57 protein-coding genes and 2 pseudogenes (2 of these 59 cut by a window edge) are annotated in these 55,783 nt (G+C 58.3%); 55 read left to right on the top strand and 4 right to left on the bottom strand.

All coding sequences use genetic code 11. From position 1 onward, the window contains the following. Positions 1-49: the 5' end (the start) of a type I methionyl aminopeptidase gene (gene map / locus ACYZTU_RS23030; protein ID WP_461965776.1), read on the bottom strand. It extends 734 nt beyond the left edge of the window; the window shows 49 of its 783 coding nt (coding positions 1-49); its start codon is at positions 47-49; the stop codon falls past the left edge of the window. A 373-nt stretch (positions 50-422) separates the two neighbouring features. On the opposite strand from map, the gene rpsB reads away from it, so the two are divergent. From rpsB to ispD, 23 genes are all read left to right on the top strand, one after another. Further along, positions 423-1,160: a 30S ribosomal protein S2 gene (rpsB, locus tag ACYZTU_RS23025; protein ID WP_282376973.1), complete on the top strand. Its 738-nt coding sequence runs from the start codon at positions 423-425 to the stop codon at positions 1,158-1,160. Positions 1,161-1,351: 191 nt separating this feature from the next. Then, positions 1,352-2,215: a translation elongation factor Ts gene (tsf, locus tag ACYZTU_RS23020; protein WP_461965775.1), complete on the top strand. Its 864-nt coding sequence runs from the start codon at positions 1,352-1,354 to the stop codon at positions 2,213-2,215. Between the two features lie 210 nt (positions 2,216-2,425). Next, on the top strand, positions 2,426-3,169 hold the full coding sequence (pyrH, locus tag ACYZTU_RS23015; RefSeq protein ID WP_003172271.1) for a UMP kinase: 744 nt from the start codon (positions 2,426-2,428) through the stop codon (positions 3,167-3,169). Beyond that, the gene (gene frr, locus ACYZTU_RS23010; RefSeq protein ID WP_461965773.1) at positions 3,166-3,723 is read left to right on the top strand and encodes a ribosome recycling factor; all 558 of its coding nucleotides are present in this window, start codon (positions 3,166-3,168) and stop codon (positions 3,721-3,723) included. The genes pyrH and frr overlap by 4 nt, the downstream gene beginning before the upstream one ends. Positions 3,724-3,736: 13 nt before the next feature. Next, positions 3,737-4,492 (top strand): polyprenyl diphosphate synthase, encoded by a 756-nt coding sequence (gene uppS, locus ACYZTU_RS23005; RefSeq protein WP_461965771.1) that lies wholly within the window; start codon positions 3,737-3,739, stop codon positions 4,490-4,492. Next, entirely contained in the window at positions 4,492-5,298 is an 807-nt protein-coding gene (locus ACYZTU_RS23000) for a phosphatidate cytidylyltransferase (protein ID WP_461965770.1), read from the top strand. Before uppS ends, ACYZTU_RS23000 begins: the two co-directional genes overlap by 1 nt. Next, positions 5,295-6,485 carry a 1-deoxy-D-xylulose-5-phosphate reductoisomerase gene (gene ispC, locus ACYZTU_RS22995; RefSeq protein ID WP_461965768.1) on the top strand — a complete coding sequence of 397 codons (1,191 nt, stop codon included), beginning with the start codon at positions 5,295-5,297 and terminating at the stop codon, positions 6,483-6,485. Before ACYZTU_RS23000 ends, ispC begins: the two co-directional genes overlap by 4 nt. Before the next feature lie 53 nt (positions 6,486-6,538). Beyond that, positions 6,539-7,891, top strand: coding sequence for a sigma E protease regulator RseP (gene rseP, locus ACYZTU_RS22990; RefSeq protein ID WP_461965766.1), 1,353 nt, complete (start codon positions 6,539-6,541; stop codon positions 7,889-7,891). 74 nt (positions 7,892-7,965) lie between these two features. Next, positions 7,966-10,356, top strand: a complete 2,391-nt coding sequence (gene bamA / locus ACYZTU_RS22985; protein WP_461965764.1) for an outer membrane protein assembly factor BamA — start codon at positions 7,966-7,968, stop codon at positions 10,354-10,356. A gap of 45 nt (positions 10,357-10,401) precedes the next feature. After that, positions 10,402-10,905: an OmpH/Skp family outer membrane protein gene (locus tag ACYZTU_RS22980; RefSeq protein WP_461965762.1), complete on the top strand. Its 504-nt coding sequence runs from the start codon at positions 10,402-10,404 to the stop codon at positions 10,903-10,905. A gap of 2 nt (positions 10,906-10,907) precedes the next feature. After that, on the top strand, positions 10,908-11,963 hold the full coding sequence (gene lpxD, locus ACYZTU_RS22975; RefSeq protein ID WP_461965760.1) for a UDP-3-O-(3-hydroxymyristoyl)glucosamine N-acyltransferase: 1,056 nt from the start codon (positions 10,908-10,910) through the stop codon (positions 11,961-11,963). A gap of 108 nt (positions 11,964-12,071) precedes the next feature. Continuing rightward, positions 12,072-12,512, top strand: a complete 441-nt coding sequence (gene fabZ, locus ACYZTU_RS22970; protein WP_017336708.1) for a 3-hydroxyacyl-ACP dehydratase FabZ — start codon at positions 12,072-12,074, stop codon at positions 12,510-12,512. Then, positions 12,509-13,285 (top strand): acyl-ACP--UDP-N-acetylglucosamine O-acyltransferase, encoded by a 777-nt coding sequence (lpxA, locus tag ACYZTU_RS22965; RefSeq protein ID WP_262165811.1) that lies wholly within the window; start codon positions 12,509-12,511, stop codon positions 13,283-13,285. The genes fabZ and lpxA overlap by 4 nt, the downstream gene beginning before the upstream one ends. A gap of 2 nt (positions 13,286-13,287) precedes the next feature. Beyond that, positions 13,288-14,418, top strand: a complete 1,131-nt coding sequence (gene lpxB / locus ACYZTU_RS22960) for a lipid-A-disaccharide synthase (RefSeq protein ID WP_461965758.1) — start codon at positions 13,288-13,290, stop codon at positions 14,416-14,418. Beyond that, positions 14,415-15,056 (top strand): ribonuclease HII, encoded by a 642-nt coding sequence (gene rnhB, locus ACYZTU_RS22955; RefSeq protein WP_461965756.1) that lies wholly within the window; start codon positions 14,415-14,417, stop codon positions 15,054-15,056. Before lpxB ends, rnhB begins: the two co-directional genes overlap by 4 nt. An 84-nt stretch (positions 15,057-15,140) precedes the next feature. Further along, entirely contained in the window at positions 15,141-18,662 is a 3,522-nt protein-coding gene (gene dnaE, locus ACYZTU_RS22950) for a DNA polymerase III subunit alpha (RefSeq protein WP_461965754.1), read from the top strand. A gap of 140 nt (positions 18,663-18,802) precedes the next feature. Next, entirely contained in the window at positions 18,803-19,750 is a 948-nt protein-coding gene (locus ACYZTU_RS22945) for an acetyl-CoA carboxylase carboxyltransferase subunit alpha (RefSeq protein ID WP_149419691.1), read from the top strand. 67 nt (positions 19,751-19,817) lie between these two features. Beyond that, positions 19,818-21,146 carry a tRNA lysidine(34) synthetase TilS gene (tilS, locus tag ACYZTU_RS22940; RefSeq protein ID WP_461965752.1) on the top strand — a complete coding sequence of 443 codons (1,329 nt, stop codon included), beginning with the start codon at positions 19,818-19,820 and terminating at the stop codon, positions 21,144-21,146. 274 nt (positions 21,147-21,420) lie between these two features. Further along, entirely contained in the window at positions 21,421-23,058 is a 1,638-nt protein-coding gene (locus ACYZTU_RS22935; protein ID WP_461965750.1) for a CTP synthase, read from the top strand. Next, positions 23,058-23,903 carry a 3-deoxy-8-phosphooctulonate synthase gene (gene kdsA / locus ACYZTU_RS22930; protein WP_461965748.1) on the top strand — a complete coding sequence of 282 codons (846 nt, stop codon included), beginning with the start codon at positions 23,058-23,060 and terminating at the stop codon, positions 23,901-23,903. The genes ACYZTU_RS22935 and kdsA overlap by 1 nt, the downstream gene beginning before the upstream one ends. Before the next feature lie 156 nt (positions 23,904-24,059). Next, a complete protein-coding gene (gene eno, locus ACYZTU_RS22925) occupies positions 24,060-25,349 on the top strand; it encodes a phosphopyruvate hydratase (protein ID WP_461965746.1) in 1,290 nt (429 codons plus the stop codon). 174 nt (positions 25,350-25,523) lie between these two features. After that, the gene (gene ftsB / locus ACYZTU_RS22920) at positions 25,524-25,802 is read left to right on the top strand and encodes a cell division protein FtsB (RefSeq protein ID WP_461965744.1); all 279 of its coding nucleotides are present in this window, start codon (positions 25,524-25,526) and stop codon (positions 25,800-25,802) included. Continuing rightward, on the top strand, positions 25,799-26,506 hold the full coding sequence (gene ispD / locus ACYZTU_RS22915) for a 2-C-methyl-D-erythritol 4-phosphate cytidylyltransferase (RefSeq protein ID WP_461965742.1): 708 nt from the start codon (positions 25,799-25,801) through the stop codon (positions 26,504-26,506). The genes ftsB and ispD overlap by 4 nt, the downstream gene beginning before the upstream one ends. On the opposite strand, the gene ACYZTU_RS22910 is transcribed toward ispD, so the two are convergent. Further along, complete coding sequence (locus ACYZTU_RS22910) at positions 26,503-27,399, bottom strand: LysR family transcriptional regulator (protein ID WP_449644929.1); 897 nt, start codon at positions 27,397-27,399, stop codon at positions 26,503-26,505. The genes ispD and ACYZTU_RS22910 overlap by 4 nt on opposite strands. 105 nt (positions 27,400-27,504) lie before the next feature. Between ACYZTU_RS22910 and ACYZTU_RS22905 the strand changes: the two genes are divergently transcribed. The 8 genes from ACYZTU_RS22905 to rpoS all read left to right on the top strand — a co-directional run bounded on the left by ACYZTU_RS22905 (position 27,505) and on the right by rpoS (position 34,649). Further along, on the top strand, positions 27,505-28,617 hold the full coding sequence (locus tag ACYZTU_RS22905; protein ID WP_449644930.1) for an S-(hydroxymethyl)glutathione dehydrogenase/class III alcohol dehydrogenase: 1,113 nt from the start codon (positions 27,505-27,507) through the stop codon (positions 28,615-28,617). 8 nt (positions 28,618-28,625) lie between these two features. After that, on the top strand, positions 28,626-29,471 hold the full coding sequence (fghA, locus tag ACYZTU_RS22900; RefSeq protein WP_461965740.1) for an S-formylglutathione hydrolase: 846 nt from the start codon (positions 28,626-28,628) through the stop codon (positions 29,469-29,471). A 53-nt stretch (positions 29,472-29,524) separates the two neighbouring features. Next, on the top strand, positions 29,525-29,998 hold the full coding sequence (gene ispF, locus ACYZTU_RS22895) for a 2-C-methyl-D-erythritol 2,4-cyclodiphosphate synthase (RefSeq protein WP_461962739.1): 474 nt from the start codon (positions 29,525-29,527) through the stop codon (positions 29,996-29,998). Continuing rightward, complete coding sequence (gene truD, locus ACYZTU_RS22890; RefSeq protein WP_461965738.1) at positions 29,995-31,053, top strand: tRNA pseudouridine(13) synthase TruD; 1,059 nt, start codon at positions 29,995-29,997, stop codon at positions 31,051-31,053. Before ispF ends, truD begins: the two co-directional genes overlap by 4 nt. Continuing rightward, positions 31,041-31,790 carry a 5'/3'-nucleotidase SurE gene (surE, locus tag ACYZTU_RS22885; protein ID WP_461965736.1) on the top strand — a complete coding sequence of 250 codons (750 nt, stop codon included), beginning with the start codon at positions 31,041-31,043 and terminating at the stop codon, positions 31,788-31,790. The genes truD and surE overlap by 13 nt, the downstream gene beginning before the upstream one ends. A 41-nt stretch (positions 31,791-31,831) precedes the next feature. Further along, on the top strand, positions 31,832-32,467 hold the full coding sequence (locus ACYZTU_RS22880) for a protein-L-isoaspartate(D-aspartate) O-methyltransferase (RefSeq protein ID WP_177318845.1): 636 nt from the start codon (positions 31,832-31,834) through the stop codon (positions 32,465-32,467). 211 nt (positions 32,468-32,678) lie between these two features. Next, positions 32,679-33,536: a peptidoglycan DD-metalloendopeptidase family protein gene (locus tag ACYZTU_RS22875; RefSeq protein ID WP_461965734.1), complete on the top strand. Its 858-nt coding sequence runs from the start codon at positions 32,679-32,681 to the stop codon at positions 33,534-33,536. A 105-nt stretch (positions 33,537-33,641) separates the two neighbouring features. Then, the gene (gene rpoS, locus ACYZTU_RS22870) at positions 33,642-34,649 is read left to right on the top strand and encodes an RNA polymerase sigma factor RpoS (protein WP_461965732.1); all 1,008 of its coding nucleotides are present in this window, start codon (positions 33,642-33,644) and stop codon (positions 34,647-34,649) included. Positions 34,650-35,132: 483 nt separating this feature from the next. Here rpoS and fdxA read toward each other — a convergent pair whose 3' ends face one another. Both fdxA and mutS read right to left on the bottom strand, forming a co-directional pair. Continuing rightward, positions 35,133-35,456: a ferredoxin FdxA gene (fdxA, locus tag ACYZTU_RS22865; RefSeq protein WP_093412508.1), complete on the bottom strand. Its 324-nt coding sequence runs from the start codon at positions 35,454-35,456 to the stop codon at positions 35,133-35,135. Positions 35,457-35,598: 142 nt separating this feature from the next. Beyond that, positions 35,599-38,178 (bottom strand): DNA mismatch repair protein MutS, encoded by a 2,580-nt coding sequence (mutS, locus tag ACYZTU_RS22860; protein ID WP_461965730.1) that lies wholly within the window; start codon positions 38,176-38,178, stop codon positions 35,599-35,601. 211 nt (positions 38,179-38,389) lie between these two features. Between mutS and ACYZTU_RS22855 the strand changes: the two genes are divergently transcribed. The 24 genes and pseudogenes from ACYZTU_RS22855 to ACYZTU_RS22740 form a co-directional block, all read left to right on the top strand. Then, complete coding sequence (locus ACYZTU_RS22855; RefSeq protein WP_282377059.1) at positions 38,390-39,124, top strand: LexA family transcriptional regulator; 735 nt, start codon at positions 38,390-38,392, stop codon at positions 39,122-39,124. A 500-nt stretch (positions 39,125-39,624) separates the two neighbouring features. Beyond that, on the top strand, positions 39,625-39,819 hold the full coding sequence (locus ACYZTU_RS22850; protein WP_461965728.1) for a Com family DNA-binding transcriptional regulator: 195 nt from the start codon (positions 39,625-39,627) through the stop codon (positions 39,817-39,819). A gap of 8 nt (positions 39,820-39,827) precedes the next feature. After that, entirely contained in the window at positions 39,828-40,409 is a 582-nt protein-coding gene (locus tag ACYZTU_RS22845) for a DUF642 domain-containing protein (protein ID WP_461965726.1), read from the top strand. Positions 40,410-40,536: 127 nt separating this feature from the next. Continuing rightward, complete coding sequence (locus tag ACYZTU_RS22840; RefSeq protein WP_282376945.1) at positions 40,537-40,884, top strand: phage holin family protein; 348 nt, start codon at positions 40,537-40,539, stop codon at positions 40,882-40,884. Positions 40,885-41,016: 132 nt separating this feature from the next. Beyond that, positions 41,017-41,601 (top strand): phage tail terminator protein, encoded by a 585-nt coding sequence (locus tag ACYZTU_RS22835; protein ID WP_461965725.1) that lies wholly within the window; start codon positions 41,017-41,019, stop codon positions 41,599-41,601. Continuing rightward, a complete protein-coding gene (locus ACYZTU_RS22830) occupies positions 41,598-41,780 on the top strand; it encodes a DUF2635 domain-containing protein (protein ID WP_003198311.1) in 183 nt (60 codons plus the stop codon). The genes ACYZTU_RS22835 and ACYZTU_RS22830 overlap by 4 nt, the downstream gene beginning before the upstream one ends. Then, positions 41,780-43,276: a phage tail sheath subtilisin-like domain-containing protein gene (locus ACYZTU_RS22825; protein ID WP_461965723.1), complete on the top strand. Its 1,497-nt coding sequence runs from the start codon at positions 41,780-41,782 to the stop codon at positions 43,274-43,276. Before ACYZTU_RS22830 ends, ACYZTU_RS22825 begins: the two co-directional genes overlap by 1 nt. Before the next feature lie 77 nt (positions 43,277-43,353). Continuing rightward, a complete protein-coding gene (locus ACYZTU_RS22820) occupies positions 43,354-43,701 on the top strand; it encodes a phage tail tube protein (protein WP_282376942.1) in 348 nt (115 codons plus the stop codon). After that, the gene (locus tag ACYZTU_RS22815) at positions 43,698-43,994 is read left to right on the top strand and encodes a phage tail assembly protein (RefSeq protein ID WP_046054588.1); all 297 of its coding nucleotides are present in this window, start codon (positions 43,698-43,700) and stop codon (positions 43,992-43,994) included. Before ACYZTU_RS22820 ends, ACYZTU_RS22815 begins: the two co-directional genes overlap by 4 nt. Positions 43,995-44,124: 130 nt before the next feature. Next, entirely contained in the window at positions 44,125-45,687 is a 1,563-nt protein-coding gene (locus ACYZTU_RS22810; protein ID WP_461965721.1) for a phage tail protein, read from the top strand. Continuing rightward, entirely contained in the window at positions 45,674-46,912 is a 1,239-nt protein-coding gene (locus tag ACYZTU_RS22805; protein WP_461965719.1) for a DNA circularization protein, read from the top strand. Before ACYZTU_RS22810 ends, ACYZTU_RS22805 begins: the two co-directional genes overlap by 14 nt. A gap of 3 nt (positions 46,913-46,915) precedes the next feature. After that, complete coding sequence (locus ACYZTU_RS22800) at positions 46,916-47,956, top strand: phage baseplate assembly protein (RefSeq protein WP_461965717.1); 1,041 nt, start codon at positions 46,916-46,918, stop codon at positions 47,954-47,956. 36 nt (positions 47,957-47,992) lie between these two features. Further along, on the top strand, positions 47,993-48,502 hold the full coding sequence (locus tag ACYZTU_RS22795) for a phage baseplate assembly protein V (protein ID WP_282376937.1): 510 nt from the start codon (positions 47,993-47,995) through the stop codon (positions 48,500-48,502). Then, positions 48,502-48,900: a phage GP46 family protein gene (locus tag ACYZTU_RS22790; protein WP_038979177.1), complete on the top strand. Its 399-nt coding sequence runs from the start codon at positions 48,502-48,504 to the stop codon at positions 48,898-48,900. Before ACYZTU_RS22795 ends, ACYZTU_RS22790 begins: the two co-directional genes overlap by 1 nt. Next, positions 48,890-49,930, top strand: a complete 1,041-nt coding sequence (locus ACYZTU_RS22785; protein ID WP_461965715.1) for a baseplate J/gp47 family protein — start codon at positions 48,890-48,892, stop codon at positions 49,928-49,930. The genes ACYZTU_RS22790 and ACYZTU_RS22785 overlap by 11 nt, the downstream gene beginning before the upstream one ends. Continuing rightward, entirely contained in the window at positions 49,921-50,520 is a 600-nt protein-coding gene (locus ACYZTU_RS22780; RefSeq protein WP_461965713.1) for a YmfQ family protein, read from the top strand. Before ACYZTU_RS22785 ends, ACYZTU_RS22780 begins: the two co-directional genes overlap by 10 nt. An 11-nt stretch (positions 50,521-50,531) precedes the next feature. Beyond that, a pseudogene (locus tag ACYZTU_RS22775) lies at positions 50,532-50,729 on the top strand (hypothetical protein); the annotation flags it as partial. Between the two features lie 535 nt (positions 50,730-51,264). Further along, positions 51,265-51,690, top strand: a complete 426-nt coding sequence (locus tag ACYZTU_RS22770; protein ID WP_461965711.1) for a phage tail assembly chaperone — start codon at positions 51,265-51,267, stop codon at positions 51,688-51,690. Positions 51,691-51,769: 79 nt separating this feature from the next. Further along, on the top strand, positions 51,770-52,864 hold the full coding sequence (locus ACYZTU_RS22765) for a phage tail protein (RefSeq protein ID WP_461965709.1): 1,095 nt from the start codon (positions 51,770-51,772) through the stop codon (positions 52,862-52,864). A 7-nt stretch (positions 52,865-52,871) separates the two neighbouring features. Beyond that, entirely contained in the window at positions 52,872-53,432 is a 561-nt protein-coding gene (locus ACYZTU_RS22760; protein WP_461965707.1) for a tail fiber assembly protein, read from the top strand. A gap of 42 nt (positions 53,433-53,474) precedes the next feature. Continuing rightward, a complete protein-coding gene (locus ACYZTU_RS22755; RefSeq protein ID WP_461965706.1) occupies positions 53,475-54,686 on the top strand; it encodes a carbohydrate-binding protein CenC in 1,212 nt (403 codons plus the stop codon). 13 nt (positions 54,687-54,699) lie between these two features. Beyond that, positions 54,700-55,104 carry a phage tail assembly chaperone gene (locus tag ACYZTU_RS22750; protein WP_461965704.1) on the top strand — a complete coding sequence of 135 codons (405 nt, stop codon included), beginning with the start codon at positions 54,700-54,702 and terminating at the stop codon, positions 55,102-55,104. A 3-nt stretch (positions 55,105-55,107) separates the two neighbouring features. Continuing rightward, positions 55,108-55,671 carry a glycoside hydrolase family 19 protein gene (locus tag ACYZTU_RS22745; RefSeq protein ID WP_461965702.1) on the top strand — a complete coding sequence of 188 codons (564 nt, stop codon included), beginning with the start codon at positions 55,108-55,110 and terminating at the stop codon, positions 55,669-55,671. Beyond that, a pseudogene (locus tag ACYZTU_RS22740) lies at positions 55,653-55,783 on the top strand (lysis protein) (it continues 274 nt past the right edge of the window). The gene ACYZTU_RS22745 and the pseudogene ACYZTU_RS22740 overlap by 19 nt, the downstream one beginning before the upstream one ends.

The following is a 55,783-nucleotide window of genomic DNA, read 5'->3' as shown; positions in this document are numbered from 1 at the left end:
CGATACGCATTTTTGCGATGTCCTCGGGGGTTTTGAGGGTGACGGTCATACAGGCTCTCTCTGCGCTCGATGGCGCTTTCTAAAACGAAATGGGCGTTTCGCGATCGATCTTCGCGGCCCTGAAAAACGCGATTCTAACAGACGAGCAGCGCAAATCTGAGCCTCTGTGCATCGCTTCTCCTTATAGAATGGCGCATTCTTGGAGGATTCCAAGGGAAGGAACCAGCGCACGCGCCAGGATTTAACAATCCGGGTTCCGTTTTTTTCAGCCTTGTGATATAAAATGCGCCGCTTTCCGGGGATCCCCTGAAAAGCCTAAATCCACACACGTGTCGACACGATGACCTGGGTGCCTTCAGCTGATGCTGCTGGTTGGTCATTGGGATACGTGGAGGCCAAACCCGACTTATTAAGGAACTATCATGTCCCAAGTCAACATGCGCGATATGCTGAAGGCCGGTGTGCACTTCGGTCACCAGACCCGTTACTGGAACCCGAAAATGGGTAAATACATTTTCGGCGCGCGTAACAAGATCCACATCATCAACCTTGAAAAAACCCTGCCAATGTTCAACGAAGCTCTGACTTTCGTAGAGCGTCTGGCCCAGGGCAAAAACAAGATTCTGTTCGTCGGCACCAAGCGTTCCGCTGGCAAGATCGTTGCTGAAGAAGCAGCACGTTGCGGTTCGCCGTACGTCGATCACCGCTGGTTGGGCGGCATGCTGACCAACTTCAAAACCATCCGTGCTTCCATCAAGCGTCTGCGTGACCTTGAAGTGCAAGCCGAAGACGGTACTTTCACCAAGCTGACCAAGAAAGAAGCGCTGATGCGCACTCGCGATCTTGAGAAGCTCGATCGTTCCCTGGGTGGTATCAAGGACATGGGCGGTCTGCCAGACGCACTGTTCGTTATCGACGTTGATCACGAGCGCATCGCGATCACCGAAGCCAACAAGCTGGGCATCCCGGTTATCGGCGTAGTCGATACCAACAGCAGCCCGGAAGGCGTTGACTACATCATTCCAGGCAACGATGACGCAATCCGCGCTATCCAGCTGTACATGGGTTCGATGGCTGACGCTGTAATCCGCGGTCGCAACCACGTTGCTGGCGGCACCGAGCAGTTCATTGAAGAAGCTCCGGTAGCAGCCGCTGAGTAATTGACGCCTTGGCGTTAACTCAGTAAGCAAAAAGGGGGCTTGGCCCCCTTTTTGCCACCTCGAGAACCGTTTGTCGGCGGCGCAGTTACAGCTCTGTAACCTGCAGCAGCCAGCAAGGGTGGTTCGGGAAGAATTGATCGCCCGTTCGATCGGGTGGAATGGTTGAAAACCTATCCAAGAGGAATTTTGAAATGGCAGAGATTACTGCAGCGTTGGTTAAAGAACTGCGCGAGCGTACCGGCGAAGGCATGATGGACTGCAAGAAAGCCTTGACCAAGGCTGACGGCGACATCGAAAAAGCCATTGATGACATGCGTGCTTCCGGCGCCATCAAGGCTGCCAAGAAAGCTGGCAACATTGCCGCTGAAGGCGCGATCAGCATCAAGGAAGACGGCAAAGCTGCTGTCATCATTGAAGTTAACTCGCAAACCGACTTCCTGGCTCTGCAAGACGACTTCAAAGCTTTCGTTGCTGCCAGCGTAGAAAAAGCCTTCGCCGACAAACTGACCGACGCAGCTCCGCTGATCGCCGCTCAAGAGCCGGCTCGCGAAACACTGGTTGGTAAAGTAGGTGAGAACGTCAACATTCGCCGCCTGGCTCGTATCGAAGGCGACGTTGTAGGTTCTTACCTGCACGGCAACAAGATCGGCGTTGTTGTAGCCCTCAAAGGCGGCGACGTTGAACTGGCCAAAGACATCGCGATGCACGTAGCTGCCAGCAACCCTGAGTTCCTGCTGCCGTCGCAAGTTTCCGCTGAAGCCATCGAACGCGAAAAAGCTGTGTTCATGAGCCTCAACGAAGACAAGATCAAAGGCAAGCCAGCCGAAATCGTTGAGAAAATGGTTGCCGGTCGTATCAGCAAGTTCCTGGCCGAAGCAAGCCTGGTCAACCAGCAGTTCGTCAAGAACCCTGAAGTGACCGTTGGCGACCTGGCCAAGAAAGGCGGCGCTGAAATCGTTTCCTTCACCCGTTTCCAAGTGGGCGAAGGCATCGAGAAGCCAGTAGACAACTTCGCTGAAGAAGTTGCTGCTCAGCTGGCTGCCAGCAAGAAGTAAGACGGTTTTTTAACTGTCGCCCTGAAGAGGCTGCCCGCTCACGCGCGCAGCCTCTTTTCAGGTGGGGCGCCAATTTTTAATTGGTTTCCTTTTGGAACTGGCTTACAAAGCCATGTTCCGATGGCGCTGAAGAAGTGCCAAGCTAGAGTGAACGCCAGCTGTAAACAGCTCGCAAAGAATTTTTAAAATACGCCGCAGGAGAGATTCGCAATGGCTCAGCAGGGCAGTGGTTATCAGGCTCGCTATAAACGCATTCTACTCAAGCTTAGCGGCGAGGCCCTGATGGGCTCGGAAGAGTTCGGGATCGATCCGAAAGTTCTGGATCGCATGGCGCTGGAAGTCGGTCAATTGGTCGGCATCGGTGTTCAGGTCGGTCTGGTGATCGGCGGCGGTAACTTGTTCCGCGGTGCGGCACTGAGCGCGGCCGGCATGGATCGGGTCACTGGCGACCACATGGGCATGCTGGCCACTGTGATGAACGCCCTGGCCATGCGCGATGCGCTGGAACGTGCCAATATCTCGGCCATCGTGATGTCGGCCATTTCCATGGTTGGCGTGACCGATCACTATGATCGCCGCAAAGCCATGCGCCACTTGAACGCCAAGGAAGTCGTGATTTTCGCGGCCGGTACTGGCAATCCGTTCTTCACCACGGATTCGGCAGCGTGTCTGCGTGCAATCGAAATCGATGCCGATGTCGTGCTCAAGGCGACCAAGGTCGATGGCGTCTACACCGCTGACCCATTCAAAGACCCGCATGCCGAGAAGTTCGATCATCTGACTTACGATGAAGTGCTGGATCGCAAGCTGGGCGTGATGGATCTGACCGCCATTTGCCTGTGCCGCGACCACAAGATGCCGTTGCGCGTATTTAACATGAACAAGCCCGGCGCCCTGCTGAACATCGTACATGGCGGCGCTGAAGGGACCCTGATCGAGGAAGGCCAACAATGATCAACGAAATCAAGAAAGACGCTCAAGAGCGTATGCAGAAATCCCTGGACTCTCTGTCACATGCGTTTGGGCAGATTCGTACCGGCAAGGCGCACCCGAGCATCCTCGGTAGCGTGATGGTGCCTTACTACGGCGCTGACACCCCGTTGAGCGGCGTTGCCAACGTTACTGTAAAAGATTCCCGGACCCTGCAGGTCGTGGCGTTTGAGCGCAACATGCTCGCGGCCGTCGACAAGGCGATCCAGAGTGCTGGCCTGAACCTCAACCCGACCAACTTGGGCGAGTTGCTGTTGATCTCCATGCCTGCCCTGACTGAAGAAACCCGCAAGGGCTTCACCAAGCAGGCGCGTAGCGCTGCTGAAGACGCTCGTGTTGCCGTGCGCAACATTCGCCGCGATGCCCTGGGTGAGCTTAAGAAGCTGGTCAAAGACAAGGAAATCAGCGAAGACGAAGAGCGTCGTGGTGCAGCCGATATCCAGAAGCTGACCGACAAGGCTGAGGCTGATATCGATGCGGCCACCAAGCAGAAAGAAGCGGACCTGATGGCCGTATAAGGGTCCCGTTTTCATGGATAAGACCAAGCAGACTGCGCCGTCCGCGGTGCCGCGCCATGTCGCGATCATCATGGATGGTAACAATCGCTGGGCGAAAAAACGCTTTATGCCGGGTGTCGCCGGTCATAAAGCGGGTGTGGATGCAGTTCGTGCGGTGATCGAGGTGTGTTTCGAGGCCAAGGTCGAAGTATTGACCCTGTTCGCCTTCTCCAGCGAGAACTGGCAGCGCCCGGCCGACGAGGTCAGTGCCTTGATGGATCTGTTCTTCAAGGCATTGCGCCGCGAAGCCAAGCGCCTGAACGAAAACAACATCAGTCTGCGCATCATTGGCGACCGTTCGCGATTTCATCCCGAGCTTCAAGCTGCCATGCGTGAAGCTGAAGCAATGACGGCGGGCGCCAATCGCTTTGTTCTGCAGATCGCCGCCAACTACGGCGGTCAGTGGGACATCGCGCAGGCCGCACAGCGTTTGGCGCGGGAAGTTCAGGCCGGGCACCTGCGTCCGGAAGACATCACCCCGGAACTGTTGCAAACCTGTCTGTCGACCGGCGATCTGCCGTTGCCGGACTTGTGCATCCGTACCGGCGGCGAGCACCGCATCAGCAACTTCCTGCTGTGGCAACTGGCTTACGCCGAGTTGTATTTCTCCGACCTGTTCTGGCCGGACTTCAAACACGATGCCATGCGTAATGCGCTGGCCGATTTTGCTTCTCGCCAGCGCCGCTTCGGTAAAACGAGTGAGCAGGTCGAGGCTGGGGCCCGGGTTTAATGCTTAAACAACGAATCATCACCGCGCTGATCCTGCTACCGATTGCCCTGTGCGGTTTTTTCCTGCTCGAGGGCGCCGGTTTTGCGCTGTTCATCGGACTGATCGTGACCCTCGGTGCATGGGAGTGGGCTCGCCTGGCGGGCTTCACTGAGCAGCCGCTCCGCGTTGCCTATGCGGCAGTGGTCGCGTTGATGCTGTTTTTCATGCATATCCTGCCAGGGCTCGCGCCTTGGGTGTTGGGCGCTTCAGTGCTTTGGTGGGGTGTTGCAACCTACCTGGTGCTGACTTATCCGCGCACCAGCGAACATTGGGCCAGCGCTGTGTGCAAGCTGGTGATCGGTCTGCTGATCCTGTTGCCGGCCTGGCAAGGTCTGATTCAGATCAAACAGGAACCGTTGGGTAACTGGCTGATCATGGCGGTGATGGTGTTGGTCTGGGGCGCTGATATCGGTGCCTACTTTTCTGGACGGGCCTTTGGCAAACGCAAGTTGGCTCCGCAGGTCAGTCCCGGAAAAAGCTGGGAGGGCGTCTACGGCGGCCTGGCGCTAAGTCTGGTTATCACTGTCGTTGTCGGTCTGGTCCGCGACTGGACGGTGGCTCAGTTGTTTAAAGGTCTGATAGGTACTGCCATCATTGTGTTCATCTCGGTGGTAGGTGATCTCACCGAAAGCATGTTCAAGCGTCAGTCCGGGATCAAGGACAGCAGTAACCTGCTGCCAGGCCACGGTGGCGTGCTGGACCGTATCGACAGCCTGACGGCAGCAATTCCGGTGTTTGCCGTGCTGCTGTGGATGGCGGCACCGTGAGCCGCCCACAGCAGATTACTGTTCTGGGGGCGACCGGCTCGATTGGTCTGAGCACTCTCGATGTCATCGCTCGTCATCCTGAGCGTTATCAGGTTTTCGCCTTGAGTGGTTTCACTCGTCTGAGCGAGCTGCTGGCGCTGTGCGTTCGCCATACGCCGCGATTTGCCGTGGTGCCTGAGGCCGGTGCTGCCCGAGGCTTGCAGGATGACCTTCGCGCCGCAGGTCTGCCGACTCGCGTGCTGGTGGGTGAGGAGGGGTTGTGTCAGGTTGCCTCCGATCCTGAGGTCGATGCGGTCATGGCCGCCATCGTTGGCGCAGCGGGCTTGCGACCGACCCTGGCAGCGGTCGAGGCCGGCAAGAAAATCCTCCTGGCCAACAAAGAAGCACTGGTGATGTCCGGTGCGCTGTTCATGCAGGCGGTGCGCAAGAGTGGTTCGGTGTTGCTGCCGATTGACAGCGAGCACAACGCAATTTTCCAGTGCATGCCACAGGATTTCGCTCGTGGGCTGGGTGCAGTCGGGGTCCGTCGGATTTTACTCACAGCCTCTGGCGGTCCGTTCCGACAGACACCTATGGCTGAACTGGTGCATGTTTCCCCTGAGCAAGCGTGTGCCCATCCGAATTGGTCCATGGGGCGCAAGATTTCGGTGGATTCGGCCAGCATGATGAACAAGGGGCTTGAGCTAATCGAAGCTTGCTGGCTGTTTGATGCCAAGCCGTCCCAGGTCGAAGTGGTCATTCATCCTCAAAGCGTGATTCATTCGCTGGTCGATTACATCGACGGTTCGGTATTGGCCCAGTTAGGTAACCCTGACATGCGCACGCCGATCGCCAACGCGCTGGCCTGGCCGGAGCGAATCGACTCGGGCGTTGCGCCGCTGGACCTGTTTACAATTGCGCGGCTGGACTTCCAGGCGCCTGATGAAGAGCGATTCCCGTGTCTGCGCCTTGCGCGTCAGGCAGCCGAATCCGGCAATAGTGCGCCGGCCATGCTTAATGCGGCGAATGAAGTGGCTGTCGCGGCCTTTCTCGACGGGCGGGTTCGCTACCCGGAAATCGCGAGTATCATCGAAGAAGTCTTGAATCTTGAGCCTGTCGTTACGGTTGATGATCTCGAGGCAGTGTTCACGGCCGACGCGAAAGCGCGAGTTCTGGCCGAACAATGGTTGAGCCGTCACGGGCGTTAAGTGCTGCAATACGTTGGCCCATGCAGCACTGGATAGGATTGCGGAGAAAGTAGATGAGCGCGCTCTATATGATTGTCGGCACCTTGGTGGCTTTGGGTGTGCTGGTCACCTTCCACGAATTCGGCCATTTTTGGGTCGCGCGTCGCTGTGGGGTCAAAGTGCTGCGTTTCTCCGTGGGCTTCGGTATGCCGTTGCTGCGCTGGCACGACAAGAAAGGCACTGAGTTCGTCGTCGCCGCGATCCCGTTGGGCGGTTACGTAAAAATGCTCGATGAGCGCGAAGGCGACGTGCCTGCCGATCAGCTTGATCAATCCTTTAATCGAAAAACCGTCCGTCAACGCATCGCTATCGTTGCTGCTGGCCCGATTGCCAACTTTTTATTGGCGATGATTTTTTTCTGGGTGCTCGCAATGCTCGGCAGCGAGCAAGTGCGCCCGATCATCGGTGCAGTCGAATCCGGCAGTATCGCCGCCAAGGCGGGTTTAAACCCGGGCCAGGAGATCATCGCCATCGATGGCGAGCCAACGTCCGGCTGGGCTGCGGTGAACCTGCAACTGGTCCGTCGTCTCGGGGAGAGCGGTTCCCTGCAGTTGCTGGTCCGTGATCAGGGTTCCACGGCGGACTCGCCTCATGAGCTGGCGTTGGATAAATGGCTCAAGGGTGCCGATGAGCCGGACCCGATTCGCTCGCTGGGCATACGCCCTTGGCGTCCGGCGCTGCCACCGGTCCTCGCTGAACTTGACCCGAAAGGCCCGGCACAGGCTGCAGGCCTGAAGACCGGTGACCGACTGTTGGCTCTGGATGGCAAGGCGGTCGATGACTGGCAGCAGGTGGTGGACACGGTCCGTATGCGCCCTGATACCAAAATCATGCTGCGCGTCGAGCGTGATGGTGCTCAAATCGACATCCCTGCGACGCTGGCCGCTCGCGGCGAGAAGAAAGCACCCAGTGGTTATCTGGGTGCTGGGGTGAAAGCAGTCGATTGGCCGCCAGAGATGATTCGCGAAGTCAGTTACGGTCCTGTGGCCGCGATCGGAGAGGGTGCTCGACGCACCTGGACCATGAGCGTACTGACCCTCGATTCGCTCAAGAAAATGTTGTTCGGTGAGCTCTCGGTAAAAAACTTGAGTGGACCGATAACCATTGCTAAAGTGGCGGGCGCTTCTGCCCAGTCGGGTGTCGCTGATTTCCTGAATTTCCTTGCTTATCTGAGTATTAGCTTGGGGGTTCTGAATTTGTTGCCCATTCCTGTACTGGATGGGGGACATTTGTTGTTTTATCTGATCGAGTGGGCGCGTGGTCGCCCCTTGTCGGATCGGGTGCAGGGTTGGGGGATACAGATCGGTATCAGTTTGGTGGTCGGGGTGATGTTGCTTGCTCTGGTCAATGATCTGGGTCGACTGTAACGCTTCGCTGAATTGCGAATCTGCCGCATTTTGCGGCAGTTTGTTTATTGCCAGTTGGAATAAGAAAGGACTTCATGAAACGTCTGCTGCTAACTGCGGTTCTCACCGTATTGATGATCGCCGAAGTTCACGCCGAGTCCTTCACTATCTCTGATATTCGCGTCAATGGCCTCCAGCGGGTCTCCGCGGGTAGCGTCTTTGGTGCTTTGCCGTTGAACGTCGGTGAACAGGCGGATGATCGTCGCCTGGTGGAATCCACTCGTGCGTTGTTCAAAACCGGTTTCTTTCAAGATATCCAGCTGGGCCGAGATGGCAACGTCCTGGTCATCACGGTAGTCGAGCGCCCGTCGGTCGCCAGTATCGAGATCGAGGGTAACAAGGCGATCTCCACTGAAGACCTGATGAAAGGCCTCAAACAATCCGGTCTGGCCGAAGGCGAGATCTTCCAGCGCGCCACCCTCGAAGGTGTGCGTAACGAGCTGCAGCGCCAGTACGTCGCTCAGGGTCGCTACTCGGCCACTGTCGACACCGAAGTGGTGCCGCAGCCGCGTAACCGCGTTGCGCTGAAGGTCAATATCAACGAAGGCACGGTTGCTGCCATCCAGCACATCAACGTAGTGGGTAACACCGTCTTCCCTGATGAAGACCTGATCGACCTGTTCGAACTCAAGACCACCAACTGGCTGTCGTTCTTCAAGAACGATGACAAGTACGCTCGTGAAAAACTTTCCGGTGACCTGGAGCGTCTGCGCTCCTATTACCTGGACCGTGGCTATATCAACATGGATATCGCTTCGACCCAGGTGTCCATCACCCCGGACAAGAAGCACGTATACATCACGGTCAACGTCAATGAAGGCGAGAAGTACACCGTCCGTGACGTCAAGCTGAGCGGCGACCTGAAAGTCCCTGAAGACCAGGTCAAGTCTCTGCTGCTGGTTCAGAAAGGCCAGGTGTTCTCGCGCAAGCTGATGACTACCACTTCCGAGCTGATCACTCGCCGTCTGGGTAACGAGGGTTACACCTTCGCCAACGTCAATGGCGTGCCTCAGCCTAACGATGAAGACCACACGGTCGATATCACTTTCGCCGTTGACCCAGGCAAGCGTGCTTACGTGAATCGCATCAACTTCCGTGGCAACACCAAGTCCGAAGACGAAGTGCTGCGCCGTGAAATGCGTCAGATGGAGGGAGGCTGGGCTTCGACTTACCTGATCGACCAATCCAAGACTCGTCTCGAGCGTCTGGGCTTCTTCAAGGAAGTCAACGTCGAAACCCCAGCTGTACCGGGTGTTGATGACCAGGTTGATGTGAACTACAGCGTTGAAGAACAGGCTTCCGGCTCGATTACCGCCAGCGTCGGTTTTGCCCAGAGCGCCGGGCTGATCCTCGGTGGTTCGATCACTCAGAACAACTTCCTGGGTACGGGTAACAAGGTCAGCATCGGCTTGACCCGCAGTGAATACCAGAGCCGCTATAACTTCGGATATGTCGACCCGTACTGGACTGCTGATGGCGTGAGCCTGGGTTACAACGCTTTCTACCGCACCACCGACTACGACGATCTCGATGCCGACGTGTCCAGCTATGCCGTAGACAGCCTGGGTGCGGGCGTGAGCGTTGGTTACCCGATCAGCGAGACTTCGCGTCTGACCTTCGGCCTGAGTGCGCAACAAGACACGATCAAGACCGGTCAATACACCGTTGATGAGATCTTCGACTTCGTTAACAAGGAAGGCGACAACTACCTGAACTTCAAGGCTTCGGCCGGCTGGTCCGAGTCCACACTGAACAAAGGCGTATTGGCAACCCGTGGTCATTCCCAGAGCCTGACTCTGGAAACCACCACGCCTGGCAGTGACCTGTCGTTCTTCAAACTTGATTACCGTGGCCAGTTGTTCCAGCCATTGTCTGAAAACTACACCATGCGCCTGCACACCGAGCTGGGCTACGGCGATGGTTATGGTTCTACCGATGGCTTGCCGTTCTATGAAAACTACTATGCTGGTGGTTTCAACTCGGTTCGTGGCTTCAAGGACAGCACCCTCGGTCCTCGCAGTACCCCAAGTCGCGGTGCGGCTGTGACGGGTAACACCGGTACGCTCGCTGACCCGGACCAGGACCCGCTGCCGTTTGGTGGTAACGTTCTGGTCCAGGGTGGTGTCGAGGTGTTGTTCCCGATGCCATTCGTCAAGGATCAGCGTTCGCTGCGTACTTCGGTATTCTGGGATGTGGGTAATGTATTCGATTCCAAGTGCGAAAAAACCACGAACGCGAATGTCGGTTCAACCGCTCAAACAGCGTGCAACGAGATCAGCCTGAGCAACGTGGCCAGCTCCGTCGGTGTAGGCGTGACGTGGGTTACCGCACTGGGTCCTCTGAGCTTCGCGTTGGCCATGCCGATCAAGAAACCGGATGAAGCTGAGACTCAAGTGTTCCAATTCTCCCTCGGCCAGACGTTCTAAGCGTCTGACCCAAGATAACGACAATGGATTTTGTAGGAGTGCATCGTGCGTAAGTTGACTCAATTGGTTCTCCTGGCGACCGTACTGGTAGCAGGTCCGGCTTTTGCCGACATGAAAATCGCCGTTCTGAACTATCAGATGGCTCTGCTGGAGTCCGACGCGGCCAAGAGATACGCTGTGGATGCCGAGAAGAAGTTCGGCCCTCAGCTGACCAAACTCAAGACTCTGGAAAGCAGTGCCAAAGGCATCCAGGATCGTCTGATGGCTGGCGGCGACAAGATGCAACAAGGCGAGCGTGAACGCCTGGAACTCGAGTTCAAGCAAAAGGCCCGTGACTTCCAGTTCCAGTCCAAGGAGCTGAACGAAGCCAAAGCCGTTGCCGACCGTGAAATGCTGAAGCAGCTCAAGCCGAAACTGGACAGCGCTGTGGAAGAAGTCATCAAGAAAGGTGCTTTTGACCTGGTCTTCGAGCGTGGCGCAGTGATTGATGTCAAACCTCAGTACGACATCACTCGCCAGGTTATCGAGCGCATGAATCAGCTGAAGTAACCATGACAGCGACTATAAAGCTCGGCCAATTGGCCGAGTTCCTCGGCGCCACACTGCGTGGCGACCCGGAGAAAGAAATTACTGGGCTAGCCACTTTGCGAGAGGCTGGCCCAGCTCAGTTGAGCTTTCTCGCAAACCCCCAATACCGTAAGTACGTGGCTGACAGCCGGGCCGCAGCCCTGTTGCTGAAGGCCGTTGACGCTGAAGGTTTTGCAGGTAATGCGCTGGTGGTGCCTGATCCGTATCTGGCCTACGCGCGGGTTTCCCATCTGTTTGATCCCAAGCCAAAGGCCGCTGCCGGTATTCATCCGACAGCCGTTGTGGCAGTGGATGCAGTGGTCGATCCGGCGGCGAGCATTGGTGCCTTTGCGGTGATCGAAAGCTGTGCGCGTATTGCTGCGGGTGTGACCGTTGGCGCGCACTGCTTCATCGGTGCGCGCTGCGAGATTGGCGAGGGCGGCTGGCTGGCCCCGCGAGTTACGCTGTACCACGATGTTCGCGTCGGTAAACGGGTGGTGATTCAATCGGGTGCCGTACTCGGTGGCGAAGGTTTCGGTTTTGCCAACGAGAAAGGTGTCTGGCAGAAGATCGCCCAGATCGGTGGTGTCCTGGTCGGTGACGATGTGGAAATTGGCGTGAATACCGCTATCGATCGCGGTGCACTGGCCGATACCGTTCTGGGTAACGGTGTGAAACTCGACAATCAGATTCAGATCGCCCACAACGTCCAGGTTGGTGATCACACCGCCATGGCCGCGTGCGTGGGGATCTCCGGCAGCACCAAAATCGGCAAGCATTGCATGCTCGCCGGTGGCGTAGGGCTGGTGGGGCATATCGAAATTTGCGACAACGTATTTATCACCGGGATGACCATGGTGACCCACTCGATTACCGAAAAGGGTTCCTATTCTTCCGGTACGGCGATGCAACCAGCGGCCGAATGGCGCAAAAGCGCGGCCCGTATCCGTCAGCTCGATGACATCGCGCGGCGTCTGCGACAGCTGGAAAAGCGAGTAGGGGAAGTGACCCCTGACGGCAATGCTTCATCAGATGGCTGATACCATTTCCATATCAAGTGTGCACAGCCGCTAGACTGCCTCCTTGATTTGCTAGAGGGGTGCGCGTCAGTCGCGCGCTCCCAATCTTTACATAGGCTTCCCCCCGAAATGATGGACATCAACGAGATTCGCGAATACCTGCCTCACCGTTACCCGTTCCTGCTGGTGGACCGAGTCGTGGAACTGGATGTGGAAGGCAAGCGCATTCGCGCCTACAAGAATGTCAGCATCAACGAACCGTTCTTCAATGGTCACTTCCCTGCGCATCCAATCATGCCGGGCGTGTTGATCATCGAAGCGATGGCTCAGGCTGCCGGTATCCTTGGCTTCAAAATGCTCGACGTGAAGCCCGCCGACGGCACGCTTTACTACTTCGTCGGCTCCGACAAGCTGCGTTTTCGCCAGCCTGTCACCCCAGGCGATCAGTTGATCCTCGAAGCCCGCTTCATCAGCTGCAAGCGCCAAATCTGGAAGTTCGAGTGCCAGGCTTCGGTCGATGGCAAGCCAGTCTGCTCCGCTGAAATTATCTGCGCGGAACGCAAACTATGAGTTTGATTGACCCTCGCGCAATCATCGATCCGACGGCCATCCTGGCTGACGGCGTCGAGGTCGGCCCCTGGTCGATCATCGGCGCAGGTGTGGAAATCGGCGAGGGGACAGTGATCGGGCCGCATGTGATTCTCAAAGGCCCGACCCGAATCGGAAAGCACAACCGCATCTACCAGTTTTCTTCGGTAGGCGAGGACACGCCCGATCTGAAATACAAGGGTGAAGAAACCCGTCTGGTCATCGGTGACCACAACGTCATCCGTGAAGGCGTGACGATTCACCGTGGGACCATTCAGGATCGTTCTGAAACGACCCTGGGCGATCACAATCTGATCATGGCCTATGCCCACATCGGCCACGACAGTGTCATCGGCAACCACTGCATCCTGGTCAACAACACCGCGCTGGCGGGGCATGTGCACGTTGAAGACTGGGCGATCCTGTCCGGTTTCACCCTGGTTCACCAGTATTGCCATATCGGCGCCCACAGCTTTTCCGGTATGGGCACCGCCATCGGCAAGGATGTCCCGGCGTACGTCACTGTGTTCGGCAACCCGGCCGAAGCCCGCAGCATGAACTTCGAAGGCATGCGTCGTCGCGGTTTCAGCGAAGATGCGATCCACGCGCTGCGTCGTGCCTACAAGGTGGTTTACCGCCAAGGGTTGACGGTCGAACAGGCGCTCGCCGAACTGGCCGAACCGTCGGCCCAGTTTCCGGAAGTCGCGGTATTCCGTGATTCCATCCAGTCTTCGACCCGCGGCATCACTCGTTAATCATGGCTAATCTGCGTATTGCGCTGGTGGCGGGCGAGGCTTCTGGTGACATTCTGGGCGCGGGTCTGATGCGCGCACTCAAGGCTCAGCATCCGGCGGCCGAGTTCATCGGTGTCGGCGGTCCGCTGATGCAGGCTGAAGGCCTGACCTCGTATTTTCCGATGGAGCGTCTCTCTGTCATGGGCCTGGTGGAAGTGCTGGGCCGATTGCGTGAGCTGATGGCTCGTCGCAAAAAGTTGATTGCGGACCTGATCGCCCAGAAGCCGGATGTGTTCATCGGCATCGATGCCCCGGACTTCAACCTCAATATCGAACTGAAGCTGCGTCAGGCCGGGATCAAGACCGTGCATTACGTCAGCCCGTCGGTTTGGGCGTGGCGGCAGAAGCGGGTGCTGAAGATTCGCGAAGGCTGCGACCTGATGCTGACGTTGTTCCCGTTCGAAGCGAAATTTTATGAAGAGAAGGGCGTGCCGGTGCGGTTTGTCGGGCACTCCCTGGCTGATGCTATCCCGCTTGAAGCGGATCGCGCTGCAGCGCGGGCTGAACTCGGCTTGCCAGACGGGCCGTTGGTTGCGCTGATGCCGGGCAGTCGCGGTGGCGAAGTCGGCCGTCTGGGTGCGCTGTTCCTCGATACCGCCCAGCGCCTGCGGGCCTTGCGCCCCGGCGTGCGTTTCGTCATGCCGTGCGCCAGCCCTGAGCGCCGAGCGCAGCTGGAAGAATTGCTGGCCGGTCGCGATTTGCCATTGACCTTGCTCAATGGCAACTCCCATCTGGCCCTGGCAGCCTGTGACGCAGTGTTGATCGCCTCCGGCACCGCTACGCTTGAAGCGTTGTTGTACAAGCGGCCGATGGTGGTCGCTTACCGTTTGGCACCGCTGACGTTCTGGATTCTCAAGCGCATGGTGAAAAGCCCGTATATCTCGTTGCCTAACCTGCTGGCACAGCGCCTGTTGGTGCCCGAGTTGCTGCAGGACGACGCGACAGTTGAAGCCTTGGCCCAGACGCTGTCGCCACTGATCGAAGGCGGTGAAGAACAGACCCGCGGCTTCGATGAAATTCACCGAACCTTACGTCTGGACGCCTCCAATCAGGCGGCGGACGCGGTACTGAACCTGATCGGCAAAACACAATGAGCAAAGCAAGCACTCAGATGGGCCTGGACTTCACTCTGGTCGCCGAAGTTGAAGATCTGGTCGCCGGCGTCGACGAAGTCGGTCGCGGCCCGCTCTGCGGTGCGGTGGTGACAGCCGCGGTGATCCTCGATCCGAACCGTCCGATCCTGGGCCTGAACGATTCGAAGAAGCTCACCGAAGCCCGCCGTGAAAAGCTCTACGACGAGATCTGCGAAAAAGCCCTGAGCTGGTGCATCGCCCGGGCCGAAGTCGAAGAAATCGACGAGCTGAACATCCTTCACGCCACCATGCTGGCCATGCAGCGCGCAGTCGAAGGCCTGCACATCACACCGAAACTGGCAATGATCGACGGCAACCGTTGCCCGAAACTGTCCATGCGCGCCGAAGCGGTGGTGCAGGGCGACGGTAAGGTGCCGGCCATCGCTGCCGCGTCGATTCTGGCCAAGGTCAGCCGCGACCGCGAGATGGCAGCGTTTGAGCTGATTTACCCGGGTTACGGCATCGGTGGCCACAAAGGCTACCCGACGCCCGTTCATCTGGAGGCGCTCGCCCGCTTGGGGCCAACGCCGATTCACCGCCGCTCCTTCGCCCCCGTACGTATGGCTTACGAGGCTCGGGAAAACCTGATCGAGAGTTAGTCACAAGGCTGATGTTTTTGCCAAGGCCCGGTACAATCCGGGCCTTGTTGTCTTCCACGTTTCTAGTTTCTAGACAGGATCACTATGCCGGCTTCATTCGTTCATCTACGCCTGCACACTGAGTATTCCCTGGTCGACGGTCTGGTGCGGATCAAACCGCTGGTCAAGACACTGGTCGGCATGAACATGCCTGCCGTAGCGGTCACCGACCAGAACAATATGTGTTCCCTGGTCAAATTCTACAAAGCGGCCATGGGCGCCGGGATCAAGCCGATCTGCGGCGCCGACCTGTGGCTGTCGAACAAGGACCCGGACAGTCCGTTGAGCCGGATCAGCCTGCTGGCGATGAACGCCGTGGGCTATCGCAACCTCACCGAACTGATCTCCCGCGGCTTCATCGACGGCCAACGCAACGGCTCGGTCATCATCGAGCGCGAGTGGGTGGCTGAAGCCAGTGAAGGCTTGATCATGCTGTCGGCGGCGAAAGAAGGCGAGATCGGCCTGGCGATGCTCGGCGGCAACCCGGCCGAAGCCGAGACCCTGGCCCGCGAATGGATGGCGGTGTTCCCGGACCGTTTCTATCTGGAGATCCAGCGCACCAACCGCCCCTACGATGAAGAGCAATTGCACGGCGCCGTGGCCCTGGCCGAGAAAATCGGTGCGCCACTGGTGGCGACCAACGACGTGCGCTTCATCAAGCAGGAAGACTTTGCGGCTCACGAAACCCGCGTTTGCATCGGTGAGGGGCGTGCCCTCGACGATCCGCGGCGTTCGAAGAATTACAGCGATCAGCAATACCTCAAAAGCACCGAGGAAATGGCCGATCTGTTCAGTGACTTGCCCGAGGCGCTGGAAAACACCGTCGAAATTGCCAAGCGCTGCAACATCGAAGTCAAGCTGGGCAAGCACTTCCTGCCCAACTTCCCGATTCCCGATGGCATGACCATCGATGAATACTTCCGCAAGGTTTCCTTCGACGGTCTGGAAGAACGTCTCAGTGTTCTGTTGCCCAAGGACACCACCGAAGACTACGAAGCCAAGCGTCAGGTCTATGTCGACCGGCTGAATTTCGAGCTGGATATCATCATCCAGATGGGCTTCCCCGGTTACTTCCTGATCGTTATGGACTTCATCCAGTGGGCCAAGAGCAACGGCGTGCCGGTAGGTCCTGGTCGTGGGTCGGGTGCCGGGTCGCTGGTGGCCTATGTGCAGAAGATCACCGACCTCGATCCACTGGAATATGACCTGCTGTTCGAACGTTTCCTTAACCCGGAACGGGTATCGATGCCCGACTTCGACGTCGACTTCTGCATGGATGGTCGCGACCGGGTCATCGAATACGTGGCCGGAAAATACGGCCGCAACGCCGTAAGCCAGATCATCACCTTCGGTTCCATGGCAGCAAAAGCGGTGGTCCGTGACGTGGCTCGGGTGCAGGGCAAGTCCTACGGACTGGCGGATCGTCTGTCGAAGATGATCCCGTTTGAAGTCGGCATGACCCTGGAAAAGGCCTACGAACAGGAAGAAATCCTGCGTGACTTCATCAAGGTCGATGAAGAGGCCGCAGAAATCTGGGAAATGGCCCGCAAGCTTGAAGGCGTTGTGCGTAACGTCGGCAAGCACGCCGGTGGTGTGGTTATTGCGCCAACCAAACTGACTGACTTTTCGCCGATCTATTGCGACGAGGCCGGTGATGGTCTGGTAACCCAGTTCGACAAAGACGACGTTGAGGCTGCCGGTCTGGTGAAGTTCGACTTCCTCGGTCTACGGACGCTGACGGTCATCGACTGGGCGCTGAAAACGATTAACCGCGACCGCGCCAAGGTTGATGAGCCGCCGCTGGACATTGCTTTCATCCCGCTGGATGACAAGCCGACCTATCAGTTGCTGCAAAAAGCCGAAACCACGGCGGTGTTCCAGCTCGAGTCCCGGGGCATGAAGGAGCTGATCAAAAAGCTCAAGCCTGACTGCCTGGAAGACTTGATCGCACTGGTGGCCCTGTTCCGTCCGGGCCCGTTGCAATCGGGCATGGTGGACGACTTTATCAACCGTAAGCACGGTCGCGCCGAACTGGCGTACCCGCACTCGGACTATCAGTATGAAGGCCTTAAGCCCGTATTGGCACCGACTTACGGCATCATCCTGTATCAGGAACAGGTGATGCAGATTGCCCAGGTCATGGCCGGCTACACCCTGGGTGGCGCGGATATGCTGCGTCGGGCCATGGGTAAGAAAAAGCCCGAAGAAATGGCCAAGCAGCGCGGCGGTTTCATTGAAGGTTGCACCGCTAACAATATCGACGCGGACCTGTCCGGTAACATTTTCGACCTGGTGGAAAAATTCGCCGGTTACGGCTTCAACAAGTCCCACTCCGCGGCTTACGGCCTGGTGTCTTACCAGACCGCGTGGCTGAAAACGCATTACCCGGCGCCGTTCATGGCGGCGGTGCTGTCGGCGGATATGCACAACACCGACAAGGTCGTGACCTTGATCGAAGAAATTCGCACCATGAAGCTGCGTCTCGACGCGCCGGATGTGAATACCTCTGAGTTCAAGTTCACGGTAAATGACGAAGGCCGCATTATTTACGGCCTCGGCGCGATCAAGGGTGTGGGCGAAGGTCCGGTGGAAGCGATCACCGAGGCGCGTCGGGACGGTCCGTTTACAGATCTGTTCGATTTCTGCGCCCGTGTCGATCTCAAGCGTATCAACAAACGCACCTTGGACGGTTTGATCCGCAGCGGTGCGCTGGATCGTCTAGGGCCGTTTTTCCATGACGAACCGAAAGCCTATCAAGCCAACATCGACCAAAACCGCGCGGTGTTGCTGACAGCGATGGAAGGGGCGATCAAGGCCGCCGAACAAACCGCTCGCACCCACGACAGTGGCCATGCCGACCTGTTTGGCGGGCTGTTCGTCGAGGAAGACGCCGATGTCTACGCCATTCACCGCAAGGCCAAGGAACTGACCCTCAAGGAACGCCTGAAAGGGGAGAAAGATACCCTGGGCCTGTACCTGACCGGTCACCCGATCGACGAATACGAAGGCGAGATCCGCCGTTTCGCTCGTCAGCGCATCATCGACCTGAAACCGGCTCGTGATACCCAGACCGTCGCGGGCATGATCATCGCCTTGCGAGTCATGAAGAACAAAAAGGGCGACAAGATGGGTTTCATTACCCTCGACGACCGCTCTGGACGGATCGAAGCGTCGCTGTTCGCCGAAGCATTCCATTCGGCGCAGTCGTTGTTGCAGACTGACGCGATGGTGGTGGTCGAAGGCGAAGTCAGTAACGACGATTTCTCCGGCGGGCTGCGGCTGCGGGTCAAGCGGGTGATGAGCATGGAAGATGCGCGCACCAATCTGGCCGAAAGCCTGCGCTTGAAGCTGCAGACCAAGGACCTCAAGGGCGATCAGCTACGCTGGCTGGGTGAACTGTTCAAGCGTCACCGTGGTGCGTGCCCGATCACCATGGAATACACGAGCCCCGATGCGAAAGCCTTGCTGCAGTTCGGCGAGACCTGGCGAATCGACCCGGCGGATGCTTTGATTCAAGCCCTGCGTGACCAGTTCGGGCGAGACAACGTCTTCCTCCAATACCGTTGACGGTCAGGTCCTATTGAAGGGACCTGATCTCGACCTGAATCTTTAATCTCGACCTGAACGCGCCTCTCCCTTAAGGTAGGGCGCGAATAGACAACCGGCCGGCCCAAGCTCTCTTGGATGTCGACCCAAGACGGACGCCTATGAACCCGAATTTTCTAGATTTCGAACAGCCGATCGCCGACCTGCAAGCCAAGATCGAAGAGTTGCGCTTGGTCGGTAATGACAATTCGCTGAATATCGGCGATGAGATCTCCCGCCTGCAGGACAAAAGCAGCACGCTGACCGAAGACATCTTCGGCAAGCTGACCAGCTGGCAGATCGCGCGTCTGGCGCGTCACCCGCGTCGCCCGTACACCCTGGACTACATCGAACATATCTTCACCGAGTTCGACGAACTGCACGGCGACCGTCACTTCTCCGACGACGCCGCCATCGTCGGCGGTATCGCCCGTCTGGACGATGAGCCGGTGATGATCATCGGTCACCAGAAAGGCCGTGAAGTGCGCGAGAAGGTTCGCCGCAACTTCGGCATGCCGCGTCCGGAAGGCTACCGCAAGGCGTGCCGTCTGATGGAAATGGCAGAACGTTTCAAAATGCCGATCCTGACCTTCATTGACACTCCGGGCGCCTACCCGGGTATCGACGCTGAAGAGCGCAACCAGAGCGAAGCGATTGCCTGGAACCTGCGCGTCATGGCACGCCTGAAAACCCCAATCATCGCCACCGTAATTGGTGAAGGTGGTTCCGGGGGCGCTCTGGCAATCGGCGTTTGCGATCAACTGAACATGCTGCAGTACTCGACCTACGCGGTCATTTCGCCGGAAGGTTGCGCTTCGATTCTGTGGAAGACCGCCGAGAAAGCACCGGACGCCGCTGAAGCCATGGGCATCACTGCCGAGCGCCTCAAAGGCCTGGGTATTGTGGATAAAGTGATTGGCGAGCCTTTGGGTGGCGCGCACCGTAATCCAGCCGCTGCGGCTGCATCGATCCGTGCCGAGCTGAGCTCGCAGCTGGCGATGTTGAAGAAGTTCGACAACGAAGCGCTGTTGGCTCGTCGTTACGAGCGTCTGATGAGCTACGGTCTCTGATCTGACCTCGCCATACCCATGTGGGAGCGAGTTCGCTCCCACATTTGATTTGGGCGAAGTGGACACTATGAGCTCATCCAAGATTGATCTGCCTTCCAGGCTTCTGCTGAATCTTGCACCGTGGCGCAACGCCACAACCTGGCACATCGCCTTCTCCGGTGGTCTCGATTCTACCGTTCTGCTGCACCTTCTCGCCCACCTCGCAAAAACCGAATCCCTACCGGCGCTAAACGCCATTCACGTCCACCACGGCCTTCAAGCTGCGGCTGATGCGTGGCCGGATCATTGTCAGTCGGTCTGCGATGCTCTGCATGTGCCGCTGCAAGTTGTTCGCGTGCAGGTCCAGCCCGGCGCCAGCCTTGAGCGTGCAGCCCGGGATGCGCGATATGCCGCGTTCATCGAGGCGACTCAGGCCAATGAAGTGTTGATGACCGCCCAGCACCGTGACGATCAGGCAGAAACCCTGTTGTTTCGGATGTTGCGTGGGGCAGGGGTGAGGGGATTATCGGGGATGCCACGCCAGCGCCCGCTCGGTAAAGGGCAGCTGCTTCGTCCATTGCTCGATGTCACGCGGGCTGAACTTGAGGCTTATGCGGCCGAGCATCGGCTGAACTGGATCGAAGACCCTTCGAACCAAAACCGACAGTTCTCGCGTAATTACCTGCGGCATCAGGTTTTCCCAGTATTGACTGAGCGCTGGCCGCAAGCGCTGGCGACCATGGCCCGCAGCGTTGCACATCTGAGTGAAGCGCAGGGATTGCTCGATGAGCTTGCGCAAATCGACCTGACCGACGCCAGCACGACCAATGATTTTGATTGGCTGGGATTGCCGTCGCTGGAACTGACGGCATTGGAAAAGCTCTCCGCTGCTCGTCAGCGTAATGCGTTGAGTCATTGGCTCGAACCGCTGACGCGACTGCCAGACACTGACCATTGGTCGGGTTGGGAGGATTTACGCGATGCCACCGGCGATGCCCACCCGATCTGGCGGCTGGCGGATGGCGAACTGCATCGGGCGGGTGGGCGTATCTGGTGGTTGTCCGGTAGCTGGTTGCGCACGCCGCCCGCCGTCGGAAATTGGCCTGATCCCTCGCTATCGCTGGTGTTGCCTGACAACGGCGAGCTCACACTCACCGGCCAAATTCCCGATGGTCCGCTGCATATCCGCTATCGTGAAGGTGGTGAGGTCATGAGTCTGCCCGGTCGCGGCCATCGCGATCTGAAGCGATTGCTCAACGAAAGCGGCGTGCCGGGTTTCGCCCGTGGCAGATTGCCGCTGCTCTACCGCGGCGAGCAATTGCTGGCGGTGGCCAACCTGCGGGGCTTGGGCGGCAGTGCAAAGGACCGTTGGAATTTGCATTGGCAGCCGCCGCATGAAGATCAAGGTTTGAGCTGAAAGGGGCTTTCCGGTAGACTACGCTCCCTTCTTGATACAACTTCTGTGGATTCGCCTGAATTGCAGGAGTTGCCGATTACCAAGCAGTCTTTGCTGGGCGATTCCAAAAAATGTGTAGCGAGCAACGTACCGGTGTTTCATCTTCCGGTCTGTCCCAACGCGGCGGTTTTTTTGAAAGGTGCACTGTGATTAATGCAGGTGATCGGGGGCTTCGGCCTTCCTTCGCTTTCCCCGGCGGCTCGGACCGCTTTAACGCAGACTTCTAGGGTTTTTCATGACGCGCTACATATTCGTCACGGGCGGTGTTGTTTCTTCATTGGGGAAAGGCATCGCATCGGCTTCATTGGCGGCCATCCTGGAGGCGCGGGGACTTAAGGTCACCATGCTGAAGCTGGACCCGTACATCAACGTTGACCCGGGCACCATGAGCCCGTTCCAGCACGGTGAAGTGTTCGTCACCCACGACGGCGCCGAGACCGACCTGGACCTGGGCCACTACGAGCGGTTCATCCGCACGACCATGACCCAGAACAACAACTTCACCACCGGCCGTGTCTACGAACACGTCCTGCGCAAAGAGCGCCGTGGTGATTACCTGGGCGCCACCATTCAGGTGATCCCGCACATCACCGACGAAATCAAGCGCCGGATCATCAAGGGCGCCGGCGATGCCGACGTGGCCATGGTCGAAATCGGTGGCACCGTGGGTGACATCGAATCCCAGCCGTTCCTCGAAGCGATCCGTCAATTGCGTTTCGAAGTCGGCGCCAAGCGCGCGATGCTGATGCACCTGACACTGGTGCCGTACATCGCCACTGCCGGTGAAACCAAAACCAAGCCTACTCAGCACTCGGTCAAGGAACTGCGTTCCATCGGTCTGCAACCAGACGTCCTGGTCTGCCGTTCCGATCACCCGATCGACATCTCTTCGCGTCGCAAGATCGCGCAATTCACCAACGTTGAAGAACGTGCGGTGATCGCGCTGGAAGACGCCGACACCATCTACAAGATCCCGGGCATTCTGCACTCCCAGGGCCTGGATGATTTCGTCGTCGAGCGTTTCGGCCTGCAATGTGGCGGCGCCGATCTGTCGGAGTGGGAAGCTGTGGTCGACGCCAAGCTCAACCCTGAGCATGAAGTCACCATCGCCATGGTCGGCAAGTACATGGAACTGCTGGACGCCTACAAGTCGCTGATCGAAGCGATGAGTCATGCCGGCATCAGCAACCGCACCAAGGTCAACCTGCGCTACATCGACTCCGAAGACATCGAAAACCAGGGCACTGCGCTGCTGGAAGGCGTCGACGCGATTCTGGTACCTGGCGGCTTCGGCCTGCGTGGCGTGGAAGGCAAGATCACTGCCGTTCAATACGCTCGCGAAAACAAGGTTCCCTACCTCGGCATCTGTCTGGGCATGCAAGTGGCTGTGATCGAGTTCGCTCGTAACGTGCTGGGCTGGAAAGACGCCAACTCCACCGAGTTCGATCGCGCCAGCGGTCACCCGGTCGTGGGTCTGATCACCGAGTGGGAAGACGCCACCGGCGCTGTCGAAATCCGTACCGAAGCCTCCGACTTGGGCGGCACCATGCGCCTAGGCGCTCAGGATTGCCTGCTTGAGCCAGGCTCCCTGGTGCACGATTGCTACGCCAAAGACGTGATCGTCGAGCGTCACCGTCACCGCTACGAAGTGAACAACAACCTGCTGCCGCAAATCATGGAGGCCGGTCTGAAAATCACCGGTCGTTCCGGTGATGGCGCGCTGGTTGAAGTGATTGAAGCTCCGGATCATCCATGGTTCGTCGCTTGCCAGTTCCACCCTGAGTTCACCTCGACGCCACGCGACGGTCACCCGTTGTTCAGCGGTTTCGTTAAAGCAGCTTTGATTCAACACCAGAAGAAGGCGCAAATCTGATGGCGCAGAAGATCATTCGCGTAGGCGATATCGAGATTGCCAACGACAAGCCAATGGTGCTTTTCGGTGGCATGAACGTGTTGGAAAGCCGCGACATGGCGATGCAGGTCTGTGAAGAATACGTAAAGGTTACCGAGAAACTCGGGATCCCTTATGTGTTCAAGGCCAGCTTCGACAAGGCTAACCGTTCCTCCGTGACCTCTTACCGTGGCCCTGGCCTGGAAGAGGGCATGCGGATTTTCCAGGACATCAAGCAAGCTTTCGGCGTGCCGATCATCACCGACGTCCACGAGCCTGATCAGGCCGCGGTCGTCGCTGAAGTCTGCGATATCATCCAGCTGCCGGCCTTCCTGTCTCGCCAGACCGACCTTGTGGTCGCGATGGCCAAGACCGGTGCGGTGATCAACATCAAGAAAGCCCAGTTCCTCGCCCCTCAGGAAATGAAACACATCCTGAGCAAGTGCGTGGAAGCGGGTAACGATCAGTTGATCCTCTGCGAGCGCGGTTCGAGCTTCGGCTACAACAACCTGGTCGTCGACATGCTCGGCTTCGGCATCATGAAGCAGTTCGAATACCCGGTGTTCTTCGACGTGACCCACGCGCTGCAAATGCCTGGCGGTCGCTCCGATTCCGCCGGCGGTCGCCGCGGCCAGGTCACCGATCTGGCGAAAGCCGGTATGAGCCAGTCTTTGGCCGGTCTGTTTCTCGAAGCTCACCCGGACCCGGACAACGCTAAATGCGACGGCCCTTGCGCCTTGCGTCTGGACAAACTGGAGCCATTCCTGGCCCAGCTCAAAGCTATGGACGAACTGGTGAAGAGTTTTCCGACGGTAGAAACCGCGTAATCCTCGTTTCTCCGGTAAAGTACCGCACGAATTAATGCTCAGGCCCTCGGGCCTGGGCCTTATCGTCCGCAAGTCTGCCCGCTGCACATCACTTGCCGGCGATACAAGATTTCCTTCAGCTGCGTCGTTTTCGTCAACTTTGGAGTGTTTACAACAATGGCAAAAATCGTCGACATCAAAGGTCGTGAAGTTCTCGACTCCCGTGGCAACCCCACCGTGGAAGCGGACGTGCTTCTCGATAACGGCATCATCGGTAGCGCTTGCGCGCCGTCCGGTGCTTCCACTGGCTCGCGTGAAGCGCTCGAGCTGCGTGATGGCGACAAGAGCCGTTACCTGGGCAAGGGCGTACTCAAAGCCGTCGCGAACATCAACGGTCCGATTCGCGACCTGTTGTTGGGTAAAGACCCAAGCGACCAGAAAGCCCTGGATCACGCGATGATCAAGCTCGACGGTACTGAAAACAAAGGTTCCCTGGGCGCCAACGCGATCCTCGCCGTTTCCCTGGCAGCAGCCAAGGCAGCAGCACAGGACCAGGACCTGCCGCTGTACGCTCACATCGCCAACCTGAACGGCACCCCGGGTGTTTACTCGATGCCGGTTCCGATGATGAACATCATCAACGGTGGCGAGCACGCCGATAACAACGTCGACATCCAGGAATTCATGGTTCAGCCGGTTGGCGCCAAGTCTTTCTCGGAAGGCCTGCGCATGGGCACCGAGATTTTCCATCACCTCAAAGCCGTTCTGAAAGCCCGTGGCTTGAGCACTGCTGTCGGTGACGAAGGTGGTTTCGCGCCGAACCTGGCCTCCAACGAAGACGCTTTGAAAGTGATCTCCGAAGCCGTGGCCAACGCCGGTTACAAGCTGGGCACCGACGTGACCCTGGCACTGGACTGCGCGGCCAGCGAATTCTACGAAGACGGTAAATACAACCTGTCCGGCGAAGGCCAGGTATTCACCGCTGAAGGTTTCGCCGACTACCTGAAAGGTCTGACCGAGCGTTACCCGATCATCTCCATCGAAGATGGCCTGGACGAGTCCGACTGGGCTGGCTGGAAAATCCTCACCGACAAAATCGGCGAGAAGGTTCAGCTGGTAGGCGACGACCTGTTCGTCACCAACACCAAGATTCTGAAGGAAGGCATCGATAAAAAGATCGCCAACTCGATCCTGATCAAGTTCAACCAGATCGGTACCCTGACCGAAACCCTGGAAGCCATCCAGATGGCCAAGGCCGCTGGTTACACTGCCGTAATCTCGCACCGCTCCGGCGAAACCGAAGATTCGACCATTGCCGACCTGGCTGTGGGCACTGCGGCTGGCCAGATCAAGACCGGCTCCCTGTGCCGTTCCGACCGCGTTTCCAAGTACAACCAACTGCTGCGTATCGAAGAGCAGTTGAATGGCAAAGCCAAGTACAACGGTCGCAGCGAATTCCGCGGTTGATCGCTAGATAGTAAAAAAGACACCGGATTGTGTCGTAAAAAATCGCTGCAGCGATGGATTTGCCACTAATCTGATGCCTTTATTAGCACAAGCCTGGTTTTTCCAGGCTTCGTGCTATCAGACGCTTCAAAGTTTTGGCATGGCTGTCTTTTTTCACTGGATACCTGATATTCGATGCGCAGTCCCAATTGGTTGTTCCTCGTCTTGCTCCTGCTGCTGGCTGGCCTGCAATACCGCCTGTGGGTGGGTAATGGCAGCCTGGCGCAAGTGGCCGAACTGACTCAGCAGATCGCGGATCAACACGCTGAGAATGAAGGTTTGCTGGAGCGCAATAGGGTCATGGACGCTGAAGTCAATGAGTTGAAAAAGGGCATGGAGACCGTTGAAGAACGGGCCCGCCATGAGTTGGGCATGGTCAAGGACGGTGAAACCCTTTACCAGTTGGCCCAATGATTCAGTCGTTACCGGCCTTCTGGGCCGTGATTCCTGCCGCGGGCGTCGGTGCCCGTATGGCCGCGGACCGTCCCAAGCAATACTTGCAACTGGGCGGGCGCACAATTCTAGAACACAGCCTCGGCTGTTTCCTTGATCATCCTTCCCTGAAAGGGTTGGTGGTCAGTCTTGCTGTTGATGATCCTTATTGGCCGAACCTGGCGTGTGCTTGCGATCCGCGTATTCAGCGGGTTGAAGGCGGCTCCGAGCGCTCCGGGTCGGTGCTCAATGCGCTGCTGCATTTGCATGCGTTGGGCGCTGATGATGAGGATTGGGTGTTGGTTCACGATGCCGCACGGCCGAATCTGGCCCGGGATGATCTCGATAAGTTACTGAGTGAACTGGCTGACGATCCGGTTGGTGGTTTGTTGGCTGTTCCTGCACGGGACACCCTCAAGCGCGTCGACAAGCACGGGCGTGTGCTGGAAACCGTGGACCGCAATGTGATCTGGCAGGCCTATACACCGCAGATGTTTCGCCTTGGTGCGCTGCATCGGGCATTGGCCGACAGTCTGGTGGCAGACGCGGTCATCACTGACGAAGCTTCGGCAATGGAGTGGGCAGGTATGGCTCCGCGGTTGATCGAAGGCCGATCCGACAACCTCAAGGTCACTCGCCCTGAAGACCTCGAATGGTTGCGTCAACGTTGGACTAACCGTCGCTAGGCAGCGTACTCCGGCCGCTCGGCCAATCCTTCCTTCAAGTAATCCACCAACTTGCGCACCTTCGGCGACAAATGCCGCTGTTGTGGATAAAGCGCCCACACGGCGGTGTTCGGCGGTTGGTGGGCTTCCAGCAGCGAAACCAACTCACCACTTTTAAAATGCTCCAGCACGTAGTAGTCCGGCAGCTGGCACAATCCAACCCCTTGTAGCGCCGCATCCAAAACCGCTTGCCCACTGTTGCAGCGCCAGTTTCCCTGCACCCGCTGCGAAAATTCCCGCCCGTTCTGTTCCAGTTGCCAGAGGTCCGAGCTGCCGATGAGGCAGTTGTGGCGGCTCAGTTCCGACAAGCTATGCGGGCGACCATACCGTTCCAGGTAGGACGGCGATGCGCACAGGTACATCCGCCGTGGCGCCAGACGCGCCGCCACCAGCCGCGAGTCCTGCAGGCGACCAAGGCGTATGGCCAGGTCCAGGCCTTCATGCACGAGGTCGAGTTGACGATTGCTAAGTTCGATGTCAATTCGTAGTTGTGGATAGAGCCCCATGAAACGGGTCACCAGCGGCACGATGAAGCGTTCGCCATACGCCACGGCGCAGGTCATGCGCAGCATGCCTTTGGGTTCGCTGGTCAGGTCACCCACCGCTCGCAGTGCTTCTTCTCGACCATCCTGTAAACGCTGGCAATGTTGCAGAAAGGTTTGCCCGGCCTCGGTCAAAGTGACCCGGCGGGTGCTGCGGTAAAGCAGGCGCGTTTGCAGCCGCTCTTCAAGGCGTACAATTTGTCGACTGATGTGGGAGGACGAAACCCCAAGGCGTTCCGCGGCGGCCGTGAACTGGCTGCATTCGGCGACGGCGACGAATTCGTCGATACCTTCCCAGCGGTTTTCGGGCATTTGATTATCCCTGTACAGCAATAATGTTTTGCTTTTGTCCTGATTATTCACCGTAGAGCGCTGTATTACACTCCCTGTCTCGCTTTTATTAACCGGAGAATCCACATGATCAAGTCGCGCGCTGCCGTTGCCTTCGAGGCCAAGAAACCCCTCGAGATCGTTGAAGTCGATGTCGCCATGCCCAAGGCCGGTGAAGTTTTGCTGCGCGTGGTTGCCTCCGGTGTCTGCCATACCGACGCCTACACGCTGTCGGGCGCGGACCCGGAAGGCATTTTCCCATCGATCCTTGGTCATGAAGGTGGTGCAGTGGTTGAAGCAATCGGCGAGGGCGTAACCTCCGTCGCCGTCGGCGATCATGTGATCCCGCTGTACACCCCGGAATGCCGCCAGTGCAAATTCTGTCTGTCGGGCAAAACCAACCTGTGTCAGGCCATTCGCGCGACTCAGGGTAAAGGCCTGATGCCAGATGGCACTTCGCGCTTTTCCTACAAGGGCCAAGCAATTTTCCACTACATGGGTACGTCGACATTCTCCGAGTACACCGTGTTGCCGGAAATCTCCGTCGCCAAGATTCCTAAAGAAGCGCCCTTGGAAAAAGTCTGCCTGCTGGGTTGCGGTGTCACCACCGGCATTGGTGCGGTGCTCAATACGGCCAAGGTAAAACCGGGTGATACGGTGGCCATTTTCGGCCTCGGCGGCATCGGTCTGTCGGCGGTCATCGGTGCCGTCAAAGCCAAGGCTGCGCGGATCATTGCCATCGACATCAACCCGTCCAAGTTCGAGATCGCCAAGCAGTTGGGTGCAACCGATTGCGTGAACCCGAAAGATTTCGATCGTCCGATCCAGGAAGTCATTGTTGACATGACCGATGGCGGCGTCGACTTTTCCTTTGAATGCATCGGCAACGTCCAATTGATGCGTGCTGCACTTGAGTGCTGCCACAAGGGTTGGGGCGAGTCGGTGATCATCGGTGTTGCCGGTGCCGGCCAGGAAATCGCCACCCGTCCATTCCAGCTGGTGACCGGTCGCGTCTGGCGCGGTTCGGCATTTGGCGGCGTGCGTGGTCGCACCGAGCTGCCGAGCTATGTCGAAATGGCCGAAACCGGTGAGATCCCGCTGGATACTTTCATCACCCACACCATGGGTCTGGAAGATATCAACAAGGCGTTCGACCTGATGCATGAAGGCAAAAGCATCCGCAGCGTCATCCATTTCTGAGGTCGGTCATGAGCCTGGAAAATATCTCCTGTCAGAAAAGCTTCGGCGGCTGGCACAAGCGCTACCGGCACCGCTCCGATGTACTCGGCTGCGACATGGTGTTTGCCGTGTACCTGCCGCCACAAGCGGAGCAGGGCGGCAAGTTGCCGGTGCTGTACTGGTTGTCCGGCCTGACCTGCACCGACGAGAACTTCATGCAAAAGGCCGGTGCGATGCGCATGGCCGCCGAGCTGGGGCTGATCATCGTTGCACCGGACACCAGTCCTCGCGGTGCCGATGTGCCGGGTGATCCGGATGGCGCCTGGGACTTCGGTCTCGGTGCCGGGTTTTATCTGAACGCCACGCAGGAACCCTGGTCCCGGCACTATCGGATGCATGACTATGTCGTGCAGGAATTACCGACATTGGTTGAGGCTCATTTCCCGGCATCGGACAAGCGCGGTATCAGCGGTCACTCCATGGGCGGCCACGGCGCGCTGGTCTGCGCGTTGCGTAATCCGGGGCGTTATCAGTCGGTGTCGGCGTTCTCGCCAATCAACAATCCGATGGATTGCCCGTGGGGCCAGAAAGCCTTTTCCCGCTACTTGGGGGAAGACCGATCGAAGTGGCGCGAATGGGATGCCTGCGCGTTGATCGCCGAGACAAACGAGAAGCTGCCCCTGCTGGTCGACCAAGGTGATCGCGATGATTTCTTGGCCACTCAGCTCAAGCCTGCAGCCTTGCAACAGGCGGCCAAACTGGCGGGTCATCCGCTGACGTTGCGCTTGCAACCCGGCTACGATCACAGCTATTTCTTCATCGCCAGCTTCATCGGCGACCACTTGCAACATCATGGGCGCGCTCTAAGCGGCTAATGTCCGACAAAGCAGGTAGAATCACGCCCTGACAAAAATCGGGGCGTTTTTTTATGCGTATTGGCCACGGCTATGATGTGCACCGTTTCGCTGAAGGCGATTTCATTACTCTGGGCGGCGTGCGGATTGCACACGGCTTCGGGCTGCTCGCTCACTCAGACGGTGACGTCCTGCTGCACGCCTTGAGCGATGCCTTGCTCGGCGCCGCTGCGTTGGGTGATATCGGCAAACATTTTCCGGACACCGACCCGACATTCAAGGGCGTCGACAGTCGCGTGCTGTTGCGTCACGTCGTCGCACTCATCCACGCCAAGGGCTGGAAGGTCGGCAACGTCGATAACACCATCGTCGCCCAAGCCCCAAAAATGGCCCCGCATATCGAATCGATGCGCGCGCTGATTGCCGCGGATCTTCAAGTTGAGTTGGATCAAGTGAACGTGAAAGCTACCACCACCGAAAAGCTCGGCTTTGTCGGTCGCGAAGAAGGCATTGCCGTGCATTCCGTTGCCTTGTTGCTGCGCGCATGAACGAGGCGCAATTGCTCGGCCCACGGGCCTATGGTGACGCTCTCGGCACCGCGGTGTTGAAAGCCACGGCGGAAGATTTTCAGGTCGACGAAGTGCTCAATATTCCCCTCAGTGGCGATGGCGAGCACCTGTGGATCTGGGTGGAAAAGCGCGGTCTGAATACCGAAGAAGCGGCACGGCGGATCGCCAAGGCGGCAGGCGTGCCATTGCGCACCGTCAGTTACGCGGGCCTCAAGGATCGTCAGGCGCTGACTCGCCAGTGGTTCAGCGTGCAGCTGCCGGGCAAGGCCGATCCTGATCTGTCGGCGGCGCAAAACGATACGCTGAAAATCCTCAAGACCGGTCGGCATAAGCGCAAGCTGCAACGCGGTGCCCACTCGGCCAATGGCTTCACGTTGCGCCTGACGCAATTCGCGGGCGACAAAGCGGCGATCGAGGAGCGTCTGCAACTGATCGCCAAGCATGGTATTCCCAATTATTTCGGCGCTCAGCGTTTTGGGTTTGACGGCGGTAACGTGGTCGATGCCCGTGCATGGGCTGCTCGCAAAGCCTTGCCGGAACAACGCAACGTGCGTTCGCGGTTGCTCTCCACCGCGCGCAGTTTTCTCTTCAATCAGGTGCTGGCGGCGCGCGTCGCCGATGGCACCTGGCAGCGTGCCCAGGTCGGTGATCTGCTGGCCTTCACCGACAGCCGCAGCTTCTTTCCGGCAGGTGTTGCCGAGTGCAGCGACCCGCGTCTGGCGATTCTCGATCTGCACCCGACCGGTCCGCAGTGGGGCGAAGGTGACTCGCCGGCGACTGGCGCTGTCCATGAACTGGAGCAGGCAATCGCCACTCGCGAAGTGGACTTGCGTGATTGGTTGATTAACGCCGGTATGAGCCACGAACGTCGCATCCTGCGGCTGCCCATTTGTGGGTTGACGTGGCATTATCCCGAGCCTGACATTCTGCAACTGGAATTCGTCCTCCCGGCCGGATGCTTCGCCACTGTATTGGTGCGCGAGCTCGTTGATCTGGTGCCGGTGGGGCAGACGGACAGCCCATGCGTATTCTGATTTCTAACGACGATGGGGTAACCGCACCCGGTCTCGCCGCGCTTTATGCTGCGCTGGCGGATTACACCGAATGCGTGGTTATCGCCCCGGACCAGGACAAAAGCGGCGCCAGCAGCTCGCTGACGCTCGACCGTCCGTTGCACCCGCAAACCCTGGCCAACGGCTTTATCAGCCTGAATGGCACACCCACCGATTGCGTGCACCTGGGCCTCAATGGCTTGCTAGAGCATGTGCCGGACATGGTGGTTTCGGGCATCAACCTGGGCGCCAACCTGGGTGACGATGTGTTGTATTCCGGCACCGTAGCGGCGGCCCTTGAGGGACGTTTCCTGGAGCGCCCTTCGTTTGCCTTTTCGTTGGCCTCACGGCAAGTGGAGAACCTTCCCACAGCCGCGTACTTTGCGCGCAAACTGGTAGAGGCTCACGCGGATCTTGAACTGCCACCGCGTACGGTACTGAACGTGAATATTCCCAATTTGCCGCTGGACCACATCCGCGGTATTCAGCTGACCCGCCTCGGACATCGCGCACGTGCTGCAGCGCCGATGAAAGTGGTCGATCCGCGCGGTAAATCCGGTTACTGGATTGCGGCGGCGGGGGATGCTGAAGACGGCGGCCCGGGCACCGATTTCCATGCGGTGATGCAGGGCTATGTTTCAATCACTCCACTACAACTGGATCGCACCTTCAATGATGCCTTCAGAAGTCTCGATGGCTGGCTGGAGGGGCTGCACTAATGGGTCGTGAACAAGACGATATGCTGCGTCGCGGCATTGGCATGACCTCTCAGCGGACTCGCGAACGCCTTATTCAGCGGCTTTATGAGGAGGGGATTTCCAACGCCAAGGTGCTGGAAGTCATCCGCCGTACGCCGCGTCACCTGTTCGTCGACGAGGCGCTGGCCCATCGCGCTTACGAAGATACTGCGCTGCCGATTGGGCATAACCAGACCATCTCGCAGCCTTATATGGTGGCTCGCATGAGCGAGTTGCTGCTGGAGGCAGGTCCTCTCGACAAGGTGATGGAAATCGGCACCGGTTCGGGCTACCAGACGGCGGTGCTGTCGCAACTGGTTGAACGGGTATTTTCGGTCGAGCGCATCAAGGTTTTGCAGGATCGGGCCAAGGAGCGCCTGGTGGAACTGAACCTTCGCAACGTGGTGTTCCGCTGGGGCGATGGTTGGGAAGGCTGGCCGGCACTGGCGCCGTACAACGGCATTATCGTGACCGCGGTGGCGACCGATGTACCTCAGGCACTGCTTGATCAATTGGCGCCGGGAGGGCGTCTGGTGATCCCGGTTGGATCGGGTGAGGTTCAACAATTGATGCTGATCATCCGGGAAGAGCAGGGCTTTTCCAGGCGTGTTCTGGGGGCTGTTCGCTTCGTCCCGTTACTCAATGGGCCGCTCGCCTGAGCATTTGTTTCAGCGCGCTGAATTCTCTTCGATTGATCCTGTCTTACAGCGGCACCGATCAGTTAAACGGGATTCATCGTCAGGCAGCAAACGTGTGCGCGAAGCCCTTTCGCTTCATTAAAGGTGAAGCCTGCACGGCCCGTTATACTTGCGACATTTCATGCCGGAACACGGCAATCCACATTTTCAGCCACCACAAAGGGAGCGGCGGGTGAGTCTCACAGTCATTGCGCAGCGAATGGGTAAAACGAGCTTTCAGTGCCTGGTGACTGGCCTTGTTTTGAGCACCTTGCTGGTAGGTTGCTCCAGCAACAAGTCGAGTGATGTACGCGTCGTCGATCGCAACAACGCCGTCGCCCAGCGTCCGGCAGTGACCACGGGTCAATACGTCGTCCGACCTAAAGACACCTTGTTCTCCATTGCCTTTCGCTACGGCTGGGACTACAAAGCCCTCGCGGCACGCAACAACATTCCTACGCCTTATACGATCCATCCGGGTCAGACGATTCGCTTTGACGGTCGCACCGGTTCAACGCCGACAGCGGTGGTCAGTTCGTCAAATTCAACGCCTTCGTCATCGAGTAAAACCACGGTCTTCCGTCGTCCGGTAACAGGTGCGGCCACGGGTACAGCGACGGTTGTACCGTCCGTCGCGAACAAGCCCGCACCCACTTCGTTGCCTCCGGCAGGCCCGGCCCCGACCGGCTGGGGGTGGCCATCTAATGGCATTCTCATTGGAAAATTCTCTTCAAACGGCAGTTTGAATAAAGGAATTGATATCGCCGGGGATTTGGGACAGCCTGTTTTAGCTGCGTCTGATGGGACGGTGGTATACGCCGGGAGTGGCTTAAGGGGCTACGGCGAATTAGTCATCATCAAACACAGTGATACCTACGTCAGTGCCTACGGACATAACCGCAGGCTGTTGGTTCGGGAGGGGCAGCAGGTCAAGGTCGGACAGACAATTGCCGAAATGGGGTCAACGGGAACAGACCGGGTGAAGCTGCATTTTGAGATTCGCCGTCAAGGTAAACCCGTAGATCCGCTGCAATTCCTGCCACGTCGTTGATCGCTTTCCAGCCTGTTTCTTCACGTAGAGGGAACAGGCTCCAGCGTTGCCAAGGATAAAGGCGCCGCTTGAGCCTGAGGTCGAACTCACCAAAGGACTATAACAATGGCTCTCAGTAAAGAAGTGCCGGAGTTTGACATCGACGATGAGGTTCTCCTGATGGAGACCGGCATCGGTACGGATTCGATGTCGAATGATGAAGGGGCTGCTCCACCTTCCGTTCGTGCCAAATCCAAACACTCCGCCTCGTTAAAGCAACACAAGTACATTGACTACACGCGTGCACTCGATGCCACGCAGCTGTACCTCAATGAGATTGGCTTTTCCCCTCTGCTGTCCCCCGAAGAAGAAGTTTATTTTGCGCGCTTGTCGCAAAGTGGAGATCCGGCCGGGCGCAAACGCATGATTGAAAGTAACCTGCGGCTGGTGGTGAAAATCGCCCGGCGTTACGTCAATCGTGGCCTGTCGCTGCTGGACCTGATCGAAGAGGGCAACCTCGGTCTTATCCGGGCAGTAGAGAAGTTCGACCCCGAACGTGGCTTCCGCTTTTCGACCTACGCGACCTGGTGGATTCGTCAGACCATCGAGCGCGCGATCATGAATCAGACCCGGACCATCCGGTTGCCGATTCATGTGGTCAAAGAGCTCAACGTGTACCTGCGGGCTGCACGGGAGCTGACTCAAAAACTCGATCACGAACCCTCACCCGAAGAAATCGCCAACCTGTTGGAAAAACCAGTGGGAGAGGTCAAGCGCATGCTCGGCCTGAACGAGCGGGTTTCTTCGGTCGACGTCTCGCTGGGTCCGGATTCGGATAAAACCCTGCTGGACACCCTTACCGATGACCGTCCAACCGATCCATGTGAACTGTTGCAGGATGACGACCTGTCCCAGAGCATCGATCAATGGCTCTCGGAGCTGACCGACAAGCAACGTGAAGTGGTGATACGCCGCTTCGGACTGCGCGGTCACGAGAGCAGCACGCTTGAAGATGTCGGACTTGAAATTGGCCTGACCCGGGAACGGGTCAGACAGATTCAGGTTGAAGGCCTGAAGCGTCTTCGGGAGATTCTCGAGAAGAATGGCCTGTCGAGCGAGTCGCTGTTTCAATAAGTCATTTGCTGGCTGGCATTAAAAACCCCGACTGGTTCGGGGTTTTTTATTGCCTGAGAGAAAGGTTGTGAGTTCCCTCTCTAATTGCCTCTGGTTTGTAGTCTCTCGCTGTAAGTGTTTGCTTACTCTTTCGTAAGTGTTCGCTAACTCCATGAGTAGCAGTCGTATATATTCTTACGTGAGAAAATATTAACTTATTGATTTATATGATTATATTTTTAGATGAACAACGTATGCCAGGCAGTTTCAACTATCCGGGGCAATTGCTCTTGGTAGGGAACTCTCTAGTATCTGAACTGTGTCGACGGACAGACACGCCCTTCAAGGATGAGGGGAGAGGACATCGCAGGAAGCGATTCATCAGGACGATGAAAAGGAATGCAGGGAATAGGGAAAAAATGTGGGCGGGTCAAACCGCCCCTTTTTTTGCCTGCAGAAAAGCAAAAAGGCCCGCAAGGGGCCTTTTCGAAAACGCGGGGGTAATCAGCGTTCGAGGTCTTTGATCTTGCCTTTGACGCCATCCCACTCTTCGGCATCGGGCATCGATTCTTTCTTCTCGGTGATGTTGGGCCAGATTTCCGCCAGCTCAACGTTCAACTGAATAAATTCCTGCATGTCTTCCGGGACTTCATCTTCGGAGAAGATGGCCACGGCAGGGCATTCTGGTTCGCACAGTGCGCAGTCGATGCACTCATCCGGGTGAATCACCAGGAAGTTCGGGCCTTCGTAAAAGCAGTCCACCGGACAGACTTCTACGCAGTCGGTGTACTTGCACTTGATGCAGTTGTCGGTGACGACGAAGGTCATTTCTAATTTTCTCCTCAGGCGGCGGCAGCGGAGCCCCTTCACGTTGGGGTCGCCAGGTTTGGGAGCGATAGTCTGCTGGTCAGGCTATTAGCCAGCAGCATCCCAAACCGCGCGAGATTCTAACAGCTTGCAGGCAAGTGCGTTAGATCCGTGTCTTAAGTGTATAGAGCATTTCGAGCGCACGACGCGGGGTCATGTCGTCCAGATTGAGCTTTGCCAGTTCATCCAACACCGGATGCGGCAGGCTGGCGAACATATCGCTCTGCTGCGGCGCGGCTGGTTTGCCCTTGGTTGGCTTCGGCACTTCATGAGGCAGGGCGGTGGCTTCCAGTCGGCCCAGGTGTTCACGAGCGCGCACGATCACTTCGCTCGGCACACCGGCCAGTTGCGCAACCGCCAGGCCATAGCTCTGGCTGGCAGGTCCGGGCAGCACGTGGTGCAGGAACACGATGCGCTCGTTGTGCTCGGTGGCATTAAGGTGAACGTTGGCCACCAGCGGTTGCGCTTCCGGTAGCACCGTCAGTTCGAAGTAGTGGGTGGCGAACAGCGTATAAGCCCGCAGATGCGCCAGGCGTTCGGCCGCAGCCCACGCCAGGGACAGACCGTCAAAGGTGCTGGTGCCGCGACCGACTTCGTCCATCAGCACCAGGCTGCGCTCGGTGGCATTGTGCAAAATGTTCGCGGTTTCACTCATTTCGACCATGAAGGTCGAGCGCCCGCCGGCCAGGTCATCGCTGGAACCGATCCGGGTAAAGATCCGGTCCACCAGAGACAACTCGCAACTGGCCGCTGGCACGAAACTGCCGATGTGCGCCAGCAATACGATCAAAGCGGTCTGGCGCATGTAGGTGGATTTACCGCCCATGTTCGGACCGGTGATCACCAGCATGCGGGTGTTGTCGTCGAGGCTCAGGTCGTTGGCTACGAACGGCGTCGTCAGCACTTGCTCGACCACCGGGTGACGACCCTGGCTGATGCGCATGCACGGCTCACTGACGAAGCGCGGGCAGTTCAGATCGAGGTTCAGCGCACGCTCGGCGAGGTTGCTCAGCACATCCAGCTCGGCCAGTGCCGCGGCGGTGTCCTGCAGCGGTGGCAACTGGGCGATCAAATCTTCGAGCAGTGCTTCGTAGAGCATCTTCTCGCGAGCCAGGGCGCGGCTCTTCGCCGACAGGGCCTTGTCTTCGAACGCCTTCAGTTCTGGCGTAATGAAGCGCTCGGCACCTTTCAGCGTCTGGCGACGGATATAGTCTGCCGGCGCTGATTCGGCCTGCTTGCTCGGCAACTCGATGAAGTAGCCGTGAATGCGGTTGTAACCGACTTTCAGATGAGACAAGCCGGTGCGGGCCTTCTCCCGGGCTTCGAGGTCGATCAGGAACTGCCCGGCGTTTTCGCTGAGCGATTGCAAATCGTCCAACTCGGCGTCGTAACCGGTTTTCAACACGCCGCCGTCTCGGATCACCGCGGGCGGGTTGTCGATGATGGCTTTTTCCAGCAGTGCCGCCAGCTCCGGGTAGGTGCTGGTGGTTTTCGCCAGTTGAATGATGTGCGGAGCTTCCAGCTCAGTCATCGCCACTTGTAACTCAGGCAATGCACCGAGCGCATCGCGTAGGCGAGCCAGGTCACGAGGACGGGCATTGCGCAGGCCGATCCGCGCCAGGATCCGCTCGATGTCGCCGATTTCCTTGAGCTGCGGTTGCAGCTTTTCGAAACGGTAGGCGTCGAGCAGGCAGGTAATCGAGGTCTGGCGCGCCAGCAATACGGTCAGATCCCGCAGCGGACGGTTCAGCCAGCGGGTCAGCAGACGGCTGCCCATGGCGGTCTGACAGCGATCGACCACTGATTGCAGTGTGTTGTCGCGACCGCCCGCCAGATTGGTGTCCAGTTCGAGGTTGCGGCGGCTCGCGCCGTCCAGTACCACGGTGTCGTCCAGACGTTCATGCCGCAGGCTGCGCAAATGGGGCAGGGCGGTGCGTTGGGTTTCCTTGGCGTAGCTGAGCAGGCAACCGGCAGCGCCGATGGCCAGGGTCAGGTTTTCGCAGCCGAAACCTTTCAGGTCTTGGGTGGAAAATTGCTGGCAAAGACTTTTCAGCGCCGAGTCGCGCTCGAAATCCCACGGCGCACGGCGACGAACCCCACGACGTTTCTCCGCCGGCAGGTCCTTCGGCCAGTCGTCCGGGATCATCAGCTCTACCGGATTGACCCGCTCCAGTTCTGCCAGCAGGTTTTCCCAGCCCTTGATCTCCAGCACGGTGAAGTTGCCGCTGGTGATGTCCAGAACCGCCAAGCCGAACAGACGCTCATCACCCAGAACTGCCGCAATCAGGTTGTCCCGACGCTCATCCAGCAGCGCTTCATCGCTGACCGTACCCGGCGTGATGATCCGCACCACCTGACGATCCACCGGGCCCTTGCTGGTCGCCGGGTCGCCGACCTGCTCACAGATCACCACCGACTCGCCGAGCTTGACCAGTTTCGCCAGGTAACCTTCCGCGGCGTGGTAAGGAATCCCACACATCGGAATCGCCTGACCCGCCGACTGCCCACGGGCGGTCAGGGTGATGTCCAGCAATTTGGCGGCCTTCTTCGCGTCTTCGTAGAAGATCTCGTAGAAGTCGCCCATGCGGTAGAACATCAGCTGGTCAGGGTGCTGGTTTTTCAGGCGCCAGTACTGCTGCATCATTGGCGTGTGGGAGGACAGATCAGAGAGCGCTTTATTCATCGGATAATCAGGCAAATTCGTTGAAAGGTGTAGGGCAAAGGAGGGGCATCGGCCCGGCTTTTCCGCGATGGGCGCAAGGTTAACATGGGCGGTCCACCCGACGCAGGCATGAAAGCCCTGCGATACATTTCTTCAGTCTATGCACGAGATATGCGAAATTTATGCAATTTGGCATTTGTCTTCCGCGAAAAGAACAAGCACTATGCGCTTTATGCAAAAACGCAATGTTTCTACGGTACTAAGAGCGCTGCTCGATCAGCACGGGATCTCCCCCACGGAGCTTCACCGTCGCACCGGCGTGCCTCAATCCACTCTCTCGCGGATTCTCAGCGGGAAAATCGTCGATCCCTCGGATAAACACATCTCGAAGATCGCCGAGTACTTCGCCGTGAGCACCGACCAGTTGCGGGGCCGTGCGGATGTCGCGCCGGCAGCCAACACCGGGCGCGATCAATTGCATTCTGAACTCAAGGACATAAGTCTGTGGGACGACGATACGCCCGTCGATGATGATGAGGTATCGGTCCCCTTTCTTCGCGAGGTTGAATTGGCTGCAGGATCAGGAAGGTTCGTCATCGAAGAGAGCGAGCGCTCTAGCCTGCGCTTCGGCAAGCGGAGCCTGCGCCACAACGGCGTTCAGTTCGATCAGGCCAAATGCGTGACGGTACGCGGCAACAGTATGTTGCCGGTACTGCGCGACGGCGCCACCGTCGGCGTTAATGCCGGCAAGTGCGGGATCGGCGATATCGTGGATGGCGACCTTTATGCCATCAACCATAACGGCCAGCTGCGGGTGAAACAGCTTTATCGCCTGCCGACAGGCATTCGCCTGCGCAGCTTCAATCGCGATGAGCATCCGGACGAGGACTACACCTTCCAGGAAATCCAGGAAGAGCAGATTGTCATCCTCGGTCACGTCTTCTGGTGGGGCATGTACGCCCGTTAACCTCAACGTTGTCAGATAAAACCCGCCACCGAGCGGGTTTTTTTTCGCCTGCCGAAAACCGCGAGCGCCATTGTCTACGGGGCGCTCATGCGTAAATGCATTTTCTGCGCATAAATAAATGCATTCATGCATTGACTGTGTATGCATTCATGCATATCCTTTGTCTCAAGCCGCTCAACAAAGCAGCTCGAAACGAAGCTCTTTAGTTCCACCACAAAGGCAGCGATGAACCGGCCTCAACGGTTCAGAGGGTTGGCAACTGACCCGGGTGTGCAGCGTAAAGCACCACAAGCAGTTATCCGGCGGGCAGGGACCGCGGTCGGAAAAACAATTTGAATCGATCCGTACCGCGCCAGTAGCGCCGAAAGATCAGCAGGATCGCATTACTGAAAAGCCTGGGTGACCGGGCTTTTTGGAATGCCTGCCTACCGTCAGGCACCTCAAGCCTCATCTCGGAACCGTCAGTGCAACAGGAAGGATCCGGCAGAAACTAAAAGGCATTGCAGATGTTGAAAGATTGCAGATGTGGACATTGCAAAAGACTTCTCGCCCGAGTGGGCGAGTACTCCGAGCTCCAGATCAAATGTTCCCGATGCGGGACGTTGAATCATGTGAAGGCCAAGAGCCTAGAGCAATCGCCTGTGAGCGACATGAGTGCGGCAACCGTCGCGCGATCAATTCATTCGACTCATTAGGTGAAACCATGAAAGTTTTCAAAAACCACGTTGGCCCGCTGTTGGTATCCGTTGTTCTTCTCGGCGCTGGAGGTAGCGCTGTTGCCGCCAATCTTTTGGTCAACGGAAGCTTTGAACAGCCCGGCTGCAGTGATAGTTGTGTACTGGACACCACGGCTAAAGCCAATTTCATCACGGGCTGGACCACCTTTCTGTCCGGTGCCGAGTATTTCAACGTCCGCGCCTCGATTCCTGGCTCCTCGGCAGCGGAAGGCGCGGCGATTGTGGATCTGGCCAACAACGTTTACGGCAACGGCGGCGGGATTCAGCAGAACTTCTCCACGGCGGTCGGAGCCAAGTACCGATTGACCTTCAGTGCGGGTAATTCGCTGTACGCCAATCGCTCCGGTGACGGCGTCGTTCAGGTGAAAGTGGCCGGGAAAACAGCCACTTTCAACACCCCGACCGCCAAAGGAGGGGTGGTCGAGTGGAGCACCATTACTTATGACTTCACTGCAACCACAGCTCAAACGACCCTGGCTTTCTCCAACGAGCAGAACCCCTACGTCAACTTCGCATTTATCGACAACGTAATCGTTGAGCGACTGTAATTCTTCGTCGCCTGACTTCAAAAGGAACAGCTTTGTCACCGCCTCATAGGCGGGTACCGGGCACACCCCCCCCCCCGCAATACACACAACCCCATCCACTCATCAATCACTCCCCAGGAGGCGTGACATGACAAACGAGCAACAAGCGTTGCTGGACATGCCGATCTGGCTGGTCATCGTTCTCGCCCTGGTGGGTGGGGTGTCCGGCGAAATGTGGCGCGCCGACAAGGAGGGCGCCCGCGGCTGGTCATTGCTGCGGCGCCTGGCCCTGCGATCCGGGGCCTGCATGGTCTGCGGGGTCTCGGCAATCATGCTGCTGTATGCCGCCGGCGTGTCGATCTGGACGGCTTGCGCGTTCGGTTGCCTTACGGCGATGGCCGGGGCAGATGTTGCCATTGGTCTATATGAGCGTTGGGCAGCCAAGCGGATTGGCGTTTGCGAAGTACCGCCGCGAGATACCCGCCAGGACCAATGAACACAAAGCCCAATGGAATGGCGAGCAGCGGTGCCGACCGGCATCCGACCTGCAAGGATGCGGGTTTCCCACAGCCAGTACCTCTCATTCAAGCCCGCTCCCAGCGGGTTTTTATTGCCCGGTAAAAACACCATGAAGATCACCCCACTGATCACCCAACTGCGTGATCACTGCCCAACCCTCGCCAATCGCGTGGCTGCCGGCATCGACCTCGAAACGCTACAAGCCAGCAATCCGCTGCAAACCCCTTGCGCCTATGTCGTACCGCTCGCCGATCTGGCAAGTAAAAGCGTGGCGCAAAACCAAACCCTGCAACCGATCCGCGACCGCTTCGAAGTGACCCTGGTGCTTGACACCACCGACGCTACAAAAGCGCTGGATCTGTTTCACGACCTGCGGGCCGAACTGTGGCGGGCGCTGGTGGGTTTCAAGCCCGGCAGTGATTACGACGCCATCGCCTATGACGGCGGCGAACGGGTTTCCATCAACAGCAACCGCGTGCTGTATCGCCTGCGCTTTTTTGCCGAGTTCCAGCTCGGCCGCAATCTGCCTGGTCAGCCTGCGGAGAGCTGGCACGAACGTGAACTGGACGGCTTGTCGTCCTTTACCGGGGTCACCGTGCGGGTCGATGCGATTGATCCAGCGGACCCCAATCTGAAACGCCCTGGCCCCGACGGACGCCTGGAACTGACTTTCTCTGGAGACGTAACCCCATGAGCAAACGCATCACCGTGCTGCCGGCCCCAGGCCGTGCCGTGCCCGACCCGGAAGCGGGCGATCTGTTGCCCCTCGAGGGCCGTGAAGTGCCGGACAACGCCTGGTGGCGTCGACGTCTGGCCGATGGCGATATCACCACCAAAGCCGTGAAAGCGGCAAAACCACAGGGAGCCAAATAATGGCGATCGGATTCAGCAACATCCCCGCGGACATTCGTGTTCCGCTGTTTTACGCCGAGATGGACAATTCGGCCGCCAATAGCGCGTCGTCGGCCATGCGCCGTTTGATCGTCGCTCAGGTCAACGACAACATTGCGCCGGCCGAGGTTGGCAAACTGGTGTTGGTGTCCAGCGTGGCGCTAGCCAAAAGCATTGGCGGCCAAGGCTCGATGCTCGCCTCGATGTATGAAACCTGGCGCAAGACCGATCCGATCGGCGAGATCTGGTGCCTGCCGCTGCACAACACTGAAGGCAGCATCGCCAAAGGCGTGTTGACCCTGACCGGCGCCGCCACTCAAAGCGGTGTGCTTAACCTGTACGTTGGCGGCGTTCGCGTTCAAGCGGCCATCGTCAACGGCGCTACGGCAGCTCAGGCCGCTACCGCGCTGGCGCTGAAAATCAACGCCTCGGCAGATCTGCCGGTCAGCGCTGCAGCGGTTGAGGGCGTCGTGACCCTGAGCGCCAAATGGACTGGCAACAGCGGTAACGACATCAGCCTGCAATTCAATCGCCTGGGCAAGAGCAACGGCGAAGAAACTCCGACCGGCCTCACCACGGCCATCACCGCCATGACCGGCGGTGCCGGTGTGCCGGATCAGGTCGCTGCGGTAGCGGCGCTGGGCGATGAACCGTTCGAGTTCATCTGCATGCCATTCTCGGACCTGTCGACCCTCAACACCTGGCAAGCCGTCATGGATGACAGCACCGGTCGTTGGTCCTGGGCCAAGCAATTGTTCGGGCACGTCTACAGTGCCAAGCGCGGCACCATCGGTACCCTGGTGGCGGCCGGTCAGGCGCGGAACGACCAGCACATGACCCTTCAGGCGCTGGAAACTGGCGTACCACAACCGTTCTGGGTTCAGGCCGCCGCACTGGCGGCACGCACGTCGGTGTTCATCTCCGCCGACGCCAGCCGTCCGACTCAAAGCGGCAGCCTGCCAGGTCTTGACCCGGCGCCGGCCAGCGAGCGTTTCACCCTGACCGAGCGTCAGTCGCTGCTCAATTACGGCATCGCTACTGCGTACTACGAAGGCGGCTACGTGCGCATTCAGCGTTCGATTACCACCTATCAGAAGAACGCCTACGGCCAGGCAGACAATTCCTACCTGGACAGCGAAACCATGCACCAGTCGGCCTTCATCGTGCGTCGTCTGCAAAGCGTGATCACCAGCAAATACGGTCGCCACAAACTGGCCTCTGACGGCACCCGTTTCGGCGCCGGCCAGCCGATCGTTACCCCGAGCACGATTCGCGGCGAGCTGATCGCCCAGTACGCCAAGCTCGAACTGGAAGGCCACGTAGAAAACGCCGAACTGTTCGCCGAGCACCTGATCGTCGAGCGCGACATGCAGGACCCGAGCCGGGTCAACGTGCTGTTCCCGCCGGATTACATCAATGGCCTGCGCGTGTTCGCGCTGCTTAACCAATTCCGTCTGCAGTACGACGACGCGGCTTGATTGCTGCGCTTTAACTGTAAGGACTGTGTGATTTCAGCCCACCTCGCGTGGGCTTTTTATTTGAAGGGAGAAACACCATGGGTCAACTGATTGCGGGCACCTGCTACGTCAAAGTGGACGGCGCTCAATTGACTATCAATGGCGGCTGCGAAGCGCCGTTGATGGCTGTGAAACGGGAAACCGTCGTACCGGGTTTCTACAAGGAAACCGACATTTCCCCGTCGTTCAAAGTGACGGCGCTGCACACCGCGGACTTCCCGCTCAAGCAACTGATCGCAGGCACTGACATGACCGTCACTTGCGAATTCAGCAACGGCAAAGTCTACGTACTGGCCGGCGCCTACCTGGTTGAAGAGCCTGTCTCCAAAGGCGACGACGCCACCATCGAACTGAAATTCGAAGGCATCAAGGGGACCTGGCAATGACTGGCGCCGTGAAGCTTCAGGTTGCGATCGAAGCTCACGGCGAGCCCTTGACCGAACTCAACCTGCGCCGTCCGACGGTGCAGGAAGTTCGAGCGATCAAGGCGCTGCCGTACAAGATCGACAAGAGCGAAGAAGTCAGCCTCGACATGGACGTCGCGGCCAAATACATCGCGGTCTGCGCCGGCATCCCGCCGTCGTCGGTCAATCAGTTGGACCTGGCTGACCTCAACGCGCTGAGCTGGGCTGTCGCGAGTTTTTTCATGAGTGCGGCGTCGGAGCCATCACCGACCTGATTTCAGTCGCCTATGACCTGGCCTGGTTCTGGAAGGTTGACCCCGAACAGATGATGGCCAGGCCACTGGATGTGCTCCGCGAATCGCTGGAGCACGCGCAACGGATCAATGCGATGCAGCAGGTGCAGTGATGGCAGACATAGAAAAGGAAGATGAAAAGTCGGTCCGGCTGACCGGGATCGATGAACTGACCCCCAAGCTCGCCGGCCTTCGAGCGAAGGTCGAGGGCTTCAGAACACATCTTGAACAAACCGGGCTGGGCAAGCTGGATATCAGCGGTCTGTTCAAGGGTGGCAGCGTGATCACGCCCTTCGTGGACGGGATCAAGGCGTCCGCTGCGTTCAAGGGCCAATTGACCGAGGTCAATGAGGCCGCCAAAGGTGTCGATGTGCCGAGCGTACCGACCAGCGCCGCGCAAACCATGAATGTGTTCAGTCGGTCGATGGAGCAGGTGTCGGCTGCCGCTAATACCGCGTTACAACCTGCCGTCGCGACCGTCACGGCAGGGCTTCAGCCGCTGCTCATTGGCTTTGGCAGTCTGCTCAATGACAACCCGAAGCTGGTCGAGGGACTTGCGGCCGGTGCCATTGCGTTTTCGGCGATGCAAACCGCCGTGACCGGCGCGACCCAAGTGTTCGATCTGATGAACATGGTGCTCAAGACCCATCCCATCGTGTTGATTGCCACGGGCATCGCCTTGGCAGCCGGTTTGATTGTGGCCAACTGGAAACCCATTTCGGCGTTCTTCGCCGGGCTTTGGCAAAAGATTTCTCCGGTCGTGATGCCCATGGTCGAGTTCTTCAGGACGATGTTTGCGTTCACGCCGCTGGGACAAATCATCAGCCATTGGGGACCGATCACCGCCGTGTTCGCGGCGATCTGGGACGTCATTAAAGCGGCGGCCACGCCGGTAATTGGATTTTTTCAGACGCTTTTTTCCTGGTCACCACTGGGTTTGATCATCAGCAACTGGACTCCGTTGACGGGCCTGTTCTCGGCCATCTGGGACTTGCTCAGAGCACTGTCGGTGCCGGTCATGGATTTTCTGCATGGTCTGTTCGACTGGTCGCCGCGGGAGATGATCATCACTGGCTGGGGCGCGGTCACCGAATTGTTTTCCGGGATCTGGGACAGCATCAAGGTCCCGGCGCTGGTGATGTACGGCACGCTGCGCAGCCTGTTTGACTGGTTTCCGTTGGAGGAGATCAAAAAGCGTTGGGAGCCGATCACCGAATGGTTCAGCCATTGGTGGGACAGGCTGCAAGGCGTCGTCGCGCCGATCAAGGAATTCTTTGCCGGTGGTTTCGGCAGTCTTGTCGCCAGTGTGACCGGCAAGGTCGAAGGCCTGACCGAGGCTCAAGAAAAAACCAATGCCGAAGGCAACGGTAAGTTTGCGCCGGCGTTTTTTGGCACCGATACCGAGCAACCACAAAGCCTGTCGGTGCTGCCCGGTAATCTGCCGCACAAACCCTCGATGCAGCCTGGATCCCTGACACAAAACTCCAACGCTCTGATTCAGCAAAGCGCCGCCAACAGCCGCACACAACTCGAAGGCGGCCTGACCGTGCGCTTCGAAAATGCGCCGGCCGGCATGCGCACCGATCAGCCGCAAACCAATCAACCGGCGCTGGCGCTCAATTCACGCATCGGCTACCGCACACTGTCCCTTGGAGGTTCCAATGAGCTGGCGTGATCGTTTGATGCCGGCGTCGTTTCGCGGCGTCCAGTTCTGGGTCGATCAGGCGAAAAACCCGGTCGGCCAAAAGGGCCAGTTGCACGAGTACCCGCAGCGCGATCTGCCGTATTTCGAGGGCCTTGGCCTGCAGGCGAAGATTCACGATTTGACCGCATTTATCGTCGGCCCCGATTGCCTGGAGCAGCGCGACAAACTGCTCAAGGCGCTGGAGCAGGGCAGTGGTGAGCTGGTTCACCCGTGGCTGGGACGTCTGCAGGTCAAGGTCGGCGAATGCGACATGACTCACACCCGCCAGGACGGCGGGCTGGTGACCTTTACCCTGAAGTTTTACCCCGATCAACCGGTGCCGTTTCCGACGGCGGCGGTCAGCACGCAGAAGTTATTGCTGGTGTCGGCCGACAGCCTGTTGGGCTCCGCGGTGAAGCGCTTCGAAGACGCGATGACTTTGATCAAGGCTGCGCGGATCGGCATTGCCAACCTGCGCAACAGCATCAAGGAGGCTTACGAGGTGATTCAACAGCACCTTCAGCCGTTGATCGATGAGTACCAGCAGATCAGCGATCTGGTCAAAGCCGTCAAGGAACTGCCCAAGGACGTGGCGGCGGAATTCAAGGGATTGATCGGCGACATCAACGAACTGAAGGACTTCGCCCGTGAAGGTTATCGTGGCGTGATTGCCAACGTCTCCCAACAGGTCGAAGCCATCAAGAAGGCCGATGCGCCGAAGCTCACCACCGGCAAGGACACCACCGCTGCGGCCCAGGCGCTGACCAATCTGGTGCAGGACACTTTGATTGTGCAAATGGCCCAGTGGGTCGCGTCGATGCCGGTGGCTTCGCAGGCAGTCAAGCGGATCACCAACCTGCCGGTCGGGCATCAGGCTGTGCAACCGACCACGCACCAGGACGTTCCGGTGGTCGACGACTTAGAGGCCTTGCGTGTGGCACTTGAGGAAGTGTTCAAGCTGCCCGAGGCCAAGGCGGATCCTGCGCACTATCTGGCGATGAGCAATCTGCGCCAGGCGCTCCGGGCGCATTTGAAAGCGGTCGCGTCGTCCGGCGTTCGACTGGTCAGCAAGTCTTTCAAGCAAAGCCTTCCGGGGCTGGTCGTGATCTATCAGCAAAGTGGAGACGCCACGCGAATCGCTGAAGTACTACAGCGCAACGGCATTATTCATCCGGGGTTTCTCCCGCTGGACGACGTAAAGGTCCTGGGGGAATAGACCATGAATGAACTCGACAACAGCGTGTTGCTGACCGTTGACGGTCTGGAGTATGGCGGCTGGAAAAGCGTTGAAATCACTGCAGACCTAGAGCGCCAGTTCCGCACTTTCAAGCTCGATATCACCTGGCAATGGCCGGGGCAGACGGTCGATCGACCCATCCGCCCGGGTGCGCCCTGCCAAGTGCGAATCGGCTGCGATCTGGTGCTCAGCGGGTATGTCTTCAAGGCGCCGATCAGCTATGACGGGCGGCAGATCAGCCTGAGTATCGAAGGCAGTTCAAAGACTCAGGACCTGGTGGACTGTGCGGCGATCAACACGCCCAACCAATGGCATCAGCAATCGTTACTCAGCATCGTCGAAGCGCTGGCCTCGGCCTATGCCGGGAAAGTGGTCAGCGAAATCCCGGAAACCGCGCGGCTCGGCAGCCACACCATCGTGCCGGGGGAAACGGTCTTTCAGTCAATCGACCGCTTGCTCACGCTGTTTCGGGTGTTTTCCACCGATGACGCTGAAGGTCGGGTAGTACTGGCCCGGCCGGGCAGCGGTGGGCGAGCCAGTGATGTGCTTGAGCTGGGCAAGAATATTCTGTCGGCCAACGCGCCGATGGACTTCAGCCAGGTGTTCTCCGAGTACCGGGTGATCGGTCAGCACAAGGGCGGCGACGAGAAGAGCGGTGCGGCCGTGAGCGAAGTGTCCGGGGTTTCCACCGACCCGATTATCGGGCGCAAGCGGATCACCGTGATCAACGAAAGCGCGCAATTGACCCCGGAACTGGCGCAGCAACGTGCCGATTGGGAAAGCGGTATTCGCGTCGGCAAGGCTGGCACCACGACCTATCGGGTACAAGGTTGGCGGCAATCCAACGGTGATTTGTGGAAGCACAACACCTTGGTGCGGGTGATCGACAAGGTATTGGGTTTTGACCACGACATGCTGATCTCCAAGGTGACTTACTCGCTGTCCGAACAGGGCTCGGTCACCACACTTCAAGTGGCGCCGCCTTACACCTTCGATGCGAACCCGGTGCCTCCCAAAACCTGACACCCCGCTAAGCCTCGCTCCTACAAGGTAATCCACATGAGCCTACTGACACGCCTCCTGGCGCGCGGCACTGTCGTGCTCGCCAACTCGGCTACCAAGCTTCAATCCCTGCAAATGCGCCTCACCGCCGGCGAAGTGAACGACGACATGGAACACTTCGAACCTTACGGTTTCACCAGCAATCCGCTGGCCGGTGCTGAAGGTATCGCCACGTTTTTGGGTGGCGATCGTTCTCACGCCATTGTGCTGGTGGTCGCCGACCGCCGCTATCGCCTCAAGGCACTGGCCCAGGGCGAAGTAGCGATCTACACCGACGAAGGCGACAAGATCCACTTCAAGCGTGGACGGATCATCGACATCGAAACCACTACCCTGAACATCCGCGCCAGCACTGCCGTAAATATCGACACACCGACCCTGAACCAGACCGGCAAGATCGTCTCTCAGGGCGATCAGATTGCCGGTGGCATCAGCCAGATCAAGCACGTGCACGTCGGCGTGCAGGCGGGCAACGGCCAGACCGGCGTGCCGGCGGGAGGCCAGTGATGTTTATCAGCCAAAACCTCCACGCCGCACTGACCCGTTCAGTGCTGATCAGCCTGTTCACCTGGCGCCGCGCCGCCGATGACGATGCCCTCGATGACGAAGAACGTTTCGGCTGGTGGGGCGACACCTTTCCTACGGTCGCGGACGACCGTATCGGCTCACGCCTGTGGCTGCTGCGGCGGGTCAAGCTGACCCGACAGACCCAGATGGACGCCGAGTTCTATGCCCGCGAAGCCTTGCAATGGCTGATCGACGACGGCCACTGCAGCGCCATCGACATCATCAGCGAACGCCTCGACGCTCAGCGCCTGAACCTGCGCACGGTCCTGACCCTGGCCGACGGCGAGCGCCTGGACATCAACCCTGATAACAGTTGGCAGGTGATCTATGCCGTTTGAAACCCCTTCGCTGCCGGTGCTGATCAAGCGCACCCAAAGCGACCTGGCCAGCGATTCGCTGCGTCAGTCCGATGCGCAAGTGCTGGCCCGCACCCTCGGTGGCGCCGCCTATGGTCTGTATGGCTATCTGAACTGGATCGCCGAGCAGATCCTTCCGGACAAGGCCGATGAGTCGACCCTGGAACGGATCGCCGCACTGCGTCTTAACCAGCCGCGCAAAGCCGCACAATCGGCCAGTGGCAGCGTCAGCTTTACCGCCAGCGCCGGTGCTGTGCTGGACGTCGATACTCTGCTGCAATCGAACGACGGTCGCATTTACAAAGTCACTTCCGCCCGCACCGCCAGCAATGGCTTGAACAGCACCACCATCGCCGCCCTCGACGCCGGCAGCCTCGGTAATGCCGACGCCGGCATGACGCTGATTCCGGTGCAGCCGATTCTGGGCATTATCGGCAACAGCTTCACGGTGCTGGCGCCGGGGTTGACCGGCGGAATCGCTCGGGAAAGTCTGGAATCCCTGCGGTCCCGGGTGATTCGTTCTTACCGGATCATTCCTCACGGCGGTTCGGCGCAAGACTACGAAACCTGGGCGCTCGAATGTCCGGGGGTGACCCGTGCCTGGTGTCGCGGCAGCTATCCCGGTCCCGGGATTGTCAGTCTGTACATCATGCGTGACGACGATGCGCAGCCCGTCCCCAATCCCGAGCAACTGGCTGAAGTCCAGGCCTACATCGAACCTCTGCGCCCGGTCACTGCCGAGTTGCGTGTGCTGCCACCGGTACAAGTGCCGGTGACCTACCGACTGAACCTGAAGCCCGACACCACGGCCGTACGCGCCGCTGTTGAAGCGCAACTGCGCGATCTGCATAACCGCGAAGGCGGCCTGGGCGACACTTTGCTGGTAAGTCACATCCGTGAAGCCATCAGCAGCGCAACCGGCGAAAGTGATCACGATCTCAAGTCACCTACCGCCGACGTCGAAGCCGAGAGCAACCAGTTGCTGACCTTCGGAGGTTGCGTATGGCAGTGATCAGAACCGCCGCACAATACCAGGCCCAACTGCGCAGCCTGCTACCCAGCGGTCCCGCGTGGGACCCCGAGCGGGTCCCGGAACTCGAAGAAGTCCTTGAAGGCGTCGCCCAGGAACTGGCCCGCCTCGACGCCCGCGCCGCCGACCTGCTCAATGAAATGGACCCCGCCGGCGTCAGCGAACTGGTGCCGGATTGGGAGCGGGTGATGAACCTGCCCGACCCGTGCCTGGGCGCGACGCCATTGTTCGACGACCGCCGCCTCGCCGTACGCCGTCGACTGCTCGCTGTTGGCAGCCAGGCCATCAGCTACTACGTCGAGATCGCCAAAAGTCAGGGGTACCCGAACGCCACCATCACCGAGCTTGAAGTCCCGCGAATGGGACGGGCCCGGTTTGGCCAGGCGCATTTCGGAACATGGCAGGCGCATTTCATGTGGACGCTGAACACCGGTGGCCGCCAGCTGCTGGGCCGACGTTTCGGCGCCAGTTACTGGGGCGAACGCTTCGGTATGAACCCGGGTTCTGCACTGGAATGCCAGATCCATCGCAGCGCACCGGCGCATACCAAGGTGCACATCAATTATGACTAGGGAGTAGAGGGATGGACTATCCGAAAAGTGTGCCCAGCGCCGGGTTGGTGAATGGGAAGTTTGTGGATGAGAACCCGTTGATGGGGACGCCGGGGTTGTTGATTCCGGCGAGGTGGGGCAACAGCGTCACGGATGAAATCGTCAATGTCATTACCGCCGCCGGTCTTGTGCCTGCTGAAGCGGATAGCACTCAGCTCAGAGCGGCGATCTCGGCGATTGTCGAGAAGAATAAGGCCGACTCTTTCGCGAGCAAGGAAGAAGCTGAGTCAGGAGCAAGCAGCAGTCGATTGATGACGCCGCTACGGGTGTTTCAGGCGATAGAAAAGAAAGTGGTGCAAGCGACAGAGTCGATCTTTGGCTGGGCACGCATCGCTTCTCAAGCCCAAGTCAATGCCACAGCAGACGACACCACAATCGTGACACCGAAAAAACTCTGTCTGGGTGTCTCCTACAGTTTTGCGGAAAACGGCTACATCGCGTTTCCGGCCTGGCTGGGCGACTTCATGATTCAGTGGGTACAGGTTTCTATCAGCGTCAATGGCGGCTACGTATCCAAACCTTGGCCACTGGCCTTTAAAAACCAGTGCCGGGGCGCATGGGCCAGTTACTCGCACTCGGGGAACGCTCCGTTTGTTGATATCACTACCGCACCCCTGGTCACTTACTTTGACGCCAGTCAGGTTCAGGTCATGAGCAATTCCGGTGGTACTGGCTGGATCGCTGTCCTGAGTGTGGGGAACTGAAATGAAGCGTTTTTATAGCCGCAGTACCGGTAACACCTACCTGGCGGGTTATCACACCAGGCTTCCCGAAGATGCCGTTGAAATTGACGACGAACGCTATAGCGCGGTGATTGCCAATCCGAAGGCGGGAACAGATAGATCTCATGACGATCAGGGCCTGCCGGTGTTGGTTGAACTTGCGCCGCTCTCGGAAGAACAACTTTTGCAGGAAGCCAAGGCATGGCGCGACAACGAATTTGCGCGCGTGGTCTGGCTTCGCGACCGACATCGGGACGAGTTGGAACTGATGAAGGCCACCACGCTTTCCGACACTGACTATCAGGCGTTGCTGGTTTATCTGCAGGCACTGCGCAAGTGGCCTCAGGCGAATAAGTTTCCCTCCAAACGCTCGCGTCCAAAAAAGCCAGCCTGGATGACTGTCGAGTGAACGGATACCGCTGGTATGAACGCTTGATTCAAGCGCGCTATCGGTATCTCCAATGAATATTCCAGACAAGGAATGAAATATGGATTATCCAAAAAGCGTCCCCAGTGTCGGGCTGGTCAATGGACGGTTTGTTGACGAAAACCCGGTGGCCGGTTCGCCCGGATCGTTGATACCAGCGGTTTGGGGCAATGCTGTTACGCAAGAGATTTTGAGTGTGGTGGCCGGCGCCGGAATGGCGCCGTTGGAGGCGGACAACGGCCAGTTGCTCAAGGCCATCCAGACGATCATTGGCGTGACGAGCCCGATGCGTTCGGTGGTCACCCGGCTAGCGGCATCAAAGTTGCTGGCGCCGGAAGAACTCGGTCTGGTGTTGATTGATGCAAGCCCCGGCGCCGCCACCATCACTCTTCCGCCAGCCAACGTTGCGATGGGCGTTCGCGACGTCATTCTTCGACGCGTAGACAATAGCGGTAACCGCCTCGTTATCCAGGCTGCCGGCACTGACCGACTCAAATTTCATACCCATCTTTCGGGAGCCGGTTATACGTTTATCGTACTGATGGGCGGTGGTGACTGGTGGCATCTGCGCAGTGATGGCGTTGGCAGTTGGTGGCCGGTGGGGCGGTTTGACAATACCCCCTTGGGTCGACCGTTTTTCGAAACGACCACGCTGCTCAGTCCCGGTGGCTATGGGGCACTCAACGGCACGGTCATGAACCGTGCGCAGTGGCCGTGGTTGTGGGATCACGCCCAGCAATCGGGAATGCTCGGGACCGAGGCCGCGCGGGTCGGGAACGAAGGTAAGTGGACTAGCGGTGACGGTGCGCTGACGTTCCGTGGACCTGAAAATCGCGGGGAGTTTTTAAGGGTTCTGGACGAAGGCCGTGGCGTGGATGCCGGGCGTGTAGTGGGTGCCTTCCAGCCCGGAACTTCTCATTCCTATGCCATGGGGGCGAATGGCGGCGGTGCAGTAGGGTCACGATGGAGTGACAGCCTGGCTGCCGTCGGTGCCGACACCCGTGAGGAGCCACAATATATCGGCTCGCTCAGCAATGGCGGCCCCATCTATCCGGCCGGAACCAGTTACCAGATGGATCCTGCCGGCACCTTGCTCTATCTCTTCAAATCCCGTCCTCGCAACATCGCCTATCCCGGCCGCATCAAACTTATCTGAGGTGTCCATGTTTAATTATCTGATTGATAACTCGGGCGCCTTGTCGGGGCCCGTGGAGTTCTTCGTGACGCCGGGAATCGGTATTCAACTGCCCAGTAATTCCGTTGAACTTTCATTTGAATTGCCGCCTCCGGAACAGGGCCGTACATGGGCACTGGTCAATAATGTCCCGCGCGAAGTGATCGACCGGCGCGGTCTGGTGTATCGCAAAGAGGGCGGGGCTCAGCAGATCTGGAGTGAACTTGGGGAGCTGCCTGACGCCTTTACCACGGTTCCATGGCCGGGTGAGTTTTATGTCTGGCGTGATAACACCTGGGAGTCGGACGACCAGGCGCGGTTGGCGGATGTCAGGAATCAGGTGTTCACCAAACGAGACGCGCTACTTCGTGACGCAGTCCTGCGTATTGCCCCGCTTCAATATGCCGAAGATATCGGTGACGCCACTCATGATGAGCAACTGGCATTGATGGAATGGAAACTCTACAGCGTTGAGTTGAATCGCCTTAAACGGCAAGCAACCTTTCCTGCAGAGATCGACTGGCCTCAGGTTCCAGGTTCGACCGAGTAACTGCACGGCCTGTGTTTATGCCCTACAACTTGAGTAGATCAAATGGATTATCCAAAAAACGTATCGGGCGCGGGACTGGTCAACGGTAAATTTGCCGATGAAAACCCGATAGCCGGAACCCCCGGCTCCTTGATTCCAGCCAGTTGGGGTAATAGCGTCACCCAGGAAATTCTCAACGCCATCACCGCCGCGGGACTGATGCCTTCCGAGAATCAAAATGATCAGTTGAGCCTGGCCATTAAAGAGTTGGCGAAACTCGACCCCCAACAGAGTTTTCCCGTGCAGGTTTATCGCAAAAACCTGCTGATTAATGGCAACTTCGATATCTGGCAGCGCGGTACAGGCAACTTGGGGCCTTACACCGGTGCTTATATCGCTGACCGTTTTCGTTGCGACTGGAACGGGAACGCCGGGGTGAACATTTCGCGGCAGAACTTTGCACTGGGTCAGGGGGAGGTGCCCAATGAGCCCCGTTACTTTATGCGTTGGCAGCAAGTCACTGCGGGAGTTGGCGCCAGCGTGCATAAAATTTCCCAGGCTATCGAGTCGGTCAGGACCTTGGCGGGGAAAACCGCGACGCTGACGTTCTGGGCCAAGGCCGACACGGCGCGTCAACTCAATGTGACTGTCGCGCAGTATTTCGGAGCGGGCGGTAGTGTGGATACTGTGACGCCGGTTGGCAGCTTTCAACTCAAAACCTCCTGGACCCGATACAGCTCGACGATTCAAGTACCGTCCCTGGTGGGCAAAACGTTGGGAAGTAGTGGCAATGACTTTCTGCGGCTCTCCTTTGACCTGCCTTTGAATGTTTTGCAGGTTATAGACCTGGCGCAGATCCAGTTGGAAGAGGGGCGGGTGTCGACGCCGTTCGAGCTCCGTAGCCCTGGCGATGAGTTGATGATGTGTCAGCGTTATTACGAAAAAACCTATAGCCAGGATCTGCCGCCTGGAAGCATGACAGGTCCCTACGGTGCACTGTTATCCACAGTGAAACAGGGGCAAACGAGCTTTGCCTCACAGCCCTTGGCTCAGTGGACCTTCAAGGTTGAGAAGAGAGCTACTCCAAGTCTCAGTTTGTTTACCATTACTTCGAAGGGGGTCGCTGGGCAATGGCGTTCTGGGAGCGATGAAGTTTCATCGGCTAATGCTCGACCTCTTGGGGTGTCGACTCGCGGCATCTGGGTCGATAACTCCGATATCGGGCTGGTTACTCAGACTTATTACATCCACGCCACCGCCGATGCCGAACTTTAAGGAGGTTTTCCCTATGCACTATCAACTCACTAAAGACCCGGCCACTGTCATTCGTCTGCCTGACGGAGCAACCGTGCCTCGGCATCACCGTTTCTGGGATGAATACCAGCAATGGCTGGCGAGTGGTGGCGTGCCGTTGCTCGCCATGCTGGAAGACGATCCGGAGGCAGAACCTGAACCAGCCACAGTTGCCCGAGCCTGGCGGAACCAGGAACTGGCCGCCAGCCAATGGCTGGTCGACCGTGATCGCGATGAGCAAGCTGCCGGCACTCCGTTGGCTTTGAACAGCGATCAATATCATGAACTGCTGGATTACCGGCAGGATCTGCGCGACTGGCCCTCGCTAGCCAACTTTCCAAAAGACTTCAGCAAACCACTGGCGCCGGTCTGGTTCAAAACAACGGCAAATGGAACATGACCCATGTCTCTCACTTCAGCGCAGTTGCAACAAATTTTCCCCAACGCCCGCCCTCAAGCGGGCGTTTTCATTTCCGCCCTCAACACCACCATGGCCCACCGCAACATCAACACCCCCAAACGCATCGCCGCTTTCCTCGCGCAAGTCGGACACGAATCGGGGCAGTTGCAGTACGTACGTGAACTGGGCAGCACTCAGTACCTGAGCAAATACGACACTGGCACCCTGGCCGCCCGCTTGGGAAACACTCCAGAACCCGACGGTGACGGTCAAAAATACCGTGGCCGTGGCCTGATCCAGATCACCGGCCGCAACAACTACCGTCAATGCAGTCTCGGCTTGTTCGGCGATGAACGTCTGCTGTCTCTGCCTGAACTGTTGGAGCAGCCCCAATGGGCGGCCGAGTCTGCAGCATGGTTCTGGGCGCACAACGGCTTAAACGAACTGGCCGACCGCGACCAGTTCAACAGCATCACTCGCCGGATAAACGGTGGGCTGAACGGTTTGCAGGACCGTCTGGAAATCTGGGCGCGGGCGAGGGCGGTGCTATGCCAGCCTTCGGTCTGATCGGCTGGCGACTGATCGGTCTGCTGGTACTGGCCGGTTGTTCGGCAGCATTGGCCTGGTAGTTTCAGGATTGGCGCTACGGCCAACAATTGGCGGAGCAGGCCAGGCTGCA

Source organism: Pseudomonas sp. HLT2-19-2 (genome assembly GCF_054898005.1).
The sequence above is the reverse complement of the archived record's forward strand: the minus strand, read 5'-3'. Positions and strand labels throughout refer to the sequence as shown.

What these genes read in the sequence shown, in the direction of transcription:
- ACYZTU_RS22770 (WP_461965711.1), top strand. Translation starts at nt 51,265, where the DNA reads ATGAAGCGTTTTTATAGCCGCAGTACCGGTAACACCTACCTGGCGGGT.
- uppS (WP_461965771.1), top strand. Translation starts at nt 3,737, where the DNA reads ATGGATAAGACCAAGCAGACTGCGCCGTCCGCGGTGCCGCGCCATGTC.
- eno (WP_461965746.1), top strand. Translation starts at nt 24,060, where the DNA reads ATGGCAAAAATCGTCGACATCAAAGGTCGTGAAGTTCTCGACTCCCGT.
- pyrH (WP_003172271.1), top strand. Translation starts at nt 2,426, where the DNA reads ATGGCTCAGCAGGGCAGTGGTTATCAGGCTCGCTATAAACGCATTCTA.
- tilS (WP_461965752.1), top strand. Translation starts at nt 19,818, where the DNA reads ATGAGCTCATCCAAGATTGATCTGCCTTCCAGGCTTCTGCTGAATCTT.
- ACYZTU_RS22795 (WP_282376937.1), top strand. Translation starts at nt 47,993, where the DNA reads ATGAGCCTACTGACACGCCTCCTGGCGCGCGGCACTGTCGTGCTCGCC.
- ftsB (WP_461965744.1), top strand. Translation starts at nt 25,524, where the DNA reads ATGCGCAGTCCCAATTGGTTGTTCCTCGTCTTGCTCCTGCTGCTGGCT.
- ACYZTU_RS22945 (WP_149419691.1), top strand. Translation starts at nt 18,803, where the DNA reads ATGAACCCGAATTTTCTAGATTTCGAACAGCCGATCGCCGACCTGCAA.
- dnaE (WP_461965754.1), top strand. Translation starts at nt 15,141, where the DNA reads ATGCCGGCTTCATTCGTTCATCTACGCCTGCACACTGAGTATTCCCTG.
- lpxB (WP_461965758.1), top strand. Translation starts at nt 13,288, where the DNA reads ATGGCTAATCTGCGTATTGCGCTGGTGGCGGGCGAGGCTTCTGGTGAC.
- ACYZTU_RS23000 (WP_461965770.1), top strand. Translation starts at nt 4,492, where the DNA reads ATGCTTAAACAACGAATCATCACCGCGCTGATCCTGCTACCGATTGCC.
- ACYZTU_RS22910 (WP_449644929.1), bottom strand. Translation starts at nt 27,399, where the DNA reads ATGCCCGAAAACCGCTGGGAAGGTATCGACGAATTCGTCGCCGTCGCC.
- fdxA (WP_093412508.1), bottom strand. Translation starts at nt 35,456, where the DNA reads ATGACCTTCGTCGTCACCGACAACTGCATCAAGTGCAAGTACACCGAC.
- ACYZTU_RS22785 (WP_461965715.1), top strand. Translation starts at nt 48,890, where the DNA reads ATGCCGTTTGAAACCCCTTCGCTGCCGGTGCTGATCAAGCGCACCCAA.
- ACYZTU_RS22840 (WP_282376945.1), top strand. Translation starts at nt 40,537, where the DNA reads ATGACAAACGAGCAACAAGCGTTGCTGGACATGCCGATCTGGCTGGTC.
- ACYZTU_RS22820 (WP_282376942.1), top strand. Translation starts at nt 43,354, where the DNA reads ATGGGTCAACTGATTGCGGGCACCTGCTACGTCAAAGTGGACGGCGCT.
- ACYZTU_RS22935 (WP_461965750.1), top strand. Translation starts at nt 21,421, where the DNA reads ATGACGCGCTACATATTCGTCACGGGCGGTGTTGTTTCTTCATTGGGG.
- fghA (WP_461965740.1), top strand. Translation starts at nt 28,626, where the DNA reads ATGAGCCTGGAAAATATCTCCTGTCAGAAAAGCTTCGGCGGCTGGCAC.
- rpsB (WP_282376973.1), top strand. Translation starts at nt 423, where the DNA reads ATGTCCCAAGTCAACATGCGCGATATGCTGAAGGCCGGTGTGCACTTC.
- mutS (WP_461965730.1), bottom strand. Translation starts at nt 38,178, where the DNA reads ATGAATAAAGCGCTCTCTGATCTGTCCTCCCACACGCCAATGATGCAG.
- rnhB (WP_461965756.1), top strand. Translation starts at nt 14,415, where the DNA reads ATGAGCAAAGCAAGCACTCAGATGGGCCTGGACTTCACTCTGGTCGCC.
- lpxD (WP_461965760.1), top strand. Translation starts at nt 10,908, where the DNA reads ATGACAGCGACTATAAAGCTCGGCCAATTGGCCGAGTTCCTCGGCGCC.
- frr (WP_461965773.1), top strand. Translation starts at nt 3,166, where the DNA reads ATGATCAACGAAATCAAGAAAGACGCTCAAGAGCGTATGCAGAAATCC.
- ACYZTU_RS22815 (WP_046054588.1), top strand. Translation starts at nt 43,698, where the DNA reads ATGACTGGCGCCGTGAAGCTTCAGGTTGCGATCGAAGCTCACGGCGAG.
- ACYZTU_RS22755 (WP_461965706.1), top strand. Translation starts at nt 53,475, where the DNA reads ATGGATTATCCAAAAAACGTATCGGGCGCGGGACTGGTCAACGGTAAA.
- ACYZTU_RS22750 (WP_461965704.1), top strand. Translation starts at nt 54,700, where the DNA reads ATGCACTATCAACTCACTAAAGACCCGGCCACTGTCATTCGTCTGCCT.
- ispD (WP_461965742.1), top strand. Translation starts at nt 25,799, where the DNA reads ATGATTCAGTCGTTACCGGCCTTCTGGGCCGTGATTCCTGCCGCGGGC.
- ACYZTU_RS22855 (WP_282377059.1), top strand. Translation starts at nt 38,390, where the DNA reads ATGCAAAAACGCAATGTTTCTACGGTACTAAGAGCGCTGCTCGATCAG.
- ACYZTU_RS22800 (WP_461965717.1), top strand. Translation starts at nt 46,916, where the DNA reads ATGAATGAACTCGACAACAGCGTGTTGCTGACCGTTGACGGTCTGGAG.
- ACYZTU_RS22845 (WP_461965726.1), top strand. Translation starts at nt 39,828, where the DNA reads ATGAAAGTTTTCAAAAACCACGTTGGCCCGCTGTTGGTATCCGTTGTT.
- ACYZTU_RS22825 (WP_461965723.1), top strand. Translation starts at nt 41,780, where the DNA reads ATGGCGATCGGATTCAGCAACATCCCCGCGGACATTCGTGTTCCGCTG.
- ACYZTU_RS22760 (WP_461965707.1), top strand. Translation starts at nt 52,872, where the DNA reads ATGTTTAATTATCTGATTGATAACTCGGGCGCCTTGTCGGGGCCCGTG.
- ACYZTU_RS22905 (WP_449644930.1), top strand. Translation starts at nt 27,505, where the DNA reads ATGATCAAGTCGCGCGCTGCCGTTGCCTTCGAGGCCAAGAAACCCCTC.
- truD (WP_461965738.1), top strand. Translation starts at nt 29,995, where the DNA reads ATGAACGAGGCGCAATTGCTCGGCCCACGGGCCTATGGTGACGCTCTC.
- ACYZTU_RS22780 (WP_461965713.1), top strand. Translation starts at nt 49,921, where the DNA reads ATGGCAGTGATCAGAACCGCCGCACAATACCAGGCCCAACTGCGCAGC.
- tsf (WP_461965775.1), top strand. Translation starts at nt 1,352, where the DNA reads ATGGCAGAGATTACTGCAGCGTTGGTTAAAGAACTGCGCGAGCGTACC.
- kdsA (WP_461965748.1), top strand. Translation starts at nt 23,058, where the DNA reads ATGGCGCAGAAGATCATTCGCGTAGGCGATATCGAGATTGCCAACGAC.
- ACYZTU_RS22830 (WP_003198311.1), top strand. Translation starts at nt 41,598, where the DNA reads ATGAGCAAACGCATCACCGTGCTGCCGGCCCCAGGCCGTGCCGTGCCC.
- fabZ (WP_017336708.1), top strand. Translation starts at nt 12,072, where the DNA reads ATGATGGACATCAACGAGATTCGCGAATACCTGCCTCACCGTTACCCG.
- ACYZTU_RS22835 (WP_461965725.1), top strand. Translation starts at nt 41,017, where the DNA reads ATGAAGATCACCCCACTGATCACCCAACTGCGTGATCACTGCCCAACC.
- ACYZTU_RS22745 (WP_461965702.1), top strand. Translation starts at nt 55,108, where the DNA reads ATGTCTCTCACTTCAGCGCAGTTGCAACAAATTTTCCCCAACGCCCGC.
- rpoS (WP_461965732.1), top strand. Translation starts at nt 33,642, where the DNA reads ATGGCTCTCAGTAAAGAAGTGCCGGAGTTTGACATCGACGATGAGGTT.
- ispF (WP_461962739.1), top strand. Translation starts at nt 29,525, where the DNA reads ATGCGTATTGGCCACGGCTATGATGTGCACCGTTTCGCTGAAGGCGAT.
- ACYZTU_RS22765 (WP_461965709.1), top strand. Translation starts at nt 51,770, where the DNA reads ATGGATTATCCAAAAAGCGTCCCCAGTGTCGGGCTGGTCAATGGACGG.
- lpxA (WP_262165811.1), top strand. Translation starts at nt 12,509, where the DNA reads ATGAGTTTGATTGACCCTCGCGCAATCATCGATCCGACGGCCATCCTG.
- surE (WP_461965736.1), top strand. Translation starts at nt 31,041, where the DNA reads ATGCGTATTCTGATTTCTAACGACGATGGGGTAACCGCACCCGGTCTC.
- rseP (WP_461965766.1), top strand. Translation starts at nt 6,539, where the DNA reads ATGAGCGCGCTCTATATGATTGTCGGCACCTTGGTGGCTTTGGGTGTG.
- ACYZTU_RS22880 (WP_177318845.1), top strand. Translation starts at nt 31,832, where the DNA reads ATGACCTCTCAGCGGACTCGCGAACGCCTTATTCAGCGGCTTTATGAG.
- ACYZTU_RS22810 (WP_461965721.1), top strand. Translation starts at nt 44,125, where the DNA reads ATGGCAGACATAGAAAAGGAAGATGAAAAGTCGGTCCGGCTGACCGGG.
- ACYZTU_RS22790 (WP_038979177.1), top strand. Translation starts at nt 48,502, where the DNA reads ATGTTTATCAGCCAAAACCTCCACGCCGCACTGACCCGTTCAGTGCTG.
- ACYZTU_RS22805 (WP_461965719.1), top strand. Translation starts at nt 45,674, where the DNA reads ATGAGCTGGCGTGATCGTTTGATGCCGGCGTCGTTTCGCGGCGTCCAG.
- bamA (WP_461965764.1), top strand. Translation starts at nt 7,966, where the DNA reads ATGAAACGTCTGCTGCTAACTGCGGTTCTCACCGTATTGATGATCGCC.